Below are 57,671 nucleotides of genomic sequence, written 5' to 3' on the forward strand. Positions count from 1 at the left end.
CGTCGGAAGTGAACATGTGGGTGATGCCGAGCGGTGAGCGATCGGCCGTGGCGCAAAGCGCGCGAAAGGCCTGATGGGCAATGTAGGCGCCGCCCTTCATGTCGTAGATGCCGGGACCGAACGCGCTGTCGCCTTCGACCTTGAACGGCAGGCGCTCGATGAACCCCATGGGGTGAACGGTATCGAGGTGGCTCAGCACCAGGATGCCCGGCCGGTCCTGGCCCCAGGTCGAGCGCGCCACGAGATGATCACCGCAGCCATCGACGCCGGCGACGCGCTCGAGCGTAACAGGGAGATCGCGGTATTGCTCCGCGACCATGGAGATCAGCTTGTTGACCTGTTCAGGCGCTTCCGTTGGCGTCTCGACCTCCACCCAGCGGCGGATGCCATCGAGAATAGTTTGGGAATCGAACCAATTGGAGCTGGTCATGGGCGCATCTGTGCCTTTGAATCTCATCATCGGGAAGGACGCGCATCAAAGCGCGGCCGCAAATGACGACATAGGCCAGATTTGACGCAGTCTCAAATCCGATTGAGACGGCGCGTCAGCGCTTGTCAGGGCCTTCGCGAGCCGCGATCTGCTCGACGAGATCGACGATCGAGCGGCGCATCTTCGAATCGGTGATTCGGGTGAACGCCTTGGTCAAAGCGAGTCCTTCGGAAGTCGCGAGGAAGTCCGAGACGTAAGACGGCGATGCGCCTTCGCTGAAGCCATCCGGACCCGGCACGCCGCTCGGACCGCCCTCGAACAGGAACGACACCGGCACCTGGAGAATCTCGGCAATTTGCTGGATGCGGCTCGCGCCGACCCGGTTGGTGCCCTTCTCGTATTTCTGGACCTGCTGGAAAGTCAGCCCCAAAGCTTCACCGAGCTTTTCCTGGCTCATGCCCAACATGATGCGGCGCATCCGCACGCGACTGCCGACATATTTGTCAACAGGGTTGGGCGCTTTCGACATTTCCTCAGCCCTCCAAACATCACCTTCGGCGCAATCAGGAATGCCTCAGGTGTCAGCAACGTCAAAATCAAACCCTGTTATTGAGAAACATTGCGGAGAAATTTAGCAATGCCCACTGTCTTTTGCAGATGGTGCAGAATGAGGAGGCCGCGTGCAGTCTGTCAACCGTGGGACTACGGTTGTCAAAAGTTTCCGGCCGCATCGGCCGCGACGGCGTGATCAAGGGTGCCGTTTGGCAACACGTCGGCGGACCGCCAGAAATATGGCCAGCGCGACGAGCATGGCCGCGGGCATATCGCCCACCCGCGCATAGACCGTCGGCGGGATCGCGGCGGGCAGGTTTGCGTCCAATATGCCTTCGATTCCGAGACCGAGACTGGCGACGGTGCGTCCCACCGGATCGACGACCGCGGAGACGCCGGTATTCGCGGAGCGGACCAGCGGCAATCCGAGCTCGATCGCGCGCATCCGCGCCTGCTCCAGGTGTTGATAGGGGCCGGTCGAGATACCGAACCAGCCGTCATTGGTGAGATTCACGATCCAGCCCGGACGCTCATTGCGTCCAGCCACCTCGCCGGGAAAGATTGCTTCGTAGCAGATCAGCGGCAGCGCAGGCGGCGCGCCGGGGACCGGCAGGGCATGGCGCACGGTGCCTGGAATGAAGCCGCCGCGCACACGCGTGAGTTGCTCAAAACCGAGCTTCTCCATCAGACCTTGGTACGGAAGAAATTCGCCGAACGGCACCAAATGCAGCTTGTCGTACACCGCGAGCACGCTGGCGTCGTGGTCGATCACGTAGATCGAATTATAGGCGCGGGTGATCGGCGTGCCGCGCGGCAGGTCGGGCGCGCGGACCGAGCCCGTGATCAGTACCGTGCCCCTGGGCAGAAGCTCGGCGATTTGCGCCATCGCATCGGCTTCGCGGGTCAGGAAGAACGGAAACGCGGATTCCGGCCAGATCAGGATGGTGGCATCGCGTACACCGGTCGATTGCGGTCCGGAGGCGCGATCGGACAAGGCCAGATATTTCTTCATCACCTCCGCCTTGGCGGCGTAGTTGAATTTCGCGTCTTGCTGGAGATCCGGCTGCATCAGGCGCAGCTTGATGCCCGCGACCATCGTGGTCGGATACACCGACAGGCGAATCGCGCCGAAGATGCTCATGACAAGCAGGAGCACCACGGCCGCGGCCGGCACGCGCCACGCCAGGCGGCGATCGGGCGTGCGGTCGATCAGCGTTGCAGGGCTCGCGAAGATCGCAACCGCCAGGAACGTCATGCCCCACAGCCCGATCAGCGAGGCCGTTTGTGCCAGCGGCAGCGGCTCGGACAGCGCGTAGCCGAACGCGTTCCAGGGAAAGCCGGTCAGCGCGTGACCGCGTAGCCATTCGGTGATGGTGAGGCTTGCCGCGAGCGCAAGCACGCGCGTGGCGTTCTTGGTCCAGAGCAGGCGGGCGAGCGCAAAGCCCATCGCCGTGAAGATGGAAAGATAGGCCGGCAGGCCCAGCACGGCGAACGGCGTCAGCCAGGCGAACACATCGGCGTCGACGAAGAAGGCGTAGCCGATCCAATAAAGGCCGGGGACGAAATAGCCGAGCCCGAACCAGTAGCCGGTCAGCGCCGCGGCGGGGACGCCGCCATATCGCCCGGCGCCGGCGCCGTCGATCAGCCAGACCAGCACCGGGAACGTGATGAACAGCACCGGGAAGGCGTTGAACGGCGCCAGCGCCAGCACCGAGAGCGCCCCGGCCGCCATGGCGACGAGCGCGCGCTTCCATCCCCAGGTGAGGATAATGGCAAGCGCGATCTGGCGAAGTCGCTGGAACGGGCTCACTGCGGACCGGTCCCGTCGCTTGGCGGCGGGGTGGGGGTGTCGCTGGCCGTCGGCTGGCTGCCATCCGGCGCAGTCTCGCGGCGCCGGCTCTCGCGCTGGGTCCGCGGCGCGGGACGCTCCTTCCGCGTCGAAATCCGCAATCGCTTGACGCGGCGCGGGTCGGCATCGAGCACCTCGATCTCGTAATGGCCGGGGCCCGAGATCACCTCGCCGCGCACCGGCAGGCGCCCGACGAAGCTGACGAGATAGCCGCCCAGCGTCTCCACTTCCTCGCCGGCCTCCCCGGTGACGAAGTCCTGGCCGATCACGGTGCGGACGTCGTCGAGGCTGGCGCGGGCATCGGCGATGAAGGCGTTGTCGGGCAGCCGCACGATCGAGGGCGGCTCGTCGCTGTCATGCTCGTCGTCGATCTCGCCGACGATCTGCTCGACGATGTCCTCGAGCGAGACCAGCCCGTCGCTGCCGCCATATTCGTCGACCACCAGCGCCAGATGGATGCGGGTGGCCTGCATCTGCGCGAGCAGATCGATCGCCCGCATCGACGGCGGGACGTAGAGCAGCTTGCGGATGATGCGCGCTTCTTCGAGCGGCAGCGCGAGATCGACCGTACGCAGATCGAGCCCGGCCGGCAGCGGTTTCTTGCGCTTGGTTTTGGTGACCCCCGACACGCGCGCGCGCGCGGTCATGAAGGCGAGTAAATCGCGGATGTGGACGATGCCGACAGGATCGTCGAGCGTCTCGTTGTAGACCACGAGGCGCGAATGGCCGGCGCTCTCGAAGCGGTCCATCAACTCGCCGAGCGGGATGTCGCGCTTCACCGCGATGATGTCGGCGCGATGCACCATGACGTCGGCGATGCGGCGCTCGTGCAGGCCGAGGATGTTGCGCAGCATGGTGCGCTCGACGGTCGAGAAGCCGGTGTCGTCGGGCGTCGTGGCGTCGAGCACGACCTGAAGGTCGTCGCGCACCGAGCCCGCCTTCCACCCGAACAAGGTCCGGATGGCGCGCAGCAGCCAGCCGTCTGCGCTCGGGCGCATCACCTCGCCTGAGGTCACCACGGCCGGCAAATTGGCCGTGTTGCGCGGATTGTCGTGAATTGGGTCGGAATCCGGCATCTCAATGCGTCCCCGGGCGGTCTGCGTAGGGGTCGGGAATGCCGAGATGAGCCAGGATCTCTCGCTCCAGCGCTTCCATTTCTTCCGCGTCGTCTTCGTTTTCGTGGTCGTAGCCGACCAGGTGCAGGAAACCATGCACGGCGAGATGGCTCAAATGATGATCGAACGGTTTCTGTTCCTCGTCCGCCTCACGCCGCATGGTCTCGTAGGCGATCGCGATGTCGCCGAGCATGCGCGGCGCATCGCCTGGTTTCCATTCGCCTTCCGGCTGGAGCGCGGGAAACGACAGCACGTTGGTCGGCTTGTCGATGCCGCGCCAGTTGCTGTTCAGGGTGCGGATGCCGACATCATCGGTCAGCATCACCGCCACTTCCGCCTCCGCAACGTCTTCGTCGACATTCTCGGCGGCGGCCGCCACGGCGCGCTGGATCACGGCTTCGGAATCGGGCTCGCTCTGCCAGCAATCGGCGACGACGAGGACCTCGGTATTGGGAAGATTGGGGTGTGACATTGTCTTTGTTCGGAACGAAGGGGCGCCGTGTCTGTGCCCGCTATGGTCCGGCTGTTGTCCCGTCAGGATTTGTTGCCGGCGGCCGGCCGCTGCGGCAAGCCTTCGTAGGCAGAAACGATCCGCGCCACGAGTTCGTGGCGAATCACGTCCTCGGCCTTGAAATGAACTTGCGCAATGCCTTCGACGCCGCTCAGCAGGCGCGTCGCCTCGGCGAGACCCGAGGTCTGGCCGTTCGGCAAATCGATCTGCGAGGGATCGCCTGTCACGATCATGCGGCTGTTCTCGCCGAGACGCGTCAAAAACATCTTCATCTGCATCGACGTGGTGTTCTGCGCCTCGTCCAGGATGATGGCCGCGTTGGTCAGCGTGCGGCCGCGCATGAAGGCGAGCGGCGCGATCTCGATCTCGCCGGTCTGCAGCGCGCGCTCGACGATGCGCGCATCCATGAGGTCGTAGAGCGCGTCGTAGATCGGGCGCAGATAAGGATCGACCTTCTCGCGGAGATCGCCGGGCAAGAAGCCGAGCCGCTCGCCGGCTTCCACCGCCGGGCGCGACAGGATGATCTTGTCAACTTCCTTGCGCTCGAACAGTTGCGCGGCATGCGCGACCGCGAGCCAGGTCTTGCCGGTGCCGGCGGGGCCGATGCCGAACACTAGCTCGTGGCGCTTCAGCGCGCGGATGTAGGAATCCTGTGCCGCCGTGCGCGCGCGCACCGGGCGCTTGCGCAAATTGATGCTGTCGAAGGTGGATTTGGCCGACTTGGCATCGAACTCGAACAGCGAACCCTGCGCGATCACGGCGCGGATCGCGCCCTCGACCTCGCCCTGGTCGAGATCCTGTCCCTTCACGGCCTGTGCGTAGAGCGTCTCCAGCACGCGGCGCGCGGCATCGCAGCCGTCGCGTGAGCCGCCGATGGTGATGTGGTTGCCCTTGGAATCGACGACGACGCCGAGCCGCCGCTCGATTTGCGCCAGATGCTGGCCGTAGGGGCCGACCAGCGCGGATGCGGCGCGGTTGTCGTCGAAGTCGATGACGACCTGGGTCTCCGGTGGAACCTGCATGTCGCGGTCAAATTTGCGGCTGGGAGCGATAGAAGAAGACGAATCCGATGCGCTTTTGGGCAAGGGTTCAGGCTCCACTGGCTTGCGATAAAGCGGGCTCGCGCGCGTTGCGCGGCGTCACGAGCTCGCCGAGAAAGCTGTAGCGTTCGAGACTGTCGATCCGGACCGGCAGGATTTGTCCGATGATGTCGGGCGAGGCCATCACGTGCGCGGGCTGGAGGAACGCGGTGCGGCCGACGATCTGGCCGTCCTTGCGGGCCGGGCGTTCGAACAGCACGTCGACCGTTGAGCCAATCGCAGCCTTGTTGAAGGCCGATTGCTGGCTGTCGATCAGTTCCTGGAGCCGCTCCAATCGCTGGTCCATCTCGGCTGGGGACACCGTCTCCTGCATGTCCGCGGCCGGCGTTCCCGGCCGGGCGGAGTATTTGAACGAATACGCCGCAGCGTAGCCGATTTGCGCGACAAGCGCGAGTGTCGCGAGAAAATCTTGCTCGCTCTCGCCGGGGAAGCCGACGATAAAATCCGATGAAAAAGCAATGTCTTGGCGCGCGGACCGGAAACGGTCGACAACACGCCGATAATCATCGGCGGTATGTTTCCGGTTCATGGCCGCCAAAATCCGGTCCGAGCCCGACTGGACCGGCAGGTGCACGAACGGCATCAGCGAATCGAGATCGCGATGGGCTGCAATCAAACTGTCATCGACGTCGCGGGGATGGCTGGTCGAATAGCGCAGCCGCGCGACGCCCGGGAGCGCCGCGAGGTGCTCCAGCAGTCTGCCGAGCGGCCAGCTTTTTCCGTCCGGCCCCTCGCCATGATAGGCGTTGACGTTCTGGCCGATCAGCGTGAGCTCGCGCACGCCGTTGTCGGCGAGCCGCTTCACGTCGTCGACGATCTTTGCCACCGGGCGCGAGACTTCCGAACCTCGCGTGTACGGCACGACGCAGAAGGTGCAGAACTTGTCGCAGCCTTCCTGGACCGTGACGAAGGCGGAAATGCCGCGGGCGCGGATCGCGTCGGGCTTGGGCTGGGCGAGGAAGCCGAACTTGTTCGCGGCCGGAAATTCGGTCTCGATCGCACGGCCTTCATTGCCGGCGCGCTTCAACAGCTGCGGCAAATGATGATAGCTCTGCGGGCCGACCACGACGTCGACCGCGGGTGCACGGCGCACGATCTCCTCGCCCTCGGCCTGCGCCACGCAGCCCGCGACAGCGATCTGCATGGTGCGGCCCGCGCGCGCAGCCTCGTCCTTGGCGATGCGCAGCCGGCCGAGCTCCGAGTAGACCTTCTCCGAGGCCTTCTCGCGGATATGGCAGGTGTTGAGGATGACGAGGTCGGCGTCATCAGCGCTGGCCGTCTCCACGAATCCTTCCGGGGCCAGCGTGTCCACCATGCGCTGGGCATCGTAGACGTTCATCTGGCAGCCATATGATTTGATGTGCAGCTTGCGCGGCGGCGTCATGGAACCCGGAGTTGAGGTGGAGGACAGCCCTCAAATATAGGCTGGAGCGGCGAAAATCCAGCGAATGGGTCCATCAAAGGCATTTCGGGGCGCCGCAAGCCAGGCAAGCCCCGAATCTCCACCTAAAACCTCCGGATTCCCGGTTCACGCGCTGGACGCGTCCCTCGGGACTGACGCCAGATGGCCGAAATCAACCCGTCAAGGCGTCCGCCGCGACCCGCCGGACCAGCTCCGGCAGCTGATGCATGTCGGCAAAGAGCAGGTCGGCGCCGGCCCGATGCAATGTTTCGGCATGGCCCTCGCGGCAATGGCTCCCGCCGTGAAAGCCGAACACCGTCATCCCGGCCGCCCGCGCGCCGGTAATTCCGGCCAGGCTGTCCTCGATCACGACGCAGCGCTCGGGCGGCACGCCCATCTCGTTCGCTGCGAACAGGAACAGGTCCGGTGCCGGCTTGCCGTTCTTCACCTGGGAAGCCGAGAAGATATTTGGCGCGAGGCGCTCGTAGAGGCCCGTGCTTCCCAGGCTCACGCGCATGCGCTGATGCGAGCCGCTCGAGGCGACGCAGACGCGCTGGTTGATGACGTCAAGCACATCGCGAATGCCGCGGATCGCCTCAAGGTCGGCTTCGAACGCGCGGAACAGCTCGTCCTGCAGGTCGCCGTGATAGGCTTCGGGCAGCTTGCGGCCGAGCTCGGTCTCGATCTCGAGATTGGCTTGCCGCGTCGAGCGGCCGAGAAAGCGCTCGAACACCTGATCCGAGGTAATTGAATAGCCGTGTCGCGTCAGCACATCTGCATGCGCGCGGCAGGAGATCACCTCGCTGTCCACGAGCACGCCGTCGCAATCGAAGATGATGAGGTCGATGGGCACTTAACTTGTGGGTTTGTCGTCGTCGAGCGGGACGCAATAGAGTTCGAGCCGGTGGTCGACCAGCTTGTAACCGAGCTTGCGGGCGATCTCCGCCTGGAGCTTCTCGATCTCTTCGGAGGTAAACTCGATCACCTTGCCGTCGCGCAGGTTGATGAGGTGGTCGTGATGGCTGTCGCGCATCTGCTCGTAGCGCGCGCGGCCTTCGCGGAAATCATGGCGCTCGATGATGCCCGCATCCTCGAACAATTTGACGGTGCGATACACGGTCGAGATCGAGATCTTGTCGTCGACCGCGACACAGCGACGGTATAATTCCTCGACGTCGGGATGATCGACCGCCTCCGCGAGCACGCGGGCGATGACACGGCGCTGCTCGGTCATGCGCATGCCCGTTGCGGCACAGCGCGCCTCGATGCCGGACGCCTTTGATTCGGAAGAAGGTTTCAGTACGGTCATAGATTTGTCTGCCTGGCGGGGCGCTTTCTGCCACCAATGTTACGACAAGTCACGTCGCATCAGAAGTGCGTTCAATTGTTCCCCGTTCGGCTGCTTATAGTAGCGTTCGCGGCGTCCGACCACCATGAATCCGGTTCGGTCATAGAGCCGCCGCGCCGGCTGGTTATTTTCCTCGACCTCGAGAAATATCGTGCGCACGCCACGTCCGGCCAGGTGGCCGAGATGGGTCATCAGCAGCGTGCGGGAGAGGCCGCGGCCGCGATGGGCCTGGTCGACCGCGATCGAGAGGATTTCCGCTTCGTCCGCGCCGATCCGCGACACCGCAAAGCCGATCGTGCTGCGGCCGAGGCGCAACCGGTGCACCAGCGTGTTGCGCTCACTGAGCATGCTCTCGAACTCGCCTTCGCCCCAGCCGCGCGCGAAGGAGGCGCCGTGAAGCTGCGCGAGCCGTGCGACGTCGCGCGCGACGGCCGGCTCGACAACGGCCGTGCCGCCGCGCCACCATTCCGACAACCATCTCATCATGAGCTTGTAGCTTGTGCTGCAAGCGGCAGGTGTGCGGCCGGCTTTGCATCGGGCGCGCGCAGATAGAACGGCCGAGCCGGATTTGTCTCGGGATCGGCCGCGGCGCCAAGCCACGCGACCCAGCCGATGTCAGGCGCGGGCTGCGCGTCGACCGCGACCGGCTGCGGGATATCTTTCGGCCAACGCTCGGCGAGGATTCTTGCGGCATTGCCGACCAGATGCGGCGCGCCGAATTGCGAGGCCGCGATCACCTCGTCGACGGACGCGACGCCCGGCCGTACCAGCTGGCTGCCGTCGCCGGCCACGATCTGGAAGTAGATGTGATCGTGCCGGGCATCGATCGCCGAGATCACCGGCGCCGTTCCGCTCTGGCCGACGACGGTGGCGGCATAGGCCGACAAGGTGGTCAGACCGACGGCGGGCCGCTTCGCAGCAAGCGCGAGGCCGCGGGCCGCCGAGATGCCGACGCGCAGGCCGGTGAAACTTCCGGGGCCCATGGTGACCGCGATGCGATCGAGCGAGGTGAAAGCGAGATTGGCTGATAGCATCACGCGCGCGATCATCGGCATCAGCGCTTCGGCGTGGCCGCGCTTCATCAGAAGCTGCTCCTGCGCGAGGAGCTGGCCGGCGTCGGTGTCGAGCACGGCGGCCGCGCACGCTTCCAGCGCGGTATCGATGGCAAGGATCAGCATAAGGCGATCATAGCATTGGCAATCGCATGATGCCCGATGTTCTTGCCGTCAAGGCCGGGCTTGTCCCGGCCATCCACGCCTTTGCGCTCCAAGAACGTGAATGCCGCGTGCCCGGCAGACCTCGTCGGACATGGTGGGCACGCTCGCGTTGGCCGCCCTAAGGCAGCTTGCCTACATCGGCCGGACTTCGACCACGTCGGGCACGAAATGCTTGAGCAGGTTCTGGATGCCGTGCTGGAGCGTCGCGGTCGATGACGGGCAGCCGGCGCAGGAGCCCTTCATGTTGAGATAGACGATACCGTCCTTGAAGCCGCGGAAAGTGATGTCGCCGCCGTCATTGGCGACCGCCGGCCGCACGCGGGTCTCGATCAGATCCTTGATCACGTCGACCGTCTCGGCATCGGCCTCGTCGAAGAATTCGTCCTCGCCATCTATATCGACATTGCTCGCGGTCGCACCGTCGGCGAGCAACGGCGTTCCGGACATATAGTGCTCCATGATGGCGCCGAGGATCGCGGGCTTGAGCTGCTGCCATTCACCGTTCGCCTTGGTCACGGTGATGAAGTCCGATCCATAGAACACACCGGTGACGCCGGGCACGTCGAACAGCTTTTCGGCGAGCGGCGAGCGTGCGGCCGATTCGCGGTTCGCAAATTCCATCGGACCGCCGTCGACCACGACGCGGCCGGGAATGAACTTCAGCGTGGCGGGATTGGGGGTGGCTTCGGTTTGAATGAACATGGTTTTCTCCAGACGTCACCGGTTCAAGGCCGGCGCGTGCTCTATCCACTAGCAGATGGCGATGGCGAACGCACGGTCAAGGGGTGAGTTGGCCGTTTACCTGTTATATCAGCGGGTTAGGGCGCCCGCTTCTCCCTCCCAGGGCAAGCGATGCGAGGTGAAGAGTAGCAGCCTACGACAGCGAATCCACGCTTTGGTCGCTCAGCGCGCCCGAAATGACCGTCACCGGCACCGGGAACGTGCCCAGCGCATGCGCGAGCAGCGCGATCAATGGCCCCGGTCCCTCCGCGCCCGGGTTCGCGGCGAGCACCAGCATGGCGATGTCGGGGTCCTCGTCGATAACCGCCAGCAGCTGTTCCAGCGCGCCGCCTTCGCGGATGACCCGCTCCGGCGTGATCGCGGCGATGCCGTTGGCGCGGCCGGCGGCACGGTCGAGGGCGGCTTCCGCCGCCTCATGCGCTTCGGCGCGCATGATGTCGGCGACCCCCAGCCATTCCTGGCTCTGCTGGTCGGGCTCGATGATGCGGAGCATCACCACGCCGCCGCCGGCGCGGATCGCCCAGCGACTGGCGTAATAAACCGCGCGATCCCACTCGGCGGTGTCGTCGACGATGACGAGGCATTTGGGCTTGTGACCCGGCTCGAAGCAAAGTCGCTTGCTGGTCATGCATGTCCCGGAATGTGCACGGTCGACATGCTGCCACACTCCGTCCCGCTTGGGGAGAGGAGAAGCGGCCGGCGCCGTGGCGTCGGCCGCGTTTCCTGAATGCGGGAATCAACGCCGGCGGATGAAGCCGACAATGTCCTTCGAGAGCTTCATGGTCTCATCGGCAATCGCGCGCGCCCGGTCGGCGCCGTCGTTCAGGATCGCCTCGATATGGCCGGGGTCGGCGACGAGGCGCTTCATCTCGCCGGCGATCGGCGCGAGTTTCGTGACGCACAAATCCACCAGCGCGTTCTTGAAGCTGGAGAATTGGCCGCCGCCGAAATCCCTGAGCACCTCGGCCTTGGAACGGCCGGAGAGGGCGGCGAAGATACCGACGAGATTGTCGGCCTCGGGGCGCGCTTCCAGTCCCTTTTCCTCGGTCGGCAGCGGCTCCGGGTCGGTCTTGGCCTTGCGAACCTTCTGCGCGATGGTATCGGCGTCGTCAGTCAGATTGATGCGCGAGTTATCGGACGCGTCCGACTTCGACATCTTCTTGGTGCCGTCACGCAAGCTCATCACGCGCGTGGCCGGGCCCGTGATCAAGGGCTCCGGCAGCGGGAAGAACAGGCCGTCATTGGCGCCCTGGCTGCGGATCGAGTCGGCGAAGTCGTTGTTGAATTTTTGAGCGATGTCGCGCGACAGTTCGAGATGCTGCTTCTGGTCCTCGCCGACCGGAACATGGGTGGCGCGGTAGAGCAGAATGTCGGCCGCCATCAGCACGGGATAGTCGAACAGCCCGACGGACGCATTCTCGCGATCCTTGCCGGCCTTCTCCTTGAACTGGGTCATGCGGCCCAGCCAGCCCATGCGCGCGACGCAGTTGAAGATCCAGGCGAGCTCGGCATGGCCCGAGACCTGGCTCTGGTTGAACACGATGTGCTTGCTTGGATCGATGCCGCTGGCGATGAACGCCGCGGTCACCTCGCGGGTGTTGCGCGCGAGCTCGACCGGTCCACCCCAGACGTCCACGCCCTGCGTGATCGCGTGCATGTCGACGACGCAATAGATGCAGTTGTGGGTTTCCTGCATCTTCACAAAGTTGACGATCGCGCCGAGATAATTGCCGAGGTGCAGATTGCCCGTCGGCTGGACGCCCGAAAAAACCCGTTCAACGAATGCCATGGCAGCTTTCCTGCAAGATACGGGGCGTCGTTTCCAACAGCGGCGCTGCCCCGTCAAGGGTATTTCGCTAACCTCAGGCGCCGGGACCGGGCCGGGCGGGGCGCTTCAAGGCGCCGGCCGCCTCGCGCCAGGAAGCGACGCCGAGGACTTGCAGGAGCATGCCATAGACGGTGATCCCCGCCGCGATCTGCAGGCCCAGCACAATGAAGCGGATCAGGCCATGGGCCTCGGCAGGCACAAGACCCACAGTCAGCCAGAGCAGGGCGCCCATGGCGGCTGCGGCGAGCACGATCCGGGGCAGCCGCTTGCGAGCGGCGGCGTCGACCGAGAAGCCGAATTCGCCCGTGCCTTTCCGGAGCAGGGAGATCGCGCTGCTCCAGGCGCCGGCCGCAATGCTCGCGGCGATTCCCGTCGCACCGAAGAAGTGCCCGAGCACGACGGCGAGCACGATCGTCACCACAAAGCCTTTGGCGGTTGCAAGCAGCGGCGTCATCGTGTCGCTGCGGGCATAGAACGCCGGCGACAGCGCCTTGATCAGCACATGCGCCGGCAGGCCCAGCGCCAGCCACATCAGTGCGCGCGCCGTGGCCGCGCTGTCCTCCGCACCGAAGGCGCCATGTTCGAACAGCATCCGCACGATCGGATCGGCCAGCACGATCAGGCCCAGCGTGGCCGGCAGCGCCAGCCCGGTCGCGAGTTCGAGCGCGCGCGATTCCGCGTGCGCGACCGCATCACGGTCGCCGCTGCTCACTGCGCGCGTCAGCTCCGGCACCAGCACCGTGCCCATGGCGACGCCGACAATACCGAGCGGCAGCTCGATCAGGCGGTTGGCGAAATAAAGCCAGGAGACCGCGGCCGGCGTGGCCGAGGCGATGACCGCGCCGGCAACCATCAGCCATTGCGGGCCGGAGCTCGCGATCATGCCCGGGATCGCCTTGGCGAAGAAGCCACGCATTTCCTTGCCGAAGCTCGCACGCAGCGGTGTCGCCAGGCGTGCACTTCGCTGCGACAGCAGCATCAGGAGTTGTAGCAGGCCGGCGATGCCGACGATGGCCGCCAGCATCCGCGCGGCGAAGGTTGCATCGGCGTGCCACAGCAGGAGTGCAGCGATCGCGGCGATCAGCGCAATGTTGAACAGCAGCGGTGAGAACGCGGTGAGGGCAAACCGCCCCTGCGCGTTGAGCAGACCCATCAGCACCGTGACGGGTCCCGCGAAGGCGAGATAAGGCAGCATCAGCCGCGCGTTCTGGACGGCGAGGTCGAGCATCGCGCTGCCGACGAAGCCCGGCGCGATGATCATGATGATCAGCGGCATGAGAACCGCGATCGCGATCGATATCGCGATCAGTCCCGCGCTGACCGTTCCGAGTACGCGTCCCGCAAACGCCGCCGCAGCGGCCTCGCCATCGCGGTCACGAACGCGCAGCCATGACGGGATCAGCGCCGCATTCAGGGCCCCCTCGCTGAGCAGGCGCCGCACCACGTTGACGAGTTGGAAAGCCGCCAGAAACGCGTCCGCCACCGCGCCGGTGCCGAGCAGCGCCGCGATCAGGGAATCGCGGGCAAAGCCGAGCAGTCGCGAGGCCAGCGTTCCCGTCGAGACAGTCAGGATGGAGCGGATCATCGGAGTTGTTATAATACCGTTGCTTGCTCGCGCGGGCCCGGTCGTGATAGGCCGCGAGCCAGATTTCAGACCGACAGGAAGCGGATTTCCGCAGGTATCGCAATCCGCCAAACAGGATCAAGGTGAATGGCTGACGTGAAATATGACGTTCTCGGCATCGGCAACGCGCTGTTCGACGTGCTGGTCAAGACCGATGAAGCCTTTTTGGGCAAGCACGGCATGACCAAGGGCAGCATGTCCCTGATCGACGAGGCGCGGGCCGCCGCCATCTACAACGACATGGGACCGGCGACGGAAGTTTCGGGCGGCTCGGCTGCCAACACCATCGTCGGCATCGGCAGCCTGGGGGCGCGCGCCGCCTATGTCGGCAAGGTCAAGGACGACCAGATCGGCAAGCTCTACGTCCACGATATCCGCGCGGCCGGCGTCGCCTTCAACACGCCCGCCGCGAAAGACGGCCCCGCCACCGGCTGCTCCTACATCCTGGTCACGGGCGACGGCGAGCGCACCATGAACACCTATCTCGGCGCGGCGCAGGATTTGTCGCCGGCCGACATCGACCCGGCCGAGATCGCCAGCGCCGGCATCGTTTATCTCGAGGGTTATCTCTGGGATCCGCCGGGGGCCAAGGAGGCCTTCGTCAAGGCGGCCAAGATTGCGCACGAGGCCGGCCGCAAGGTCGCGCTCACGCTGTCGGATTCCTTCTGCGTCAGTCGCTATCGCGACGAGTTCTTGGGCCTGATGCGCAACGGCACCGCCGACATCGTCTTTGCCAACGAGTCTGAGCTGCACTCGCTCTACGAAACGTCCGACTTCGACACCGCGCTCAAGCAATTGCGCAACGACGTCAAGCTTGGCGTGGTCACGCGCAGCGACAAAGGCTGCGTGGTGGTGACGCCAACCGAGGCCGTCGCAGCGCCGGCGTCTCCGATCGCGCAACTCGTGGACACCACCGGCGCCGGCGACCTGTTCGCCGCCGGCTTCCTGTATGGCCTCTCGCGCGATCTCTCGCACAAGCAGTGCGGCGCGCTCGGCGCGCTCGCGGCCGCCGAAGTGATCCAGCACATCGGCGCGCGGCCGCAGGTGTCGCTGAAGGAGCTCGCCGGGCAGCGCGGGCTGACGGCGTAGCGCGGACGCTTTGCCCGTCATTGCGAGTGAAGCAATCCAGATTGTCCCCGAAGAAAGATTCTGGATTGCTTCGCTACGCTTGCAATGACGACAGGGAAATCACGCAGTCCTCGCAGCCTTCAATCCCAGCCGCTTTTCCACGTCGTCGCGCATCAGGAATTTCTGGATCTTTCCGGTCACCGTCATCGGAAACTCGTCGACGAATTCCACGTATCGCGGAATCTTGTTGTGGGCGATCTGCCCGTCGCAGAAAGCGCGCACCTCTTCCATCGTCAAATTCTCGCCGGGCCTGACGCGGATCCAGGCGCAGAGCTCCTCGCCGTAGCGGGCATCCGCAACGCCAAAGATCTGCACGTCCTGAATCTTGGGATGACGATAGAGAAACTCCTCGATCTCGCGTGGATAGAGATTCTCGCCGCCGCGGATCACCAGGTCCTTGATGCGGCCCACGATGTTGCAATAGCCGGCGTCATCGATGACGGCGATGTCGCCGGTGTGCATCCAGCCGTTGGCGTCGAGCACATCCGCGGTCTTCTCCGTCTCCTCCCAGTAGCCCAGCATCACGCTGTAGCCGCGGGTGCAGAGCTCGCCCCGTTCGCCGCGCTTGACGATCTTGCCGTCGAGATCGATGACCTTAACTTCGACATGCGGATGGATTCGTCCGACCGTCGAGACGCGGCGCTCGAGCGGATCGTCGACGGCACTCTGGAAGCTGACCGGGCTTGTCTCGGTCATGCCATAGGCGATTGTGACCTCGCCCATGTTCATCTCGCTATTGACGCGCTTCATCACCTCGATCGGGCAGGGTGCACCGGCCATGATGCCGGTGCGCAGCGATGTCAGATTGAAGTTTGAGAATTCGCCATGGTCGAGTTCGGCGATGAACATCGTCGGCACACCGTATAGCGCGGTACATTTTTCCTGCTCGATCGTGCGCAGCGTCGCGAGCGGATCAAACCCTTCGCCAGGGTAGACCATCGTTGCGCCGAGCGTGACGGAGGCGAGGTTGCCCATCACCATGCCGAAGCAATGATAGAGCGGCACCGGAATGCAGATGCGGTCCGTTTCGGTCAGGCGCATGGCGCGGCCGACGAAATAGCCGTTGTTGAGAATGTTGTGGTGGGTCAGCGTCACCCCCTTGGGCGATCCCGTGGTGCCGCTGGTGAACTGGATGTTGCCGGGATCGTCGAACTGCAGGGAGACACCAAGCGCGGCGAGCTGCTCCCGATGCACGGTCCCGCCCATGCCGGCGACCTCGTCGAACGGGATCGCGCCCGGGCAGGCGGGGCCGCCGATCTGGATCACGATGCGCAGGGCCGGCAGCCGCGCCGCCTGCAACTGCCCGGGCTTGGCGCTCGCAAGCTCTGGCAACAGTGTGTTGAGCAGGTCCATGTAGTTGCTGGTCTTGAACGCCGTCGCGGTGACGATGGCGCTACATCCGACCTTGTGAAGCGCGAATTCCAGCTCGCTCAGCCGGTAGGCCGGATTGATCGTCACCAGGATGAGGCCAGCCTTGGCGGCGGCGAACTGGGTCAGCGTCCATTCCGGCCGGTTCAGCGACCAGATTCCGATCCGTGCGCCGCGCTCGAGGCCAAGCGCGAGAAAACCGGCGGCGAGCGCGTCGACCCGCGCGGCAAACTCCTTCCATGTCCATCGCACGCCGTGACTGGGCGAGACCAGCGCCTCGCGATCGCTCCAGCGCTGCGCGGCCTGATCGAGGCTGCGCCCGATGGTGTCGCCGAGCAGCGGCGTGTCGGAGATGCCGCAAACGTAACTGTCGGCCTTGTCTGCCAAAATCAAAAAATGTCCTCCAGCCAGGTGCGTGGATGGCCGGGACAACAAGCCCGGCCATGACGCGTCGTGAGAGCTAAGGCGGGTCTTACGCCGCCTTCTGCCCACTGCCGGCACCGAGCCCGGCATAGACGCCGCGCTCGAAGCCAGCAAAAGCCTCCAGGCATTTTCCATCGGCAAATGGGAGCAACTGCATCAGGATCACGCCGGTGACGTCGCGCGCCGGGTCGATCCAGTAATAGGTGTTGGCGAGGCCCGCCCAGGCGAGGCTGCCCGCGCTGCGCCCCTCAGCGGTCTTGTCGGTGTTGATCATGAAGCTGAGGCCCCACTTCTTCACCTGCTCCGGATAGAGATCGACGTCGTTGGTGTACATCGGCGCCGCCGTGGTCATCTTGCCCATGGCGAGATCGCCGATGTGGTTCTGCCCCATCGTCGCGATAGTCTCGGCTTTCAGCACCTGATTGCCGTTGCCGCGGCCCTTGTTCAAGATCATCTGGGTGAACTTGATGTAGTCGGCCGCGGTCGAATAGAGGCCGCCGCCACCCATGTGGAATTCCGGCTCCTGCTCGAGCTCGAATGGGATCGCGGCGAGCTGGCCGTCCTCGCCGCGCGCATGCATCCCGACCAGGCGCTTGCGCATGTCGTCGGTGATCTTGAAGGCGGTATCGCTCATGCCGAGCGGTGCGAACAGATTGTCGCGCAGATAAGCATCGAGCCGCTTGCCGCTGACGGCTTCCACCGCCTTGCCGACGAAATCGATGTTGGTGCCGTATTCCCAGCGCGTGCCGGGATCGGTCATGATCGGCGTCTTCAACGCAGCGTTCTGGCAGCTGGTGATGGCTGGGATGCCGGTCTTGTCCAGATAGACCGCGAGATCGCCGTTCCACATGTTGTAGCAGAAGCCGGCGGTGTGGGTCATGAGCTGGCGCAGCGTGATCGGCCCCTTGGCCGGCCGCAGCTTGGCTTCGCCCTTGGCATCGAAACCTTCGAGCACCTGCGGCTTGGCGAGATCGGGCAGCACCTCGCCGATCGGCGCGTCCAGCGACAGCTTGCCTTGCTCGACCAGTTGCATCGCGCCCGCTGATGTCACCGCCTTCGTCATCGATGCGATCCAGAACACGCTGTCGGCGGTCATCGCATCCGGCTTGGAGAGATCGCGTTTGCCGAACGCGCCCTGATAAAGCACGTCGGTACCGCTGGCGGCGATGGCGACGACGCCGGGAATCTCCTTGGCCTCGCTCTTCTGGCGCAGAATCTCGTCGATCTGGGCTTTGCTTTGCATCCGCATTTCCTCCGGTTTGATTATTGTTGGAAGCGATCGATTGTCCTCCCGCGTGCTCCGCGCGGCAAGCACATCCATGGATCTGCGCCGGTCGCGATGTCGTGACTTGACGGTCCACGTTCCGCGCAGGACGACAGGGTGCTCGCAGGACGACAAGGCGGCTGAACTGCAACACTCCGTCACAATCTGCGGTGGATCGCCGCAACCAGCCGTGACCGTGGATGCGCACGGGCAAAATGTTTTGAGCGTTTGAAGCACTTGAACCATTTTGTGCGTTGCGGCGTTCAACTCTCGGCCCGATCTGCGGCCGACGTTAAGATTTGATGCAAATTTGGCGGCCGTCCACCGGCCGCGAGGGGACCTCAGATGATTTCGACCTGGAGCGAATGGAAGCGCTATCCCCGTCCCGGACGGGGCGACAATCTCGAAGCGCCGATCGCACCCGGCATCTACGAAGTCCGCACCGCGGGCACCGGTGCGCTCTATTCGTTCGGTGCGGTCGACAATCTGGCGCAGGCGCTTGCGCTGCTGCCGGTCGGCTCGAAATCCTGGTTCGGCCGCCGCGATACCTCCGACGCCCCCGCTCTCGAATACCGGACGTGCGCGACTTCCTCGAAGGCCGACGCCAGGGCCGCCGCCGAACGCATGATCGGACGGCGCGAGACCTATATGAGCGGCGCGGCGTAAATCCCCGTGCTCCGAGCCTAGCTCCCAGCAGATGTGCGTTGCGGGACGGTGCATTGCGCGCCGCTTGTCCCTATATTGCGGGCGAACCTGAAAAAGCCCCTGGGAGTAACGCCATGACCCCGACCGCCGCCGCACGCGCTCAGCACGCCACGTCCAATCTGCGCGACAGGTTGAAGGACCCGTCGCTGCTGAAGGAGGCCTGCTACATCGACGGCGCCTGGGTCGGCTCGCCGGTCTTCGCCGTCAACAATCCCGCGACCGGCGTCGAGCTCGCAAAGGTTCCGCAGCTTTCGGCGGATGATGCCACCAAGGCGGTAGAAGCCGCGGAGCGCGCGTTTCCGGCCTGGGCCAAGCACACCGCCAAGCAACGCTCCAATATTTTGCGCAAATGGTTCGAGCTGATTATCGCCAATCGCGAGGACCTCGCACTGATCCTCACCTCCGAGCAGGGCAAGCCGCTCAGCGAAGCTCTCGGCGAGGTCGACATCGGCGGCGCTTATGTCGAGTTCTTCGCCGAGGAAGCCCGCCGCGTCTATGGCGAGACCATTCCGACACAGCGGCCGGATGCGCGGTTGCTCGCGATCAAGCAGCCGATCGGCGTCTGCGGAGCGATCACGCCGTGGAATTTCCCGAACTCGATGATCACGCGCAAGGTTTCGCCGGCGCTGGCGGCCGGCTGCACCGTGGTGCTGAAGCCCGCCAATGAAACGCCGCTGTCGGCGTTGGCGCTTGCCGTGCTCGCGGAGAAAGCCGGCGTGCCCAAGGGCGTGTTCAACATCGTCACCGGCGATGCAGCGCCGATCGGCAAGGTGCTGTGCGAGCATCCGGCCGTGCGTTTCGTCGGCTTCACCGGATCGACCGCGGTCGGCAAGATTCTGTACCAGCAGGCCTCCGTCGGCGTGAAGCGGCTCGGCCTCGAGCTCGGCGGCAACGCCCCGTTCGTGGTGTTCGACGACGCCGATATCGATGCGGCTGTCGAAGGCGCGATCGTCTCGAAATACCGCAACATGGGCCAGACCTGCGTCTGCGCCAACCGCCTTTACGCCCAGGACAAGATCTACGACGAGTTCGTGCAGAAGCTGTCGAAGAAGGTCGCGGCGATGAAGATCGGTGATGGTACCGAGAGCGGCGTTACGCAGGGCCCGCTGATCAATTTGAAAGCGGTCGACAAGGTCGAGCGCCACATTGCCGACGCCGTGAAGCGCGGCGCCAGGATCGTCACCGGCGGGAAGCGCAGCGAGCTCGGACGCTCGTTCTTCGAGCCGACGGTGCTCTCCGACGTCAAGCCGGACTCGCTGGTGGCACAGGAGGAAACTTTCGGCCCGCTCGCGCCGGTGATCCGCTTCAAGGAAGAGGCCGATGTGATCGCGATGTGCAACGCCTCGCCGTTTGGCTTGGCTTCGTACTTCTACTCCCGCGATCTCGGCCGCGTCTGGCGCGTCGCCGAAGCGCTGGAGTCGGGCATGGTTGGCGTCAACACCGGTCTGATCACGACCGAAGTCGCACCCTTCGGCGGCGTCAAGGAAAGTGGCTTGGGGCGCGAAGGCTCGCATCACGGCATGGAAGAATATGTCGAGATCAAATACGTGATGATGGCGGGGGTGTAAGGCCGCCGTTATCCCTCCACATCAATGCGAGCGAAGCGAAGCAATCCAGAATCTTTCCACGGAGACAGTCTGGATTGCTTCGTCGCCAGAGCTCCTCGCAATGACGAAGCTGCAAGCCAATCAACGCCTCAGCACCGCGATCGTCCGGTTCGCGAACGTCAGCCGCTCGGCCATGACCGACACGAAATAGGTCAGCAGCTTGTGGCTGAGCGCGGGGTCCTCGTCTTTGATCGCGTCGAACTGGTGCGTATTCAGCACGTAGAGCACGCTGTCGACCTCGGCCTGGATGGTGGCGCTGCGCGGTGTCTGTGACACCAGCCCCATCTCCCCGATCGTCGTGTAGCGGCCGAGGCTGCGCACGCGCGTGGTGCGATCGTCCTCGGCCGGAATCATGATGCCGACGCGGCCGTCGAGGATGAAATGCATGGAATCGGCGGGGGCGCCAGCCTGCACGATGATTTCGCCGGCTTCGACCTCAATGCGCTGGCAACGGCGGATCAGCTCGTCGGCGCCGTCCTCGCTGCCGAGCATTCGCGTGAACCAGTCGCGCAGGCTGGCTTCTTCCTGCGCCAGCTCCTGATGCTGCGAGATGAGCTCGTTCTCGCACCATTCCAGCGCGTGATCGAGCTCGGGGATGATGGTGACGCCCTCGCCGACGAAGTCGCTGGAGCGCAGCACCTTCTCGGCCGCGGCCGACAGATGCACCAGGATCAGCTCGACGCCGAGTTCGCCAGCGCTGCGCTTGATCTGGGCAAAGCTATAGGCGGCCGATGAATCGACGCCGGTGACGAGCTTGAAGTCGAACAGCAGATAGCGGCATTCGGGGCGTTCCTGAAGCAGCTGCTTGACGTGCTGGTAGAGCCGGTTGGCGGAGCCGAAGAACAGATAGCTCTGGAGATTGAGGCCCCGGATCTTGCCGCCATGGGCCAGCAGCACCTCCTGGTCGTCGCGCGAGCGGTCGAGCGAGGAGCGATACTCCGAGCCGTCGAAACTGTATTTGATCGACTCGACCCGCGCGGCGCTGAACGCAAACGTCGCGCAGCCGATGATAACACCGATCAGGATGCCCGGCACGAAACCCCAGGCCACGATGATCGCGATGATGGCGATCAGCGACAGATATTCGAGCTTCGAAAGCCGCTTGCGCGACTCGATGATCCATTTGTGCAGCTGGTCGGCGCCGAGATAGAGCAACAGGCCGCCGAGCACGAATTTGGGGATGAAGCCAAGCAGCTCGGGCGCGACAGCGAGCATCAGCAGCGACAGGGCCGCGACGGTGAGGCCTGACAGGCGCCCGCGGCCGCCGCTGCTGAAGTTAAGCATTGAGCGGCTGGTCGAGCTGCAGCCGGGATAGCCGCCCAGCATGCCGGTCAGGATATTGGCGGCGCCGGTGACGTTCAGCTCACACTCCAGATTGGCTTCGCGATGCGTGGCCACCTCGATGCCGGTGGTGTTGAACAGCGTGCTCGAGGCCGTGACGAAGATGACGGCGGCGACATTGCCAAGCAGGTCCGGTATGGCAAACCAGGGATAGCGGGCGAGATCGTCGATATGCCAGGGCAGCATGAAGACCGCTTGCGGCGGAGGCTGAAAGGTCCAGCCCAACGTGCGGGCGTCATCGACGGAAACGCCGGTGATCCAGAACGCCAGATGCGCGGTGAGCACGCCGCCGACCAGAATGATCGGCAAGCCGAACGGGCTGCGCGAGCGGTGCCAGGTGAGATACAGCACCAGCGCCATCGCGCAGGCGGCACCGAGCTCCAGCAAGATGGTGCGGTCGGCGAAGTGCGACAGTGTCGCGAATTGCAGCGGGTGGTCGGTGATCACCCGGACCGCACCCATGACGATGAGAAGGCCGGTAGCGCCGAGGAAGCCGCCGACCACCGGATAAGGCACGTAGCGGATGGCGCGGCCCAGCCGCGTCAGGCCCAGTCCACACAGCACCAATCCTGTCAGCATCGTCGACAGGCCGAGGGTGATCAGGACCGCCGAGAGCAGCGGCTCCGACAGGTTCGCCGTCTCGATGCGCTCGACCACCGAGGCGGCCAGGATACCCGTCACCGCGGCGGTCGAGCTGTCAGGAGCTGCAATCGCGAAGGGCAGGGAGCTGCCGAGCCCGATGACGGCCGCAAGCACCGCGGAGCTGACGAAAGTCGCCGTGATCCCGTAGGACAGATAGGGCGACAACGGCCCCGCGAAGATCAGCAGCGCGTAGGACAGGCCGAACGTGACGGTCAGGACGCTGGCGGCGCTCCCGCCCAATACATCATTCAGCGCGCGCTTGAGGGCCGGTTCTAATCGCGGAGCCGGACGGAGGATAATTGCTGGATCGGTCACGCCGTGGCGCTCGCCCCTGAAAAAATCTCGTCTGAGACGTAGACGACTACAGGCTTAGCGCAACAGGATTCTTGAAAGTATGAAGTACCAGACAGTTTCGGGTGGTCAGGTGAGAATGCGGTCCGCCGTATGTGAACGGCGGACCATACGCGGCAGACCGACGGCGCAGGGACACGCAGGCCCCTCAATGTCGGTCCCAACTCGCAATGGCGGAGCGAGACGAGGCAGCGGTGGCTAAATCTTCAGCTCCGCCCCCGTCACCCGCCGATACGCTTCCAGATACCGCTTGCTGGTCGCCCCCACCACGCTCGCCGGCAGTGGCGGCGGCGGGGCGTCGCCGTTCCAGCGGCCGGCGCGGCGTTCGATGTCGAGATAGTCGCGCAGCGGCTGCTTGTCGAAGCTCGCCTGCGGCTGGCCGGGCTTGTAGGCGTCGACCGCCCAGAACCGCGAGGAGTCCGGCGTCATGACTTCGTCGATCAGGATGATGCGGCCGTCCTTGTCGCGGCCGAACTCGAACTTGGTGTCGGCGATGATGATGCCCTGCTCGCGGGCGAGCTCCTCGCCGAGCGTGTAGATCGCGCGCGTCATGCTCTCGAGCGTGTAGGCCGTCTCGTCGCCCACGACCTCACGCATCTTCGCGATGGTGATATTCTCGTCGTGGCCGGTCTCGGCCTTGGTCGCGGGGCTGAAGATCGCTGGCTCCAGCTTTTCGCTCTCGACCAGGCCCGCTTTCAGCTTCTCGCCGGCCAGCGTGCCGGAGCCGGCATATTCCTTCCAGGCCGATCCCGAGAGATAGCCGCGGATCACGCATTCGATCGGAAACACGGTGGTGCGGCGGCAGAGCATCGCGCGGCCGAGAATCTCGGCGCGATGCGGCTTCAACGCCGGAATGGCTGCAATGATCTCGTCGGTGTCGGCGCTGATCATGTGATGCGGCACCACGCCGTCGAGCTCGTTGAACCAGAACGCGCTCACTTGCGTCAGCACCGCGCCTTTCATCGGGATGGTCTCACCCATCACGACGTCGAAGGCGCTGATGCGGTCGGTGGTGACGAGCAGCAGGCGATCGTCGTCGATGGCGTAGATATCGCGCACCTTGCCGCGTCCGATCTTGGGGAGGGGCAAGTCGCTGGAGAGCATGAGGGTCATCGGCAGAACTTTCGGAGCAAGGCCTTGCGACAGGAAATCCGGCCGCGCCTGATAGCGCGACCGGAAACCGGATTAGCCTATTCCGGCAGCGGAATGAACTCATGTTCCTGAGGAACCCCCGCGAAGCGACCCGTTTTCCAGTCCTGCTTGGCCTGCTCGATCCGCTCCTTGCTGGAGGAGACGAAATTCCACCAGATGTGGCGCGGCCCCTCCAGCGCATCTCCGCCGAGAAACATCATCCGCGTGGCCTTGAGCGCCTTCACCGTAATGCGGTCGCCGGGCCGGAAGATCAGCAGTCGCGGCCCCTCATAGCGCTCGTTCGCGATCTCGATCTCGCCGTCGACCACGTAGATCGCGCGCTCTTCGTGATCGGGGTCGAGCGGTACGATCGCGCCCGCGACCGCCGTGACCTCGGTGTAGAACCAGGGCGATACCATCGTAACAGGCGAGGTGGTGCCGAAGGCTGAGCCCGCGATCACCTTCGCGGTGAAGTCGCGCTCGGAAATCATCGGCAGATCGCCGGCCCCATAATGCTGGAACGACGGCGCGATCTCTTCGGAGCCCGCCGGCAGCGCGATCCAGCTTTGCAGGCCCAGCATCTTCTGCCCCGACGCGCGCTGCACATCCGGCGTGCGCTCGGAATGCGCAATGCCGCGGCCGGCCGTCATCAAATTCATCGCGCCGGGCTGGATTTCCTGGATGTTGCCCTCACTGTCGCGATGCATGATCGAGCCGTCAAAGAGATAGGTGACGGTGGCGAGCCCGATATGCGGATGTGGCCGCACGTCCATGCCCTTGCCCGAGACAAATTGCACCGGCCCGAAATGATCGAAGAAGATGAAGGGCCCGACCATTTGCCGCTTGCCATGCGGCAACGCGCGCCGCACCGCGAATCCGTCGCCGAGGTCGCGGGTGCGCGGCACGATAACGAGATCGAGCGCGTCGCAGGACATGGGATCTCCAAGCACGGGATCGTTCGAGGGTTGCCAGCTCATGGTGGACTCCTTTTGGCTTTTTCGAGCTAAATCGTAGCAGGATTTCGTGCGGCCGTCGCCCCAAAGCCCGGCCACATACTCCGCCGTCGTCGTCCGCGAAGGCGGACGATCCAGTACGCCGAGGCCTATCGATTCAAAACTGTCTCGGATTACTGGACGCCCGGTCAAGCCAGACGATGACAGCGGTGGGCGCGCTAGCCCTGGCCTGAGGATGGTCCTTGAAAAAAGGAGCCCAACGAACGATGTTCGGCTGATTTCAATCGTGACTGATCGCACCGCCCGATGACACTTGCCGCAACCGAGCTCGCCTTTCGCGCCGCCAGCGTCGCGCTGCTGCTGGTGCTGGCGGCGTCACTGCTGCAGGACTTCCGCAATGTGTTGGCTGCCCGCCTCGGCGCGGCCTTCGCATTCGGCGCGGCCGCGCATGCTGTGAGCTATTCGTTGGATGTCACGTCGCGGATCCAGCTCTGGCACGCACCGCTGATCGCATTGTCGACCGGCACCATGGTGGTGTTCTGGCTGTTCACACGTTCCCTGTTCGACGACGAGTTTCACCTCCGCTGGTGGCACGGATCGGTCTGGGCGCTGGTGGCGGCCTTCAGCTTCGCGGGCTGCGTCTGGATTGCACCCAGCGGCCATGTGCGGTTCTCCGTGACGGTGGTCAATCTGATCGTGCTCGGCTTCATTGCGCTTGCGATCGGGCAGACGATCGCCTCCTGGCCGGCTGACCTGGTCGAGCAACGCCGCAGCGTTCGCGTCTTCATCGTCTGCGCAACCGCGCTCTATGGCGGGTTGAACGCGGTGCTCCAGATCGCCGTCGCCGGGCACCACGTCGGCGATGTCGCCGAAACCATCAATGCCGGCGGGCTCACCTGCACCGTCGCGGCGATCGTCTATGCCATGATGCGCGTTGACGGGGCGGATCTGTTTCCGGCCGTTGCGGAGCCCGCACCGGCAGTCGTTTTCATTCAGCCTGCGGCCGATGACGCCGCCGATCAAAAGCTCATCGACGCCTTGATGCGGCTGATGGCGGACGAGCGAATCTATCGTCAGGAAAACATCACCATCGGCGTGCTGGCGGGCCGGCTGAAAATTCCGGAATACCGGCTGCGCCGGCTGATCAACCAGCGGCTCGGCTATCGCAATTTCAATGTGTTTCTGAACAATCACCGGATCGAGGAGGCCAAGGCCGCGCTCGCCGATCGCACCCAGGCCGAGGTTCCCGTCATCACCATCGCGATGGATGCCGGCTTCCAGTCGCTGGGGCCGTTCAATCGGGCCTTCAAGGCGGTGACCGGTGTGACGCCGACGGAATATCGGCGGCTCAAGGTGAAAGCCGTCTAGACTATTAGCTCACTGAAATCACATCAGAATTTCAAACTCGGCTAGCCCCGGTCAGTTTCGACGAGGCCGTATTTCAAATCCGGCGAGCACCTTCGCCCGCATCCGGCTCCTTCTCCGCCACCCGCCCCGAAGCCGGAGAAAGCCCGTGACCCGCCGCCGCAAGATCATCCTCGCTACCACCGCCATCGCCCTTGCCGGCCTCGCCCTCGGCGCGGCGCGGGCCCGCGACGTGCCGAAGGTTGCCACCGGCTTCATCGCCGACACGCTCTGCTCGGAGACGTTCGTCTCCGGCCTCGATCCCATGCGCGACCTCGCCGAGACCACCGACGCGATACCAGGCGCGGGTCTGTTGACCTGGGCGATGGATGTTCAGGTCGATCGCGCGCGTAGGGATGTCACCGTGAGCCTGTTCGGCATCGGCCGCAGCCATGCCGTCTATCGCGAGGGGCTCGGCTGCACGCTCGAGCACGGCCAGGGGATCGCCGACGTCGCGCTGCCGTCGAATGACAAGCAGCCCGCCTTGCTGCCCGAAATCGCAGGTCCGGGACTCGTGCCGCCGCAAAGCGAGGGGCTGTCAGCCGCGCTCGACCGCGCTTTTGCCGAACCCGCGCAACCGCCTTATCGCCGCACCCGCGCGATCGTCGTCATGAAGGCCGGGCGCATCGTTGCCGAGCGCTATGCTGATGGTGTCGGGCCGGAGACGCAGCTGCTCGGCTTCTCCATGACGAAGTCGGTGATGTCAGCGCTGACGGGCATCCTCGTGCGCGAGGGCAAGTTGAAGCTCGACGGGCCCGCGCCAATCGCCGCCTGGCAAAATCCGGATGATCCGCGCCATGTCATCACCGTCGATCAGTTGCTGCGTCACACCGCCGGCATTGCGCTCGGTAGTTCGTTGCAGACCTCGCTCGGCTCCGCGCTCGAGCCGGTCAAATGCCATGAAATACGCAGAGGACGATATGGCCAGCTTTGCCGAGCACGCGCCGCTTGCGACTGCACCGGGCACGGCGTGGAATTACCATGACGGCAACTTCCTCATTCTCGCGCATCTGATCCGTAACGCCGCCGGCGGCAAGCCCGCGGATGCGCTTGCCTTCGCGCGCCGCGAATTGTTTGCGACGCTCGGCATGAACAACGTCACGCTCCAGCTCGACGGAGCCGGCACGATCGTGGGCTCCGGCGAGATGCTGGCATCCGCGCGCGACTGGGCGCGCTTCGGCCAGCTCTTTCTCAACGACGGCGTCGCCGGCGGCAAGCGCATTCTCCCCGAGGGTTGGGTGAATTATTCCGCGACGGCCACGGCGAATGCCTGGGTCGGCATCGGTGCCGGCTTCTGGACCAACCAGGGCGACAGCTTTGGCGCAAAGTTTCGCGCCATACACGGCTGGCCGCGCGATGCCTTCTTCGCCAAGGGCACGATCGGGCAGTACACGATCATTATTCCCTCGGAACGACTCGTGATCGTCCGGCTCGGCCGCTCGCCGAACGCACCGCCGGAAGCGGACGGTGTGTTCGATCTGGTACGCGACGTAGTGGCAACGATGCGCGAGAAGGGAAAGGCGGCGGGGACGAATTGAGGTGCCCCTCTTCCCTTCTCCCCTTGTGAGGGCTTTGCGCAATTGAGGGAGCGTGATTCTCTGATTCTGGCGAGGAGAGCCATGGTTGAGCGCAATGTAGGTCAGATGAGCTTGGCGGATGGCCTGGTTCAGGCGCCGCGAAGCAGCATCCTGGATGAGGTTGAGGCCGTTGTGGATTGGGCGCCGTTGCGAGCCTTGCTGGGCAAGCGGGGCAGTGACGGTGCCGGCAACAGCAGTTATCCGGCGGAAGTTTTGCTTCGGGGCTTACTGGCCGGGATATGGCACAATCTGTCCGATCCAGCGCTCGAAGCCGCGATCGCGGATCGGTTGTCGTTCCGTCGCTTTGTCGGCCTGAGCCTGCACGATCGGACGCCGGATCACACCACGTTGTGGCGGTTTCGGCAGGAACTCGCCAGTGACGGGCTGATCGAGAAGATCTTCGCGGAGATCAATCGGCAATTGGAGGACAAGAAGCTGATCCTTAAGCAGGGCACCCTGGTCGACGCCTCGTTGATCCCGGCTCGGGCCAAACCGCCCGGCAAGGCTCGCAAGGATGCGCAGGGACAACTGCCCAAACCATCTGCGGATCGTGATGCGCGCTGGGGCCGGAAAGGCAAGAAGAGCGTATTCGGCTATAAGATCCACACGGGAGTGGATGCAGGCCATACGATCATTCGCCGCATCCACATGACGGACGCTTCGGTCACCGACACCGAGCCGGCAGATCGTTTATTCTGCGGCGATGAGAAAGCGGTCTATGGCGATCAGGCCTATTATACGCATGCCCGCCACGCGCGCCTGACCGAAGCCGGCAAAGGACCGCTTGATGCGTCGCCCCAACAAACATCATCCCGAGCTGCCGCCGCGGCAGAAGAAGCGCAACAAGCTGATCGCCAAGGTGCGCTCAGCCGTCGAACGTCCATACGCCGTATTCAAAGAGAACTATGGCCTGCGACGAATGCGGTTCTTCAACTTCGTCCGCAACCAGGTACTCATCGTGCTCGCCTGTTGCGCCTACAATCTGCGTCGCGCGGCCGGCGCCTTGGCCGCACCACGCCAGCAGTCCGCCTGCGCTTGAAAAGCAGGGGATAATGGAGGATGAAATGAGCACAATACGGTTCACCGCAGCAGGCTCACATCAAAAAAAGCCCGCTACAGACCCCAAGCGCTCGCAGTGACCTCTCCGCAAAGCCCTCACAAGGGGAGAAGGAAGAGACGCGAAGCCGGCCTACACCGCCACCTCATCGCCAAGATACGCGACCGCCGCTTCGAGCCCGCCCTTGCCGTGCGGGATCTTCAGCGCGTTGAGGCCGATCTCGATCACCCCCAACGTGCCGAGCAGCATCGGCGCGTTGACATGGCCCATATGGGCGATGCGGAAGGCTTTGCCGGTGAGGTCGCCGATGCCGTTGCCGAGCACGACACCGCATTTTTCCTTGCAATAGCTTTGCAGCACTGCCGGATCATGGCCATTGCTCATGGTCACCGTGGTCACGGTGTTGGAACGCTCGCTGGCATCGGCGATATTGAAGCCGAGCACCTGGCCTTCCGACCATGCGCCGACGGCGCGGCGCGCGGCTTCGCCGAGCAGGCTATGGCGGCGGAAGGCGTTCTCCAGCCCTTCCTCGTGCAGAAGGTCGATCGCCTGGCGCAGCGCGAACAGCAGATGTACCGGCGCGGTGCCGGCGTATTTGCGGTAATGCTCGGTGCCTTCGCGCTCGCTCCAGCTCCAATAGGGCGTCGCCATGTTGGCCTTCTTGTGCACCTCGAGCGCGCGCGCATTGGCGGCGACGAAGCCGAGGCCGGGCGGTGTCATCAAGCCCTTCTGCGAGCCCGACATCGCGACGTCGATGCCCCATTTGTCCATCTCGAACGGCATGCAGCCGAGCGACGCTACGGTGTCGACCATGTACAGCGCCGGATGGCCGCTCGCCTTGATCGCCTTGCCGATCGCCTCGATGTCGTTCTGCACGCCCGAGGCCGTGTCCACCTGGACGACGACGACGGCCTTGATCGCATGCTCCTTGTCGCGGCGCAGGCGCTCCTCGACCTCGTGCGGCCGTACCGCGCGGCGCCAGTCGCCCTTGAGCACCTCGACCTCGGCGCCCATCAGGGAAGCCGCATGGCCCCAGCCGATCGCGAACCGCCCGCTCTCCAGCACCAGCACTTTTTCGCCGCGCGACAGCACGTTGCTCAGCGCCGCTTCCCAGGCGCCGTGACCATTGGCGATGTAGATGTAGGACTTGCCCTTGGTCGCAAACAGTTTTGAGATGTCGCCGAGCAGGCTCTCGGTCAGATCGGTCATCTGTTTGGAGTAGATGTCGATCGCCGGACGATGCATCGCCCGCAGCACCTCGTCGGGCATATTGGTGGGCCCGGGGATGGCCAGAAATTCCCGGCCCGCGCGAACGGTCATTGCTATGCTTCCTTGTGTCGTGAAGACGGTCTGGAGGTTGTTTTCTTCTTTTACGCGCCGCAGAAGCCCAAGAAAAGCACGTAAAACGCAGGTCTGGAGTGGTCTTTTGTTCTGAGCATGGTCTTGTCGGAAAGCCGCTTCACACTTTTCCGGACCATGCTCTATCTCTTGGTCTCGCGGCAGCCGGCGGCTTCCGCCTCTTCCACCGAGCAGAACCAGCGCGTGCCCTTGCTGATCTTCATCTTGATCTGCGCATACCAGCGGCTGGTCGGCTGGTGATAGATGCACTCGCCGCCGGTGTTGACGTTGCCCTTGATGGTGCAGTCCGGCGAGGGCGCGACCGGCCCCGAGGCCGAAGCGAGCAGGATCGCATGCGCGCCCTCGGGCGGCTTGGTGGCGCCCAATATCGTCGTCTTCTTGTTGCGCACGCGCCAGTCCCAGGGCGCGATGAAGGCGCCCTGCCACATCCCGGCCTTTGCCTCCCGCGCGCCAGCCTCATCATGTTCGTAGTCGCGAGAGACGCGGGTATAGGCCAGCGCCCAGCCGGTGCGAACCAGCCATTTCTGGATGTCTTCGCCGCCGACATCGCAGCGCGCCACGGTGCGGCCGCGCCGGTCGATCGACCTCGCATGGCAGACCCAGCTCTTGCCCTCGGTGTATTTGGCGAGCTCGTCGCGGGCCGCGATGCCGCAGGTCCAGCGCTCGCGCTTGGTGTTGAGGCAGAGCTGGTCGACCGCGGGCGCGTCGATGCCGCCGAGCCGGATCCGCGTGTTGCCGATCACGACTGCGTCGCCGGCGCGGACTTTTGCGGTGCCGGTGATGTCGGCGGCCTCAGCCGGCGACGGCAAGCCGGGCAAGGATAAGGCGAGCAGTGACAGCGCAATCAGGAATTTTCGCAACATGCCGGTCCGCGTGTGATGAAAATTGCGATAGACCTCGCGATTGTGGTCGGCTTTTGTCCGCCCGGCCAGCGGTTGCCTGGCAGACGGGCTTTCAACTTCCTGTCATTGCGCCCGGGGCACGAGACCATCTCACCCTCGTCCCGCCATCGCCCGCTTGGCCACCGCCAGCCCCATCAGCACGAACGCCGACGTCACCTCAGGCCCCCCGACCAAAATCCGCGTCGGCGTCTTCATCTTGTTCCACTCATAGGCGCGAAACGGGCCGCGGCGGCCGCCTTCGCCCAAGCTCGCGACGATCACGTTCAGCGCCGGCGCAAAGGCGCGCGGGTCGGCGCCGAGATGGCCGAGCGCGATCAGCGCCAGTGCCGCGTCGAACACGTTCATCTCGGCGGCCATCAGCTCGCCCTGGACGTAGGAGAGCACGCGGTGACGGATGAAATCGAAATCGCCATCGGGATCGACCGCGGCCTGCGCCGCCAGCGGCAGCGCCAGGAAGGCTGCGTAGCAGCGGCCGAAATAGGCACTGTAGAGCTCCGGCAGGTAATAGATGTGTGAGCGCGGATTGGCGAAGGCGCCGCTCGCGGCAAGCCGCTTCTGAAAGCCGATGATGCGATGCACGGTGGCGAGCCGCGCCGGCGTCTCCAATACTTTCCAGCGCGCGAGGTTGCGAAAGCTGACCTCGAGAATGTCGAGATTGAGCGTCGGATCGAGATCGTTGCCGTAGGGCCGCTCGCCCCGGAGATTGTCGATCCAGGTCGCGACCCCGCCCTCATAGTCGATATTGTCGTTGATCGGCACGGTCACGCGTGGCTCGTTGACGCCCGCGCACACCTGATAGCCGGCGTAGAAATCCAGCAGCGGCTGGTCGAGGATCGGATCGGTGCAGCCGGCCTGCGTCGCCGCGGAGATCGAGCAGGCCGTGGTGTCGCAATCCGGCACGTAGACGCCGAAACCGAGATCCTGCTTGATCTGGGCGAAGTAGCGCGAAAAGCGCGGATGCGGCGCGGGCGCCAGCGCGGTGATGACGTTGAACCGTGCGCCATCGAGGCCCTCGACTTCCTCGCGGCTGATGTTGACGCAAAAATCCACCATGTCGGCGATCGCGCGCTCAGCCGCCATCTTGTCGGCGGACGAGGCGAGCCCGGTCTCGACGTAACTCAACAGCGCCTCGATGAAGAACGCGTCGTAATAAGCCGAGCGGTGGCGGATCTGCACCGGCTCCCACATCGGCTCGGCGATGCCGGTCCAGGGCGGATTGACGACCGCGCGCGCCGGCGAGCGCGCAATGAAGACGCGGGCGAGATTGAACAGCAGCGAGGAGTTCTTGTAGCCGCGCGCGTTGAGGCCCGTGAGCGCCATGGTCAGCTCGCGCCCGCGGAAATCAGGATCGCCGATCAGGTTGAACGCGGCGTAGGTCGGCAGAAAGCCATTTTTGCGGTACGAGCCGAGCAGATGCTGCGCGCAGTCGCGGATCACGCCGTCGATCTGCGATTGTTGCGGCATAGCGCCCGTGAACATGGCCGGCGGCGGCTTGGGATGATCCAGCGCGATGCTGTCGACGAGATCGGCGACGGGCTGGCCGACCGCCGCCCAATCGGGCTCGGCCTCGTCGCGGGCGCGAACCAGCGCCTCGCGCAGCCGGGCCAGTTTCGCTTCGTCGCGCAGCTCGGGCACGCCCGCGCGTCGCAGCAGCACCCGCAATGCGGGATTGCCGAGCGCGGTCTTGTAGAACTTGGCCAGATGCGGATCGCCGCTGGCCGCAACAGACAATACGGGATCGCAGACGTCGTAAAGCGAGGGGCCGTCCTTCCGCGCTGTCAGCGCCCGGCAGGCGGCGCCGGCGAAATATTGAAAGCTCATGAAATACCTGGTCGCCGGAATTTGGCCGGGGGCCGGCCGGCACGCTCCCAGCCGCGCACCACCCCCTGCAACTCGTTGAAAAAGCTACCCGGATTCGCAGGAAATACAAATGTGATAGCGGTCACAGAAAGAGCCGGCACGAAGTCTGCATAATCAAGCTCTGGAAGGCTACGGGGACGCAAAAAAATCACACATTGGGCGATAGAAATTAACTAATATCTTCAGCGGTTTAGCTCAAGTTTTGCGCAATCTATTGCCGGGGAGGCAATATCCGGTTAAAGGTCTGTTTGGTGCGGCGCCGCAAATTGCGCGCAATTCGGGGGCACACCCCGGCCAACCCCTCAAACCTAAAGACGCTATCGCGCTACTCAAACAGTGTGCGCGTGCTTGGCTGGTCTTTGGCACAGGAACGAACCGAGATGAATGTAACGCAGCTCGACCTTTCCCGACGCACGATCGCCGTCGCCGCAGCCCTCATCGGCACGGTGTCGCTCGTGATCGGCGCCCATGCTGCCCTCAATATGCGTACGCTCGATGCCGCCAAGGCCATCTCGACCGACCAGGTCGCCGGCTCGATCGGCCAGACCTCGCGTCTCGCGCTTGTCATCGGCAATGGACATTACCCGGACGCCAGCGCGCCGCTGACGCAGTCGATCAACGACGCCCGCGCGCTGTCCTCGTCGCTGCGCAAGAGCGGCTTTGACGTCGACATGGTGGAAGACGCAACCAAGGACGACATGGTCCGCGCCGTCAATCGCCTGAAGTCCCGGATCAAGCGCGACACCGTCGTCATGCTGTTCTTCGGCGGCTACGGCGTAGAGGCCGGCCGCCAAAGCTACATGTTGCCGGTCGATGCCGTGATCTGGAAGGAAAGCGATGTCCGCCGCCAGGGCGTTTCCATCGACGGCGTGCTCGACATGATGAAGGAGCAGGGCGCCAAGGCCAAGCTCGTCGTGGTCGATGCTTCCCGCCGCAATCCCTATGAGCGCCGCTTCCGCTCCTACAGCCACGGCCTCGCGCCGATCACCGCGCCCGACAACGCGCTGATTCTTTCTTCGGCTTCGCCCGGCAAGGTCGTCGACGACCGCAAGGGCGAGCACAGCGTGCTGGTCAGCGAGTTCCTCACCAATCTCAATGCGCAGGGCAGCGCCGAGAGCGTCTTCAACAAGACCCGCGTTGCCATCTCCCGTGCGAGCGAAGGCGACCAGGTCCCGTCGGTCTCTTCCTCGCTGCTCGAAGATATCCATTTCGGCGAAGCCGGCGGCTAGTTTTTCTTAGGTTCTGCCAAGTCTCGTGCCCCGGACGCGGCGCATCATGCAATGATGCGACGCTGAGCCGGGGCTTGGTTTTTTAGGCTATCGCCTGGACGAGAGATGGGTCCCGGCTCTGTGCAGCAGCATTACACGCTGCAGCGCGTCCGGGACTATAGCAACCCTACTTCGCAGCTTCCGCGGCCATCACCGGGCGCACGGCATCGCCTTCGCGCAACAGCGCACCGGCGCGGGCGACGACGACATCGCCTTCGTTGAGGCCGTCGCGGACCTCGATATTGCCGCCCGACATCAGTCCGACCTCGACGCGCTTGGTCTCGACGCGGTTGCGGCGGATCACCTGCACGACGGTGCCGGCGGAGGAATATTGCACCGAGGTCAGCGGCACCGCGACGTTGCAGCTCTGTCCGGACTTGATCAGCGCGCGCCCGCTCGCATTCAGCAACAGCCGCTTCTGCGAGGAGATGCCGATATAGACGATGCCCTGCTGGATGTTCGGCTCGACGGTCGGGCCGATGCGGCGCACCTTGCCGTCGATATCTCCGGCGCCGGCGATGCGCACGGTCGCCTGCTGGTTGACTGCGAGTTTGCGCATATCGGTGGTCGCGACGAGGCCGACAAGATCGTATTCGCTGCGCGCCACGATGGTGAACAGCGCCTCGCCCTTGGCTGAGGCGAGGTTGCCAATCTGCGCGGTCGATGTCGCAATCACGCCCGCCACAGGGGCGGTGACCTGAAGCGTGCCACCCTCGGGCAGCGCCAGCCGCGCCAGCACTTGGCCTGCGGTAGTGGTCTCGCCGGCTTCCGCCAGCACTTCCGTCACCTTCAGGCCGGGCCGCTCGGGCCGCACGGAGCTTTCCTCGCGCGCGACGATCGTGCCGGTGGCCTCGACGATGTCGGAGAAACAGGATTTTGCGACCTTCAGCACCGTGACTGCCGGTCCCTTGGGCGCGTCGTCATCGGCGGCGGGCGCGGGCTGGGCGGACAGCAACAGCAGTCCGGTGAGCGCAACGAAATGCTGGGAAAAAGAACGCGCAGGCAATGAACGCATCGGTCATTCCGGTTGGGGCCTTGATGGCCTCATCGATAACAGAAGCAACCGCGGCAGACTATGGGCCGGCCGGATGAGAATGCCGCAGCAGCACGGGCGGCGCGTTGCCGCCCGTTGAATTAGTCTTCGGGACCGACGCCAAGGTTCGCTGTCTTCCCCCCATCCCTGCGGCCATCCTTCGAGACGCCCGCCTGGCCCTCAGGATGAGGTCGTGCTTCGCGGCGAGATATCAGACCCTCATGGTGAGGAGCCCGCCAAAGCGGACGTCTCGAACCATGCAGGCCGAACTCATCCCGCAGCCTCCAAAGGTGAGCAATCTCACGGCAGGCTCAAGAACTCCACCCAGTTCGGCTTCTTGCCGGTGGCGTAGGATTTCAGCTTGGTCAGCGCGCCGCCGCTCTGGTCGATGGCATAGACCGTCATGCTGTCGGAGAGTTCGCCGACGGCGGCGAGGTAGCGCCCCGAGGGATCGATGTGGAAGCCGCGCGGCTGCTTCTCGGTCGGCACGCTGCCGATCGTGGACAGCTTGCCGCTTGTTGCATCGACCTTGTAGGCGGTGAGCGTGTTGGTGGTGCGATCGGAAGCGTAGAGGAAACGGCCGTCGGGGGTGATGTGAATGTCTGCCGCCCACGGCTTTCCCGAAAACCCCTCCGGCAGCGCGGTGGTGCGCTGGATCTCCTCCCATGCGCCGCTCTTGGCTTCGTACGCGAACGCCGCGACGTCGCCGTTCAGCTCGTGGATGAGATAGACGAACTTGCCGTTGGGGTGGAATACGAAATGTCGCGGCCCCGATTTCTCCGGCACCTTGTGGGCCGGCGGATCGCTCGGCGTGAGCGTACCGGTCGTGGCATCGAACGCGAAGGCCAGCACCTGGTCGGAGCCGAGATTGGTCGCGAACACGAAGCGGTTGTCGGGCGAGGGCAGGAAGGCGTGCGCATTCAGCCCGGTCGGGATCACCTGCTTCGGCTCGCCCGCGACGCCATTGGCGTTGAGCGGATTCAGCGCGACCTTGTTGCCGCCATAGGAGGCGCTGAACAGGAACTTGCCGCTGCGGTCGAGGGCGATATTGGCCATGCTGTCGGCGAGCGGCCCGTTGCCGATATGGCTGAGCTGACCCGTCTTGGGATCGATTGCAAAGCTCACCGCAACGAACGGCTGCGAGCGGACGCCCGCAATCAGCACGCGGTGGTCGGGCGTGATCGCGAGCGGCGTCGAGGAGCCGGGCTTTTCGACGCCGGCGAAGGCGGCCGTCTGCACGGGAATCATCTCGCCGCTCTCAGCCATCTTGAACACGCTGATGTCGTTGCTGTCGGCATTGCCGACATAGGCGAAGGTCTCGGCCATGCCGGCGCGGACTCCAGAAATGAGGGTGAGGAAAGCGAGGGTGGTGGCGATCGCAGTGCGGGGCGCGCGGGATGCGACGCGTCGGGTCGGTCTCAACATGGGGTCCTCCTGAAAGCCGGTGCGGCAGTGTCGTTTTGTCGCGAGGATAGCGGCAGCCGCCCCGCCGCACCAAATTCCAATTGGGATTGATCGATGCCGAAATGGTATCGGTGGGGAGGTCTACCGCACCGCCGCCGTGCGGGAGGGCAGATGCCGGCCGGGCGGAGGTTTGGGCGACCCGAGCACGGTCCACACGGTGACCGCGAGCAGCGCGCAGGTCAGGATCGTCCGGACGATGAGTGGTTTCCGCATCAGGCCGAATCCGTCCCTCAATGAATGCCCCTGGGGCGCGCCTTGCGATCGTGCACTGCAAACCGCGGCAATCCTATGAACTCGTTCACAGGCGGAAACGAACCAATGCCGCGCCAGCGCATTGAACCGGCATGCCCCGCGAAAACGATCTCGAAGGTAAGCCCGACATGGGCGGCAAGCATGGCGGCCAAGCCGGCCAGCCCGAGCCGCCGCCGCGCCCGCATCAAGGCGAGCGCGATGAGGACGTCGTGGCAAAGCGCCACACCGGTCAAACCAATCGCAACTCGGTGCCGACGAAACCAGAAGCGCCCCGCCCGCACCGCACTTGCATTTGGAACAGCAGCCTCGCCTTTCCGTTGTCCTGATCCCGCGGGCTGAGGAGATCGAAACGGAGGCTGGCACGTGTTTTGGATTTATTGGGACACCGCCTGGTCGCTCATCATCAGCGGCATCATGTTCGCCACCATCGTCACCCATCCCGACGCGGAGTTCGCCGAGATCCGGGCGGCCAAGCAGGCGAAGTAAGCCCGCATCCTGCGAAATTTCCTGAACCCTCAAATCATGCTGCCGGGCATGAAGCAGCGGATCTTGGCGCGTCCGTTGATATAATACGGCCAGACCATGGTGCGGCCGGCACGGTTCGGCTCGGTGATCACGGCGTCGTCGGGCACCTCGATCCAATCGCCCATTAGCCTGACGCGATAATGTCCGTTTTGCGTGTCCCAATCGACGTCGTCGAGGGCGGTGCCGTCGGCGTCGGCACAGCAGGCGCCGCCGCCCTTGCTGTGCAGGCCCTCGAACCAGCCCTTGAGGGGAGAGTTTGCGTAGCGACCGTCGTCGCGGGCTTCCACGTAAGGCCCAATCAAGGCGGCAACCGCTACGAGCGTGATGATCCTGAAAGTCGCGATTGCCATATCGCCTCGCTCGATCTCGCGCGCAGGAGCGCAGACGGGGAGCCGCCTGCGCTGCGCGTGACGCAATGCCGACTGACGCCCGCCGATCGGGTTCCAGCCATCTCAGCGGAGCGATAACCGCGAGGTCCGACGTTTGATCCTATTTTCAAGGGCGCGAACTCATCGATGATATGAGTCCGCGCCCTGCGTTGATGCTAATCCGGCAAGCGTTCAGTAGTCCCAGAACACCGGAACCCAACGAAAGGCGTCGCCGTCCACCGCGACCCGGCCCACGGACGGGAACGGCAGGTGCGTGGCCACCAGCATCTCGCCGGTCTTGGCGAGCTCTCGCAAGAGATTGATGCGTACGCGCGCGGCCTCCTGGGGGTCGTGCTCGAAACCGTTGTGCCAGTCGGGTTGCTCGAACCCGACGGCAAACACGGCGTCGCCGGCGAATGTCAGCGCATCATCGCCGGACGCCATGCGAACCACGCTGTGTCCGGGGGTGTGACCGCCGGTGCGACGGGCGATGACGCCGGGCGCAACCTCGTGCTCGTCATCGAACAGCCGCAGCCGAGCGCCGAACTCCTTCACGAACCGCTTGGCGGTCGCTCGAAGCGCGTCCGGGAATCCTTCCGGCATGGCAGTGCGGGAAAAATCTGGCGCTTCCCAGAATTTGACCTCGGCAGCCGCGACGTGGATCCGCAGGTCTTTACGCAGTTGCTCCTTCACCCCGTTGACCAGCAGCCCGCCGATGTGGTCCATGTGCAAATGGGTCAACACCAGATCGGTCACCGACGAAAGATCGATGCCGGCGGCCGCCAGTCGCTTGATCAACTGCCCGGCGCGCGGCAAGTTCAAGTTCGGGTCCGACCCCAGTCCGGCGTCGATGAGGATGGTCTTGCCGCCGCTGCGGACCATCACCGCGTTCAGGGCCCAGTCGAAAGCGTCCTGCGGCAGGAACATGTCGTGTAGCCAGGTCGCCCGGACGGCCGGGTCGGCGTTGTGGGCCAACATCGTGGTTGGCAGCGGCAGCACGCCATCGCTGACCACCAGCACGTCGATCTCGCCGATCTTCAGCGCGTAGCGCGAGGGAACGAGCTCTTCGGGCCCCGACGACACGGGATATGAGGTGTTGTGCAGGTTCATGTGGGTCTCCTGTTTCAAAGGTAGAGTTTCCGGCTGGTCTTGGTTGAGCAGGCCGCACGGCCAGGAACGTGCAGTCGTCATCGCTTGGTGCGTCTAGAGCTCAGTCACGCGCTCCGGATCGGCCGACGCGAGCGCGGCGGCGCGCTCGGCCTTCGGCGGGTAGATCCAGACAGTGTTGATCTCCTGCTTGGTCTTCTTGGCGGTCTCGCCGACCATCTCGACCTCGCGCTCCCATCCACGCGTGAACAGCGCGCCGGCTTCGCCGAGGTCGAGGCAGGTCACATAGGCCTTCTGGTGATAGGGTCTGGTCGGCACGCCCAGCAGCTCTGCCGCGGCGTTGTTGCCGGCAAAGGCGCCCATCCGCGTGGCGTGCTGACACGACATCAGCGCGTGATTGCCCTCGTCGTCGCAGGCGGCGCGCGCAGCATCGCCGGTGGCGAAGACGCCCGCGACACCGGGCACGCGCAGATCGCGGTCCACCAGCAGCCGGCCGAAATTGTCGCGCCCGGCAGGTATCTGCGCGGTCAGCGGCGCGGCGCGAATGCCCGCCGCCCAGATCACGGTCTCGGTTTCGATGTGCTCGCCATTCGACAGCGTCACGCCGGATCGATCGAGCGAGGCCACACCGGCGCCGAGCCGTGTCTCCACGCCGACCTTGCGCAGGGCTTCCTCGATGATGGGGCGAGCGCCTTCGCCCATGTCAGGCGCGATCGCAATATTGCGCTCGACGATGATGATGCGGGGCTTGGCATCCTTGCCGAAGATATCGCGCAACCGCGCCGGCATCTCCGTGGCCGCTTCAATGCCGGTGAAGCCGCCGCCGGCGACCACCACCGTCTCGCGTCCGTTCACGGCGGGCCGCTTCGCAAGACCGTGCAGATGCTTGTCGAGCGCGACCGCGTCGTCGAGCGTATCGACGCTGAAGCCGTGCTGGGCGAGGCCCGGAATGTTCGGACGGAACAGCCGGCTGCCGGTGGCCACGACAAGGCGATCGTAGGAGAGCGTCTTGGTGGCGCCCTTGGCGGTGGCGATCTCCACCGTTCGGGCTTCGGTGTTGATGGTCTCGGCGCTGCCTTGCACATAGGCGACGTCGATCGACTCGAGCACATCGAGCAGGGGCGCCGTCAGGGTCTCGGGCTTCGCTTCATAGAGCCGCGGGCGAACCACGAGCGTGGGCGCGGGGGCAACCAGTGCGATCTCGAGCTGCTCTGGCGAGACGCCCTGGATCTCGCGCTGACGCGCTGCGGAAAGGGCGGCGTACATGCCGGCGAAGCCGGCACCGATGATAATGATTCGCATGGATTTGCTCCTTGTTGTCCCGCTTTTCGAAAGTCCGCGCGCGACCGCGTTGCTGCTTTAAGGGCAGCGTCCGGCAGCGGCACGAAGAGGTGAAGTCGTTGACTGGTCTTAAGGCGCCATGCAGCGTTGCAGCGGCGAGCTGTAGCGAAGGACGAGCGGCTGGGGCTCCATTGCACCCCAGTCCTGATAGGGCAGGCCGGGGCCATTGCGGGTCATGATGGAAACCAGCGGATGCGTCGGATGCATCGAGTACGCCGGAATTTCCACCTCCTCGCCCGTCGCCGACGTGAAGCGAACGGCCAGCGAGAGTCCGTACAAGGTTGCGGTCGCGAGGCTTCGGCGGCGTGATGCGATCAGCTGGCGGGTGACGAAGTTTTTCCAGGTCATCTTTGGTCTCCCTCGATTGGTCTGGACATGGTGATGATGTACCCCACCCGACTTGCCGCTGCCCCAGCGCGATTGCCGTCCCTGTCGAGGGATTGCTGCTAACGCACGCGCCTGCGCCAATCGCTCGGCGTTTCGCCCGTCAGCTTCTTGAATGCCGCGGCGAAGGCGGTCTGCGAGGAATAACCAAGCGCCGCGGCGACCGAGACGACCGATTCGTCGCTCTCCCGCAGCATGTTCATGGCCTGCTCGAGCCGGTGCTGGCGCAGCCAGGCATGCGGCGAGAGCCCGGTGCTCTCCTTGAAGGATCGGCAGAAATGGAAACGCGACAGGCCTGCGTCGTATGCAAGCGCCGAGAGCGAAACATCCGCATCGCTGTCAGAACGCAGGCGTTCGATCGCCCGGCGCAGGACCGCCGGCGAAAGGCCGCCGATAATCGGCTGCAGCGTGGCCGGCACGCCGGCATGGGCGGCCAACAGGCGCGTCGCGAGAAGATCCGTCAATTGCTGCCTGAACAGCGTGTCCAGCGTGGCGCTGCCTTCGAGCGAGTCGGCCGCGCTCAGGAGCAATCGGGACGTGATGGCGTCGGGATGCCCGGTTCTTTCCAGCAGATCGTCAGGGCTTGCCGTGTTGGCCTCGTCGGCGATGCGCAGAAGCGTCCGTTGCGGAAGATAGAGCTGAACGACATGCAAGGGCCGGTGGATGTCCCAACGTGACGTCGAGCCGGCCGGAATGATCGTCACGACACCGGCACGCGCCGTCGCAATTGCAGCCGTTTTTCCCGTGCGCCGTTCCAGCGCCTGCGAGCCGGCGGGATAAGCCATGATGACGTGATCGGCCATCGGCTCGACAATGTCGTGCAGCGCCTCGTGTTTCCAATAGGCGATGGCGCCGCTTTGAGAATCGGAGGCCATGCGAAGCGGCTGCGTCTTGAGGACGCGCGCCATCTCCAGATTGGCAGCGCGCCGCTCGCATGTCGAACTGTCGTCTGGTCGCACGTCCGGCGCGGGTGGCAAACTTTTGTGCGGGGGATTGCGCATGAGTGCGCTGCTTCCGATCATGGCTTGGCTCCTCCTGATCGCCTCAGGATTCCGACCAATCGTCCGTATTCGTACGGGTCGGCGCGTGTTCTATGCGCCGCGAAGGCCCGGCGTATTTCCTGAAGTCGCGATTCTTTGTCTGATCCTGCTCCAAGCCGGCGCGCACTTGCGCGAACGCACGGCGGGCGGGCGGGGGGTATGGCAACAGGTGCGGCAGGCCGTCACGCGGCTGTGACGATTGGACCCGTTTGTGGCGCAGGAACACCGCATTTCGAAGCGAACAAGCGTTGTCCGATTTTGCGACAAATCCCCCTGATGGGGGTACGGTTGCCGGTGCGCAGCTAGGCCGCCACCGCCTGCGCCGACAACAGCTGCCTCAACTTCGCCGCCGGCACGGCCGGGCTGAACAGCCAGCCCTGCATCTGGCTGCATCCGAGCTTTCGCAGCACCTCGCGCTGGGCCTCGGTCTCGACGCCTTCCGCGGTCGTCGCCATGTGACGGGCGGCGGCCATGTGCACCACGGCCTGCACGATCGGCGACGAGTCTTCGGACTGGCCGATGTCGCTGATGAAACTGCGGTCGATCTTGACCTTGTCGAACGGGAAACGATGCAGATAGCTCAGCGAGGAATAGCCGGTGCCGAAATCGTCGAGCGCGATGCGCACGCCGAGCTCGCGCAGCTGCTGCAGGATCGTCAGCGCCTCCGCATCGTCGCGGATCAGCACGGTCTCGGTGATCTCGAGCTCGAGCCGTCCGGGCGCCAGCCCTGACTCCGCCAGCGCAGCTGCGACCTTGAGCGCCAGCGTCCTGGAGCGGAACTGTACCGGTGAAACGTTCACCGCGATATGGATGTCGCCGGGCCAGGACGCCGCCTCGGTGCAGGCCTGCCTCAGCACCCATTCGCCGATCTCGCCGATCAGTCCGGTCTCTTCGGCGACCGGAATGAAGTCCGCAGGCGAAATCATGCCGCGCTCGGGATGGCACCAGCGCAGCAGCGCCTCGCAGCCGTTGACGACGTTGGCCGCAAGGTCGACCAGCGGCTGGTAATGCACCTCGAACTCGCCGCGGGCGAGCGCCTGGCGCAAATCGAGCTCGAGCTGGCGGCGCTGCCCTGCCTTGGCGTCGTATTCGGGCGCGAAGACACGGAAGGTTCGACGGCCCTCGGATTTCGCCGCATACATCGCGAGATCGGCGCGCTTGAGCAGATCCTCGAGAGTGTCGCCATGGTCGGGGGCGATCGCGATGCCAATGCTGGCATCGGTCGGGATTTCCTGGCCGTTGCAGTTCACGGGCGCGCGCAGCGCCTTCAGGATCTGTTCGGCGAGTGCCGTCAGTTCGGCCTGATCGTTGGTGCCGGCCTTGACGATGGCGAATTCGTCGCCGCCCAACCGTGCGACCATGTCGTTGCCGCTGACGCAGGCGCGCAGCCGGTTCGCGACCTGGCGCAGCAGCTCGTCGCCGACCTCGTGTCCGAGCGAATCGTTGACGCCCTTGAACTCGTCGACGTCGATATAGAGGATCGCGAACGGCTTGCCCTGGCTGAGTTCCGCGACGCGGCGCTCCAGATGGCCGCGCATCAGCACGCGGTTAGGCAGGTCGGTCAGCGCGTCGTAATGCGCCATGTGCGCGATGCGCTCGTCGGCGCGGATGCGATCGGTGACGTCGTCATGGGTCGCGAGCCAGCCGCCGGCGGCGCCGGGCTGGTTCTTGATCTCGATCAGGCGGCCCTCCGCGGTCTCGACGATCGCGCTCTGCGTCTGCCCGGCATTGCTCAAGATGCCGTCGCAATAGGAATCGACGTCGCCGTGGAACGAGCCGGTGTCGTGGCGATGCTGGATCACTTCGCGGAAATGAGCGCCGGGCTTCACGATTTCGGCCGACAGGCCGTACATCTCGATGTAGCGCCGATTGCAGACGATCAGCCGTTCGTCCTGATCGAACATCAGGAGGCCCTGCGTCATGGTGTTCATCGCGGTGTCGAGCCGCTGCTTCTCCACCGAGAGCCGGCGCGTCACCTGGCGGAAGATCAGATAAAGCGTGAGCACGAGCAGGCCGATCGACAGCACGGCGACGGTGACGAAGAATTTGGTTTGCGTGCGCCAGGTCGCCAGCGTCGCGTCGAGCGACTTGGTCGCGACCACGACCAGCGGCTCGCCGGTCAGCATGCGCGAGGCGACGATGCGGTCCTTGCCGTCCATCGGGCTTGCGAGCTGCGTGGTGACGAACGTGCGCTCGAACACCGCCATCTGCTCGGGCGTTCCGTTGCGGAAATTCTGGCCGATCATCGCGTCGGCATGCGGAACGCGCGCGAGCAGCTGGCCGTTCTGATGATGCATCGCGATCGAGGATTCCTCGCCGAGCCCGCTCGAGGCGAAGAAAGATTCGAGCTGGTCGGGCGTGATCGCACGCGAGACTATGCCGTAGAACTCGCCGTGCGGACCGGAGACGCGGCGCGCGAACACGATCGCGGCGCCACCGCCGAACCGTCCGGGCACGACTTCGATCTCTTCCTGCGCGGACGCGTCGTTCTTGAGCCGGTTGAAATAGCCGCGGTCACCGACCGAGATGTTGGCGACCGGCCAGCGCCGCGACGAGTTGATCAGAACGCCGTTGGAATCGAACACATTGGCGCCGGCGACATCGGACCAACCACTTGTCTTTGCGCGCAGCACCTCGTGCATGGCGAGTGTTGCCATCTGACTGCGGAAGACATCAGCGGATTCGATGCTACGGCTTTCGAGTTCCGCGATGACGCTCTTCTGGAGCACCGCGAAGTCCTCGAACTCGCGGTCGAAATGACGGGCGAGCAGCCGGACTGAGTTTTCCAGGCTGTCGCGGCCGCTCTCGATCGCATTCTGCCGGAAGCGGTCGACCGTTAGCGCGGTGCCGATGGCCATTGCAGCCATCAGCACGAAACCGCCGACGATTAGCCAAGTCAGTGGCGCGCCGCGCCAACGGCGCAGCAACCCGCGCATGCGCGCGGTCCACCTGATCGATGTGCCCATGTAGCCCTCCCGTGGGATGCAAGATGCAGCAAAACCGACAAGAGCCGGTTACCAGCGAGGGTTAGGAAAATATGAATCGGAATGGATTCAGCGGGTGCCGCGATGCGGTCGATCATTTGACGCCGGCGGGGTGGCGCCGGTTCATCCCTGGCGCGTTGGCTCATCATCCTATCGACCGCCTTGCTGCCGCGGCCAAAACGGCGCAATTTGCTGTCCCGGCTGATTTGCAAGCTTCGTTTCTGATCAAGGTTCGTTTCTGATGACGATCGCATCCAAGGCCTTCATTGCATTCTGTCTGCTCGCTGTGGGCGGCACCGTGCTGGTGATCGGCCCCACCGAGCTGCGCCGCCTGCTGCCGAACGGGGCGAAGACCGACACCGTGGTCGCCGCCAGGCCGGAGGCCAAGGTCGAACAGAAGGTCGAACCCAAGCCGGAACTCAAGCCGGAAGAGCCAAAGCTCGCCGCCGTCGCGCCGCCGTCGCCAGCTGCGTCTCCGGCGCCGGCCCCCGAGCCGAAGGCGGGTGCGCTGGCCGAAACCCAGAAGCAGGTCACCGCCGCGCTTGCCGATCTTGCGCCGGTCAAGCCGCCGCCGGCGGTTGCGGATACCGGCCCCCGTTTCGACGTCGCGCGCGTCGACGATCACGGCGAGGCGGCAGTGATCGCGGGCCAGGCGACGCCGGGCGCCAAGGTCGAGCTGCTGCGCGACGGCAAGCCGCTCGACACGGTGGTGGCGGATGCATCGGGCCAATTCGTGATGACGCCGCCGCAGCTTCCTGCCGGTTCCTATGAGCTGACCCTGCGGGCGAAATCGCCTGACGGCACCGTCACGCAATCCGGCCGCAGCATGCCGGTGACGATCGCCGAAGCCGCGCCGCCGCCCGCGCGTCCTGTGCCGGTCGCGAGGCAAGAGGCGAAGCAAGAGGCGAAGGCCGAGAAGCCTGACGACAAGTCGGATGTCGTGGCATCGGTATCGGACAGGCCCGCGGCCCGGCCGAGATTGATGGGCGCATCGAAATCCAGGGGCATGTCAGGGGTCATGGCGCGGGCTCCCGCGGCCACGACCGTTGCATCGGCCTCGCCGGCGGACGTCGTCGGTGGTGCACCGGCGGAAGCAGGCGGCAACCGGGTGATCTCCCGCGGCGACAGCCTTTGGGCGCTCAGCCGGCTCGCCTACGGCGACGGCGCCCGCTTTGCCGTGATCTACAACGCCAACCGCGCCAAGATTCACAACCCCAATTTGATCTATCCCGGCCAGACCTTCGTGGTGCCGCAGAAGACGGAGTGACACCGCATCGGCACTGTCCGGTGCGCGTTGCGACGCTTTGCCCTGTGTGCTTCCGGAACATTTGGTTCCCCCGCGCGTCAACGTGATGCGACGCGATGCGCGCTTGGCGCCGGAGGAGGGCCAGGGTGGACAGGTCAGTGGTCATGTCGAGATCCCGCATGGGTCTCAGGCTGGGGCTGGCGCTAACGGGCGCAACCCTTGTGATGCTGGCGGTGCTGTGGCCAAATCGCGCCGAGGCGCAGTTCGGATTGCGCGGCGGCCCGCTCGGTGTCGCGCGCCTCGCCATTGGCCACGTGATCGGCATGTCGCGCCTGCGCCACGCGCGCATGGCGGTGCGAGGCGGCCGATATCGCTCCGCAGCACTGCGGTCACAAGATCCTCGCGGTGTTGAGCGAGGGCAGCCTGCCAATCCCTACGTCCTCCGTGCGGCGCTCACGGCGCAAGCTGCCCTGTCGGGCTGGCACGGCGGCAAGCGCCCGCAAGGCTGGTGGCGTCATCCCGATGGCAGCTACGGCTGGGCTGGCCCGGTGTTCTGGCCGTTCGCGCATGACGACCTCACCACCGCAATCATCCTCGGCGATGCGACCAGCCTCTCGCTCTACGGCTATGGCGACATCTATGCCGCGATCTTTTCGCCCTATGCGGTAACCGAGCTTGCCGCCTACACCGCGCCGCAAGGCAGGCGCGGACGGAGAGTGCCGACCGCGGAGGCTGTCTGCGATGCCAGCGACACCGGCGGCCTGCCGGTCGACCGCATCGCCGCTTCCGTGCAGCCGAACGAATTGCAGCGCACAGCGCTCGACGAGCTCGCCACCGCCTGGCAGGCGGCGCGCGACACGATCCGTGCAGCCTGCCCAACGCAGGTCCCTGCGACGGCCATGGAGCGGCTTGGTCTGATGCGCGAGCGCCTCGCGGCCATGATCAAGGCAACGGACGCGGTTGCACCGCCGCTCGCAAAATTCGTCGATCTCCTCAACGACGACCAGAAGACAAAGCTCGATGCGCTGGCCAAGGACCGCAGCGCCGCGCTCGCGTCGATCCAGCAAAAGAACTCCCAGGCGGCATCGGCCTGCCAGGCGGACAGCGATCCCCGCTACGATGAGAAAGTGCAGCGCCAATACGAGCAGCTCGTGCAGCAGCAATGGCCCGCGGCCGACATCGCGTCCACGCTCAAACTCGACGACACCGCCCGCGCCCGTCTCGACGTACTTCAGGACACCACGCTGCGCACCATGGAGACGTTGAGCGCCTGTCCGTCAAAAGCAGCACCGACCCCGCAGGCCCGCCTTGCCACTGTGAAGGCGCGGCTGGAGACGATGCTGCAGGCGGTGAACGGCGTCAGCGATGCGCTCGACGATTTCGAGGCTGGCTTAAGCGACGAGCAGAAGGCGGGGTTCGAGGCGATCGGGCCGAAGCGTGGGGCGTGAGAGGAGGCCAAGGAGCTTTCAAGCGGTCGCCCAGCCCTCCGAAAGCACCTCGGCTTGTTCGAGTACCGTTTGGGTTGCTTTCTCCTGGAGGTCCGGCGGATAGCCGTACTTGCGAAGAATCCGTTTCACCAGCACGCGCAACTGCGCGCGGACGTTGTCACGGACGGCCCAGTCGATCGTGACGTTGGCGCGAACGGTCGCCACCAACTCGCGCGCAATGATACGGAGCGCCTCGTCCCCCAAGACCTTCACCGCGCTGTCATTGGTTTCGAGGGCATCATAGAAAGCGACTTCGTCGTCGCTCAAGCCCAGGTTTTCACCTCGCTGCGCGGCCAGGCGCATGTCCTTGGCGAGCTGAATCAACTCCTCGATGACTTTCGCCGTTTCGATCGCACGGTTTTGGTAACGACGGAGTGCCTGTTCCAGCATTTCGGAGAAGGCCCGCGCCTGCACGACATTGCGGCGCGCGCGCACCTTGAGCTCGCCCTTCAACAGCTTCTGCAACAGTTCGACGGCAAGATTTCGCTGCGGCATGCCCCGGACCTCGGCGAGAAATTCGTCCGACAGGATTGAGATGTCCGGCTTCTTGATCCCTGCCGCAGCGAAGATATCGACAACCTCATCCGAGACCATGGCCTTGGAGATGATCTGCCGGATGGCGTGGTCCAGGTCTTCGTTACTCTTGCGCTCGCCCGGTTCGCTCTTGGCAAGCACGGCCCTCACCGCCTGGAAGAACCCGACGTCATCGCGGATGCGCAACGCCTCGGCGTGCGGCACCGCCAAGGCAAATCCTTTCGACAATTCATTGACCGCCTGCATCAGCCGGCCTTTCCCGTCCTCCTGCGCCAGGATGTGCTCCTGCGCGGCAGGTAGCAGCGTTACCCGTTGCGCCGCGCTCCCGGTGAGCCAATGCGACCAGTCGAAGCCATGGAACAGGTCGCGGCAGACCTCGTATTTCTCCAGCATCACCGAGACCGCTTCGGCCTGATCCAGCGCGGTCCGTCCGGTGCCGCCGGCTTCTGTGTAAGTGACCAGCGCTTGCCGCAGCTCATCTGCCAGGCCGAGATAGTCGACCACCAGTCCGCCGGGCTTATCCCTAAACACACGATTGACCCGTGCGATGGCCTGCATGAGACCGTGGCCGCGCATCGGCTTGTCGACATACATGGTCGACAGGCTCGGCGCGTCAAAGCCGGTCAGCCACATGTCGCGGACGATCACGATCTTGAACGGGTCCTTGGAATCGCGGAAGCGCTCGGCCATGTCTTCGCGCCGCGTTTTGCTGCGAATGTGGGACTGCCATTCCAGCGGGTCGGACGCCGAGCCCGTCATGATGATCTTGAGCGTGCCCTTGTCGTCATCCTCTCCGTGCCATTCCGGCCGCAGCTTGACGATCTCCTCATAGAGCGCGACGGCAATGCGCCGGCTCATCACCACCACCATCGCCTTGCCGTCCATTGCAGTCAGTCGGCTCTCGAAATGCTCGACCAGATCGCCCGCAACGAGCGCGATCCGGTTCTCGGACCCGACCACCGCTTCGAGCTGCGCCCATCGGCTCTTGAGTTTTTCCTTGCGATCGATCTCCTCGCCCTCGGTCGCTTCCTCGAACTCGACGTCGATGTTGGGCCGCTCGGACGGCTTCAGCTCCAGTTTGGCCAACCGGCTCTCGTAGTAGATCGGTACTGTGGCGCCGTCGATCACCGCCCGCTGGATGTCGTAGACGCTGATATAGTCGCCGAACACGGCGCGCGTATTGGCGTCGGTCTGCTCGATCGGCGTTCCCGTGAAGCCGATGAAGGACGCGCGCGGCAGTGCGTCGCGCATATGGCGCGCAAAACCGTCGATGAAATCGTACTGGCTGCGATGGGCCTCGTCCGCGATCACGACGATGTTGCGTCGATCCGACAGCACAGGATGCCGATCGCCACGTTCCTCCGGAAAGAACTTCTGGATGGTGGTGAACACCACGCCGCCGCCTCCAACCGAGAGCTTGGCCCGAAGATCGGCGCGATCAGCCGCCTGCGCCGGCGGCTGCCGCAGCAGGTCGCGGCAGCGGGCGAAGGTGCCGAACAACTGGTCGTCGAGGTCGTTGCGATCGGTCAGCACCACGATGGTGGGATTCTCCATCTCGGGCGCCAGGATCACCCGGCCGGCATAGAACGCCATGGTCAGGCTCTTGCCGGAGCCCTGCGTGTGCCAGACAACGCCGACGCGGTGATCGCCGTCCTCGCCGCCGGCCATCGGCCCGGCATCGTAGCGGCCGGCCTCGTCGGAAAAGCCCTGTGTCTTGCGCCAGCTCTCCGACGGGATCGCGGCGCGGAGCGTCTCCTCCAACGCCACGTTGACGGCGTGGAACTGGTGGTAGCCGGCCATCTTCTTGACGAGCTTGCCGCCGTCCAGCGCCTCGAACACGATGAAATACTTGATGAGATCGAGGAAGCGCTGGTGCTCGAACACGCCCTCCAGCACGATCTGCAACTCGGCGAGCTTCACCGCTTCGTCGCGTCCGGTGATGGTGCGCCACGGCTTGAACCATTCGCGCCCAGCGCCGAGCGAGCCGATCCGCGCCTGCGCGCCGTCCGACGCGACCAGCGCAATGTTGGTCGAGAACAGGGCTGGAATCTGCGCCTGATAGGTTTGGAGTTGTCGGAACGCCGCCCAGATGTCGGCGCCCTCGTCCGCGGTGTTCTTCAGTTCGATCACAGCGAGCGGCAGGCCATTGACGAACAGGACTACGTCGGGCCGCCGAAGATGCTGTCCGTCCACCACCGTGAATTGGTTGACCGCAAGCCAATCGTTCTGCGCGGGCTCCTCGAAATCGATCAGGCGGGCCTGCGCGCCGCCGATCGAGCCGTCCTTGCGACGAAACTCGACGGTGATGCCGTCCACCAGCATGCGATGGACTGCGCGGTTGCGGTCGATCAGCGATGGAGCATCCAGCCGCATCAGCTTGCGGTGAGCGTCCTCCAGGGCATCGGGCGGCAGGTCGGGATTGAGCCGGGCCAGCGCCGCCCGCAATCGCCGCTCGAGAACCACATCTCGATAGCCGGAATCGCTGCGCTCCGCGGCAGGTTCGCCGGCGGCGATGTCCGGGCCGTGCAGCACCGCATATCCGAGCCGTGCCAGCCAATCGAGCGCGGCCTCCTCGACGACGGACTCGGTGAAGGCGCTCATGTGCCTGGCTCGCGTTTCGTCAGCCGGCGGGCCTCGGCTTCGAGCTTGGCCAGATCTGCTTCGGCCTCCTGCTCGGCCTCATCAGCCTCGGCGGCGCGGCGGCCGGCATCGAAGGTCTCGAACAGCGAATGAGCGATTTCCTCCATCCGCTCGTGCGACATCCGCCCCTTGCCTTTCAGGACATCGCGCTCGTTGAAGGCGAGGAATCGATCGGTCTGCGCGATCCAGTCGACCATTTTGGTTTCCTGCCGGCGTGAGGCGCGTTCCTCGGCGAAATCGAGGAACATGGTGGTCAGACGGTTGAGCTGTTCGATCTCGCCGGCGTCGAGATAGTTTTTTGACACCGTGACGTCGGCCTTGCGGATACGATCGCCGGTCCAGGTCGTCAGCGCCATGTTGGCCTTCTTGGGATCGGCGCGGGCGACGATCAGCTCGGCCGCGGTTTGTCCGGTGACGGCGAACACCAGCTTGTTCTGGATGGTGGCGAAGAACGCCTTGGCGGTCTCGGCGGTGCCGTCGTAATCGACGCTGCTGGTTTTGAAGAGATCGCGGACCTTCTGGTAGAACCGCTTCTCAGAGGCGCGGATATCGCGGATGCGCCGCAGCAGCTCGTCGAAATAATCCAGCCCGCCCGGCTCCTTCAGGCGGAGGTCGTCGAGCACGAACCCCTTGGTCAGGAACTCCCGCAGCACCGTGGTCGCCCAGCGGCGGAACTGACTGCCGCGCGGGCTGCGAACGCGGTAGCCGACGGCCAGGATGGCGTCGAGATGGTAGTGCGCAGTCGGATAGGCTTTGCCGTCCGCGGCAGTTGTCAAGGATTCCTTGACAACTGAATCCCGCGGCAACTCGCCGTCGTCGAAGATATTCTTCAGATGCAGGCTGACGTTCTGCTTGGTGGTGTCGAACAGCCCGGCGATTTCGGCCTGGGTCAGCCAGACCGTCCCATCGACCACCCGTAGCCGGATCGTGTCCCGCCCGTCCTCGGTGCGGTAGAGGATCAACTCGCCGCGGGACGGGGCATCGCTCATGCAACGGCCTCGACGATTTTCTCGGCGGCGTTGACCCGCAGTTCGCCGGAGATGAGTTTCGGGAGGAGGGTGTCGCGGAGACTGGTCAATATTTGCGAGGCTCGAACATTTGTCGCGATTCTTGCGTTCAGCTTCGCAAGTGGCCGACCGAGCTCATCACGCACGGCGGCCGGTGGAACGGCAAATGAAAGTCCGTCTAGGATATCCGTTGGTAGGACGCCGGTGCCGTGCCCGGACGCTTGGACTTTTGAGAACAGATACCCAGATGCATCGAGAAGAGCGAATAGCAGGAATGTGCCATCACCCCACTTGGGCACGCACGCTTTAACATCTTGGTTGAAAGTGACGTCTCGTTGGGCCTGCGAAATGCGAACGCCCTGATGCAAGCCCATGCCGCGGACCATGATCAGGACCGAGCCCTGAGGAACGAGCCGCGTTCCATTTCCTATAGCGGCAGCTGTCACCAGTTCATCCGACCGATCCACATGAATCGATGTCATCACTTTCGGGCTGATCCACGGCAAATCACCGTTCCAGTAATTATCGATACTCTTGCTTGGTGTCCCTCCAGAATAGATGTTGGAAATGCCAGACAGCGACTGTGCTGACCATCCTTTTGGAATCGGTCCTAATTCCGAGTCCTCAAAGGAGCAGGGAAAAAGAGCTGCAAGCGGCTGCGATACGCGAGAATCGTGCCCATCGACCTTCGCCCGGACAGGATCGAAATCCACAAACCACGACTTGAACAACGCCCGCGCCATCGCCTCGAGCGTATCGTTTATCCGCCGATTGACTTCGATTTTGTCGTCGAGCGCGCCTAGAATGCGAGCGATGGTGCATTGCTCGTGTAGGGGGGGGGACATCCAATTCGCGGACGTAGACGGCCGCGCGGGTTGTCGAGGGAATCGGAGAGCCATCGTCGATCTCGCCAAGCTTGTGATAGCGGATGGCATAGTAGAGCCAGCGCAAATCGATCTCACGCTTTGGGACGACATAATAGGCGGTGTCGATAACGTAAAATGGGTCCGCCGAGTAATTGACGCCGCGATAGGCTCCCTTTCGGCCGAGAATGACGCCGGGTCCTGGGGCGAGAGACTCCGATGTCCATCCGATGGGACCGTTTGATCCGTAAACGCGATACTTGCCCCCGGCAACATCATGAGCACGTAGAGCCTTGCCGTACTCGAGGGAAATCTCCTCGCCCCATGTAGATGAACGCCACTTACCCGCCATACCCCAACTCCTTCAGGTTGGTGGCAATCGCGGCATCCAGCTTCGCGGCCTCCTTCTGCTGCTTCCGTAGAATCGCGGCGAGCCGCGCCATCTTCTCCTCGAACGGCTCGTCATCCTCTTCGGCCGCCGCCGCGCCGACATAGCGTCCCGGCGTGAGCACGTGCCCGTGCTTGCGGATGTCGTCAAGCGTCGCCGTCTCGCAGAAGCCCGGCACGTCGGCGTACTCGCCGGCGTCCTTATCGCCGCGCCACGCATGATAGGTGCCGGCGATTTTCGCAATGTCATCCTCGGTCAGTTCGCGATGCACGCGATCGATCAACGTTCCCATTTTCCGTGCGTCGATGAACAGCGTCTCGCCGCGGCGGTCGCGGAAGCGGCCGTTGTTCTTGTTACGCGCGAGGAACCAGAGACAAACCGGAATCTGCGTCGAATAGAACAATTGGCCAGGCAGCGCCACCATGCAGTCGACCAGATCGGCCTCGACGATCGCCTTGCGGATATCACCTTCGCCTGACGTGTTCGACGACATCGAGCCGTTGGCGAGCACGAAACCGGCCAGCCCGGTGGGGCTGAGATGGTGGATGAAATGCTGCACCCAGGCGTAGTTGGCGTTGCCTGCGGGCGGCGTGCCGTAGGCCCAGCGCTTGTCGTCCTTCAACAGGTCGCCGCGCCAGTCGGAATCATTGAACGGCGGATTGGCCAAGACGTAGTCGGCCTTGAGGTCGGGATGGCGTTCGTTGTGAAAGGTGTCGCCATGGCCGATCTGGGCATCGATGCCGCGGATCGCGAGGTTCATCTTGGCGAGCCGCCACGTCGTGTAGTTCGACTCCTGTCCATAGATCGAGATGTCGCCGAGCTTGCCGGCATGGGCCTCGATGAATTTCTCGCTCTGCACGAACATGCCGCCGGAGCCGCAGCAGGGATCGTAGACCCGGCCCTTGTACGGCGCCAGCATCTCGACCAGCACGCGGACGACGTGGGACGGCGTATAAAACTGACCACCGCTCTTGCCCTCCGCGCTGGCGAAGCGGGACAGGAAATATTCGTAGACGCGGCCGAGCGTGTCCTTTGAACGGTCGGCGGGCGCGCCGAGCGCGATGTCGCTGACCAGATTGATGATCTGGCCGAGCCGCTGTTTGTCGAGGCCAGGCCGGGCAAAATCCTTCGGCAGCACGCCCTTCAGCGAAGTATTGTCCCGCTCGATCGCGGCCATGGCGTCGTCGACGAGCTGGCCGACGGTCGGCTGTGGCGCCATCGATTTGAGATAGCTCCAGCGCGCCTCCGGCGGCACCCAGAAGATATTTTCCGCGCGATACTCATCCGGGTCCTCGGGATCGGCGCCCTTCGCGCGCTGCGCGTCGAGTTCCCCGTGCTTGGCCTCGAAGGCGTCGGAGATGTATTTGAGGAAGATCAGCCCGAGCACGACGTGCTTGTACTCAGCCGCGTCCATGTTGTTGCGCAAGGCGTCCGCCGCCGCCCACAGCTTGGCTTCGAACGCGCCATTCCCATTGCTATCAACGCTGCGATCGACTTTCGCCGCTCGGTTTTTCCCCGGACCTCTTGCCATGTCTTCCAGTCTTTTCCCGTCAAACGTGCGCTCAGTACTACGACATGGAGCAACGCTTGCGCATTAGCTTTTTTGCTTAGATCGCAACAGCATAGCCGTCGTCGGATCGACTGATCCGAAGGGCAAAACACATCAGGAATGTGGGAGGTACGGCGCAGTCGCCCGATGATGCCATCTTGCCGGTGTTTTGCCCGACGAGTCAAACTGCTTCCAGCCAATTCCGTACTCGCGTAAGTCATTGATCTTGCAGCCCCCGGCTACTGTGCATGGGGTTGTTTTCGACATTTGTGTTTTGAGGGCTACCCACGCCGCCTTGCGGCCGCCGCATCCACCACGTTCTCCACCTCCTCGCGCCACGACAGGATCTCCATCGCGAGCACGGGGTGATTGAAGCCTTTGAGCACGAGATCGTCGAGCGCGCGGGCTTCGACCCAGGGCTCGACCATGCCGTAGACGCGGCGGCTGACCACGACCTGCCCGGCCTTGGCCTCGTCGCAGAGGCGGGAGGAGAGATTGGTGACGCTGCCGATCGCGGCATATTCCAGCCGCTGCTCGAAGCCGATCTGGCCGAGCGTGGCGTAGCCCATGGCGACGCCGACGCCGAAGCCGAGCGAGTGGCCGCGGTTCTTCCATTTCTCGGTCAATTGGCCAATCACGTCGCGCATCTCGACCGCCATCTTGACCGCGCGCTTGGTGTGGTCGGCGAATTGAATCGGCGCGTTGAACAGGATCATCACGCCGTCGCCGGCAAAGCGGTCGAGCGTTCCTTCGTAGCGGTGGATCAGCTCGCCGAGTGCCGCGTGATATTCGCGCAGCACGTTCATCGCCTCTTCCGGCTCGGTCGCCTCCGTGAATGATGTGAAGCCGCGCAAATCGCAGAACACGACGGTGACTTCGCGGCGGTGGCTGTCGAGCAGCGCGTCGTGGCCATCGGACGAGGCGATCAGCTGCGCCACTTGCGGGGCGAGGAAACGTTCGAGCCGCTTGATGCGGCCGATCTCGCCGAGTTGTTTCTCGACGCGCTCCTCCAGCGAGCGGTTCCAGTTGCGCAGCTGCTCGGTCTGCTCCTGGAGCTTTGCCGCTTGCTGTTGCACGGTTTCGTGCGCAGCGGCGAGCTCGCGGCCCTTGTGGTCGACCTCGGTGAACAGCCGCGCGTTACGCATCGCGAGCACCGCCTGGTTGGCAAAGGTGCGCATCAGGCCGATGATGCTGGCGGCGAACTCGCCGCTGGCGCGGCGCAGCACCACCAGCGAGCCGAGCGTGCCCTGCTGGTCCACCAGCGGCACCACCAGCACTGAATGGAAGCCGGCATCGATCGCGACGTCGCGCAGCGGTTGCCCGGCGGCCTGGTCGAGATCGGCGATCGCGATCGGTTCGCCGCTCCCGGCCGCATCGCTCAGGATGTTCTGGCCTTCGTCGATCGTGACATGGGCGCCGTCGGCGGATTTGTCGATGCCGTTGGCCTCGACCAGATTGAAGCGGCGCGCCTGCGCGTCATAGCCGTAGATCAGCACGGCATCGGCGTGGGTGATCTCGATCGCGCGCGCGGCGATCGTCGGCAGCACGGCGTTAAGATCGAGCGAGGCCGCGACCGCGCGGCCGACCTCTTCCAGCACCTTGAGCTCGTTGATCGACTGCGCGAGATCGCGGGTGCGCTCCTCGACCTTGGTCTCCAGGTCCGAATAGGTCTCCTGGATCTGGCCGGCCATGCGGTTGAACTGGCCGGCGAGGTCTTCCAGCTCGTCGGAGGTGTGCACGTCGATGCGATGGCTGAAATCGCCCTCGCCGAGCTTGTGCGCGCCGTCGCGCAGCGCCGTGATCGGAATGATCATGCGGCGGGCGAGCAGCGTGCCGGCGAGGATCGCGACCAGCAGGCCCATGCCGATCAGCAGCGCGATGCGCACCAGCTGGTCGCGGATCGGCATCAGGGCCTGCGTGGTCGGCTGCTCGAACATCACGCTCCAGCCGAGCTTCGGCACGGTGCTCGCGGCGCTCATCACCGCATGGCCGTTGAAGTCGGTGCCCGAATTGTCGGGCTCGTGGCCCGGCGCGACCGCGGCCGCCACCTGCGGCAGCTTCGACAAATCCTTGCCGACATCAAGTCCCTTCGACGACGTCGCCAGAACGCGGCCGCGCGGATCGACCACATAGGCGAAGGCCGCCTTGCCGACCTGGGCGTCGGTGAGGTACTCGGAAAGAAAGCTGAGGTCGAGCTCGGCCACGGTCACGCCGGCGTTGAAACCGGAATGCGCCACCGAGATCGACATGAACGGCGTCCGGTCGGAGAACCACGCCGGCGCGTAGCTGACGCCGCGGGCGACGGCGTCGGTGAAGCGCATGTCGCGGGAGAGGTCGGCATTGCTGCCGGTCGTGGTCGACTGGCGCGAGACGCGCAGCACCTCGCGGCCCTCGCCGTTGAGTTGGAACAGCTGGTTGACGACCGAGACCTGGTGCAGCAGCTGGGCGTAGTCGGCGCGGCGCTTCTCGAGCGTGTCCTGGCTCGCCCGCGTCACCCAGCTGATCTGGCGCTCGAGCTCGGAGATCGACTGCTCGATCCGCCGCGCGGCAGCCTGCGCCTTATCCTCGAGACCGTCGGTCAGCTGTGTCTTGGTGGCGCGGTAGGAGATCCAGCTCTCCATCGCCCCGTTGACGGCGAGCACGAACACGACGAGGCCGACGAGAGAGACGACGTATTTGGCGAACAGGCCCTCGCGCAGAAACCGTGTCTTCTCGTTCGCTCCCGCCATCCCGATCCTCTCGCGCCGCCATCGACGCCGGCGCTACGGCCTGTACGGGCCCAGCGGTCCTTCTAGCATAATTTGCTAGCATAATTTGGACCGGACGACCGGTGGACCGGCAGGCTTGGTTACCCGCTGGGGACGCCGGTTTGGGCCGGACGGGTGGTGAATTGTCGCAGTCTCATCCGTTCGGATGAAGCAGGGTGAGACAAAGCCGAGGTAAGGGATTGGCGTGGAGTCCAGAGCGTTGGTCCGCCCATCATCGATTGAAGAGCTGCCGCAGCACGTCGTTCATCGGCTGGCTGTCCTGCTGTGCCGTCGGCGGGTCCTCCTGGGCGGGGGGCGCGGGGGATGCCTGCGGCGCCGGTGTCGATGGCGTTGCCGGCAGGCTGCGGCTGCGGCCGGTGGCCGTTCCGTTGCCCGTGCCGGTTGCCGCACCGCTGGAAAGTCCCTGCTGGATCAGATTGCCGATCGCCTCGCCCAAGGGGCCGCCGAGCGGATTGTTCTGTCCCGGCTGCTGGGTTTGCGGATTGGCATTGCCGGCTGCATTGCCGCCACCCGGCGCAGTCGTGCCGCCGAGACCAAGGCTGCCCAAAATATTGTCGAGCCCGGCGCCGTCGGGGCCGAACAGGCCCTTGCCCATCTCGCGCAGCTTGGCATAGGCAGTGTCGGGGTTGTCGAG

Annotated in this window: 49 protein-coding genes and 1 pseudogene (2 of these 50 only partly in view); 11 read left to right on the forward strand and 39 right to left on the reverse strand. The window is 64.6% G+C overall.

Features of this window, described 5'->3' with window-relative positions:
- From ABIB00_RS23120 to murJ, 15 genes are all read right to left on the reverse strand, one after another.
- Positions 1–460, reverse strand: partial view of a M20 family metallopeptidase gene (locus ABIB00_RS23120; protein ID WP_354105966.1) — the 5' end (the start) only. It extends 698 nt beyond the left edge of the window; only the first 460 of its 1,158 coding nucleotides appear in the window; its start codon is at positions 458–460; the stop codon falls past the left edge of the window.
- A gap of 85 nt (positions 461–545) precedes the next feature.
- Positions 546–959, reverse strand: coding sequence for a helix-turn-helix domain-containing protein (locus tag ABIB00_RS23125; protein WP_007603895.1), 414 nt, complete (start codon positions 957–959; stop codon positions 546–548).
- A 219-nt stretch (positions 960–1,178) separates the two neighbouring features.
- Complete coding sequence (gene lnt / locus ABIB00_RS23130) at positions 1,179–2,792, reverse strand: apolipoprotein N-acyltransferase (protein WP_354105967.1); 1,614 nt, start codon at positions 2,790–2,792, stop codon at positions 1,179–1,181.
- Positions 2,789–3,907 (reverse strand): hemolysin family protein, encoded by a 1,119-nt coding sequence (locus ABIB00_RS23135; RefSeq protein WP_247352860.1) that lies wholly within the window; start codon positions 3,905–3,907, stop codon positions 2,789–2,791. Before ABIB00_RS23135 ends, lnt begins: the two co-directional genes overlap by 4 nt.
- A gap of 1 nt (position 3,908) precedes the next feature.
- Positions 3,909–4,418, reverse strand: coding sequence for an rRNA maturation RNase YbeY (gene ybeY / locus ABIB00_RS23140; RefSeq protein ID WP_354048956.1), 510 nt, complete (start codon positions 4,416–4,418; stop codon positions 3,909–3,911).
- Between the two features lie 62 nt (positions 4,419–4,480).
- Entirely contained in the window at positions 4,481–5,542 is a 1,062-nt protein-coding gene (locus tag ABIB00_RS23145; RefSeq protein WP_247352864.1) for a PhoH family protein, read from the reverse strand.
- A 4-nt stretch (positions 5,543–5,546) separates the two neighbouring features.
- Positions 5,547–6,941: a tRNA (N6-isopentenyl adenosine(37)-C2)-methylthiotransferase MiaB gene (gene miaB / locus ABIB00_RS23150; RefSeq protein ID WP_354105968.1), complete on the reverse strand. Its 1,395-nt coding sequence runs from the start codon at positions 6,939–6,941 to the stop codon at positions 5,547–5,549.
- A 190-nt stretch (positions 6,942–7,131) separates the two neighbouring features.
- On the reverse strand, positions 7,132–7,812 hold the full coding sequence (locus tag ABIB00_RS23155; RefSeq protein ID WP_354105969.1) for an HAD family hydrolase: 681 nt from the start codon (positions 7,810–7,812) through the stop codon (positions 7,132–7,134).
- Positions 7,813–8,268, reverse strand: coding sequence for a Fur family transcriptional regulator (locus tag ABIB00_RS23160; RefSeq protein ID WP_354105970.1), 456 nt, complete (start codon positions 8,266–8,268; stop codon positions 7,813–7,815).
- Positions 8,269–8,307: 39 nt separating this feature from the next.
- The gene (gene rimI, locus ABIB00_RS23165) at positions 8,308–8,793 is read right to left on the reverse strand and encodes a ribosomal protein S18-alanine N-acetyltransferase (protein ID WP_247352871.1); all 486 of its coding nucleotides are present in this window, start codon (positions 8,791–8,793) and stop codon (positions 8,308–8,310) included.
- Positions 8,790–9,485 (reverse strand): tRNA (adenosine(37)-N6)-threonylcarbamoyltransferase complex dimerization subunit type 1 TsaB, encoded by a 696-nt coding sequence (tsaB, locus tag ABIB00_RS23170; protein WP_354105971.1) that lies wholly within the window; start codon positions 9,483–9,485, stop codon positions 8,790–8,792. Before tsaB ends, rimI begins: the two co-directional genes overlap by 4 nt.
- Positions 9,486–9,656: 171 nt before the next feature.
- Complete coding sequence (locus tag ABIB00_RS23175; protein WP_354105972.1) at positions 9,657–10,226, reverse strand: NifU family protein; 570 nt, start codon at positions 10,224–10,226, stop codon at positions 9,657–9,659.
- Between the two features lie 172 nt (positions 10,227–10,398).
- Positions 10,399–10,893, reverse strand: a complete 495-nt coding sequence (locus ABIB00_RS23180) for a universal stress protein (protein ID WP_354105973.1) — start codon at positions 10,891–10,893, stop codon at positions 10,399–10,401.
- Positions 10,894–11,001: 108 nt separating this feature from the next.
- Positions 11,002–12,054 carry a tryptophan--tRNA ligase gene (trpS, locus tag ABIB00_RS23185; protein ID WP_354105974.1) on the reverse strand — a complete coding sequence of 351 codons (1,053 nt, stop codon included), beginning with the start codon at positions 12,052–12,054 and terminating at the stop codon, positions 11,002–11,004.
- Positions 12,055–12,127: 73 nt separating this feature from the next.
- Complete coding sequence (gene murJ / locus ABIB00_RS23190; protein ID WP_354105975.1) at positions 12,128–13,678, reverse strand: murein biosynthesis integral membrane protein MurJ; 1,551 nt, start codon at positions 13,676–13,678, stop codon at positions 12,128–12,130.
- A gap of 126 nt (positions 13,679–13,804) precedes the next feature.
- Here murJ and ABIB00_RS23195 point away from each other — a divergent pair, with 126 nt between their 5' ends.
- The gene (locus ABIB00_RS23195) at positions 13,805–14,806 is read left to right on the forward strand and encodes an adenosine kinase (RefSeq protein WP_247352882.1); all 1,002 of its coding nucleotides are present in this window, start codon (positions 13,805–13,807) and stop codon (positions 14,804–14,806) included.
- Between the two features lie 99 nt (positions 14,807–14,905).
- Here the strand turns inward: ABIB00_RS23195 and ABIB00_RS23200 are convergent, their stop codons facing one another.
- Both ABIB00_RS23200 and ABIB00_RS23205 read right to left on the reverse strand, forming a co-directional pair.
- On the reverse strand, positions 14,906–16,600 hold the full coding sequence (locus ABIB00_RS23200; protein WP_354106017.1) for an AMP-binding protein: 1,695 nt from the start codon (positions 16,598–16,600) through the stop codon (positions 14,906–14,908).
- 85 nt (positions 16,601–16,685) lie between these two features.
- Positions 16,686–17,879 carry a serine hydrolase domain-containing protein gene (locus ABIB00_RS23205; RefSeq protein ID WP_354105976.1) on the reverse strand — a complete coding sequence of 398 codons (1,194 nt, stop codon included), beginning with the start codon at positions 17,877–17,879 and terminating at the stop codon, positions 16,686–16,688.
- A gap of 366 nt (positions 17,880–18,245) precedes the next feature.
- On the opposite strand from ABIB00_RS23205, the gene ABIB00_RS23210 reads away from it, so the two are divergent.
- Together ABIB00_RS23210 and ABIB00_RS23215 are read left to right on the forward strand one after the other, a co-directional pair.
- On the forward strand, positions 18,246–18,566 hold the full coding sequence (locus ABIB00_RS23210) for a hypothetical protein (RefSeq protein WP_247351513.1): 321 nt from the start codon (positions 18,246–18,248) through the stop codon (positions 18,564–18,566).
- A 113-nt stretch (positions 18,567–18,679) separates the two neighbouring features.
- On the forward strand, positions 18,680–20,173 hold the full coding sequence (locus ABIB00_RS23215) for an NAD-dependent succinate-semialdehyde dehydrogenase (RefSeq protein ID WP_354105977.1): 1,494 nt from the start codon (positions 18,680–18,682) through the stop codon (positions 20,171–20,173).
- A gap of 120 nt (positions 20,174–20,293) precedes the next feature.
- Here the strand turns inward: ABIB00_RS23215 and ABIB00_RS23220 are convergent, their stop codons facing one another.
- The 3 genes from ABIB00_RS23220 to ABIB00_RS23230 all read right to left on the reverse strand — a co-directional run bounded on the left by ABIB00_RS23220 (position 20,294) and on the right by ABIB00_RS23230 (position 24,654).
- Complete coding sequence (locus ABIB00_RS23220) at positions 20,294–22,510, reverse strand: SLC26A/SulP transporter family protein (protein WP_354105978.1); 2,217 nt, start codon at positions 22,508–22,510, stop codon at positions 20,294–20,296.
- 234 nt (positions 22,511–22,744) lie between these two features.
- Positions 22,745–23,659 (reverse strand): phosphoribosylaminoimidazolesuccinocarboxamide synthase, encoded by a 915-nt coding sequence (locus tag ABIB00_RS23225; protein WP_354105979.1) that lies wholly within the window; start codon positions 23,657–23,659, stop codon positions 22,745–22,747.
- Between the two features lie 77 nt (positions 23,660–23,736).
- Entirely contained in the window at positions 23,737–24,654 is a 918-nt protein-coding gene (locus ABIB00_RS23230) for a pirin family protein (protein ID WP_354105980.1), read from the reverse strand.
- A 282-nt stretch (positions 24,655–24,936) separates the two neighbouring features.
- On the opposite strand from ABIB00_RS23230, the gene ABIB00_RS23235 reads away from it, so the two are divergent.
- The 3 genes and pseudogenes from ABIB00_RS23235 (at position 24,937) to ABIB00_RS23245 (ending at position 28,664) form a co-directional block, all read left to right on the forward strand.
- Complete coding sequence (locus ABIB00_RS23235; protein ID WP_354105981.1) at positions 24,937–25,998, forward strand: AraC family transcriptional regulator; 1,062 nt, start codon at positions 24,937–24,939, stop codon at positions 25,996–25,998.
- Between the two features lie 145 nt (positions 25,999–26,143).
- A pseudogene (locus ABIB00_RS23240) lies at positions 26,144–27,572 on the forward strand (serine hydrolase domain-containing protein).
- An 81-nt stretch (positions 27,573–27,653) separates the two neighbouring features.
- Positions 27,654–28,664 carry an IS5 family transposase gene (locus tag ABIB00_RS23245; RefSeq protein ID WP_502917869.1) on the forward strand — a complete coding sequence of 337 codons (1,011 nt, stop codon included), beginning with the start codon at positions 27,654–27,656 and terminating at the stop codon, positions 28,662–28,664.
- 136 nt (positions 28,665–28,800) lie between these two features.
- Here ABIB00_RS23245 and ABIB00_RS23250 read toward each other — a convergent pair whose 3' ends face one another.
- The 3 genes from ABIB00_RS23250 to ABIB00_RS23260 form a co-directional block, all read right to left on the reverse strand.
- On the reverse strand, positions 28,801–29,988 hold the full coding sequence (locus tag ABIB00_RS23250) for a pyridoxal-phosphate-dependent aminotransferase family protein (protein ID WP_354105982.1): 1,188 nt from the start codon (positions 29,986–29,988) through the stop codon (positions 28,801–28,803).
- A gap of 161 nt (positions 29,989–30,149) precedes the next feature.
- Positions 30,150–30,890 (reverse strand): thermonuclease family protein, encoded by a 741-nt coding sequence (locus ABIB00_RS23255; RefSeq protein ID WP_354105983.1) that lies wholly within the window; start codon positions 30,888–30,890, stop codon positions 30,150–30,152.
- A gap of 129 nt (positions 30,891–31,019) precedes the next feature.
- Entirely contained in the window at positions 31,020–32,750 is a 1,731-nt protein-coding gene (locus tag ABIB00_RS23260; protein ID WP_247345155.1) for a hypothetical protein, read from the reverse strand.
- 419 nt (positions 32,751–33,169) lie between these two features.
- Between ABIB00_RS23260 and ABIB00_RS23265 the strand changes: the two genes are divergently transcribed.
- The gene (locus tag ABIB00_RS23265; protein WP_354105984.1) at positions 33,170–34,018 is read left to right on the forward strand and encodes a caspase family protein; all 849 of its coding nucleotides are present in this window, start codon (positions 33,170–33,172) and stop codon (positions 34,016–34,018) included.
- 166 nt (positions 34,019–34,184) lie between these two features.
- Here ABIB00_RS23265 and ABIB00_RS23270 read toward each other — a convergent pair whose 3' ends face one another.
- The 4 genes from ABIB00_RS23270 to ABIB00_RS23285 all read right to left on the reverse strand — a co-directional run bounded on the left by ABIB00_RS23270 (position 34,185) and on the right by ABIB00_RS23285 (position 37,087).
- On the reverse strand, positions 34,185–35,072 hold the full coding sequence (locus ABIB00_RS23270) for an efflux RND transporter periplasmic adaptor subunit (RefSeq protein ID WP_247345150.1): 888 nt from the start codon (positions 35,070–35,072) through the stop codon (positions 34,185–34,187).
- Between the two features lie 318 nt (positions 35,073–35,390).
- On the reverse strand, positions 35,391–36,515 hold the full coding sequence (locus ABIB00_RS23275) for a lactonase family protein (RefSeq protein WP_354105985.1): 1,125 nt from the start codon (positions 36,513–36,515) through the stop codon (positions 35,391–35,393).
- A gap of 120 nt (positions 36,516–36,635) precedes the next feature.
- A complete protein-coding gene (locus ABIB00_RS23280) occupies positions 36,636–36,767 on the reverse strand; it encodes a hypothetical protein (protein ID WP_256467631.1) in 132 nt (43 codons plus the stop codon).
- A 17-nt stretch (positions 36,768–36,784) separates the two neighbouring features.
- On the reverse strand, positions 36,785–37,087 hold the full coding sequence (locus tag ABIB00_RS23285; RefSeq protein WP_354105986.1) for a hypothetical protein: 303 nt from the start codon (positions 37,085–37,087) through the stop codon (positions 36,785–36,787).
- An 82-nt stretch (positions 37,088–37,169) separates the two neighbouring features.
- Here ABIB00_RS23285 and ABIB00_RS23290 point away from each other — a divergent pair, with 82 nt between their 5' ends.
- A complete protein-coding gene (locus tag ABIB00_RS23290; protein WP_279666951.1) occupies positions 37,170–37,292 on the forward strand; it encodes a hypothetical protein in 123 nt (40 codons plus the stop codon).
- Between the two features lie 29 nt (positions 37,293–37,321).
- On the opposite strand, the gene ABIB00_RS23295 is transcribed toward ABIB00_RS23290, so the two are convergent.
- The 5 genes from ABIB00_RS23295 to ABIB00_RS23315 form a co-directional block, all read right to left on the reverse strand.
- Entirely contained in the window at positions 37,322–37,681 is a 360-nt protein-coding gene (locus ABIB00_RS23295; RefSeq protein ID WP_247345139.1) for a hypothetical protein, read from the reverse strand.
- 210 nt (positions 37,682–37,891) lie between these two features.
- Positions 37,892–38,809, reverse strand: coding sequence for an MBL fold metallo-hydrolase (locus ABIB00_RS23300; RefSeq protein ID WP_354105987.1), 918 nt, complete (start codon positions 38,807–38,809; stop codon positions 37,892–37,894).
- A 93-nt stretch (positions 38,810–38,902) separates the two neighbouring features.
- Entirely contained in the window at positions 38,903–40,108 is a 1,206-nt protein-coding gene (locus ABIB00_RS23305; protein WP_354105988.1) for an NAD(P)/FAD-dependent oxidoreductase, read from the reverse strand.
- 108 nt (positions 40,109–40,216) lie between these two features.
- Positions 40,217–40,495, reverse strand: a complete 279-nt coding sequence (locus tag ABIB00_RS23310; protein WP_354105989.1) for a hypothetical protein — start codon at positions 40,493–40,495, stop codon at positions 40,217–40,219.
- 98 nt (positions 40,496–40,593) lie between these two features.
- A complete protein-coding gene (locus ABIB00_RS23315; protein WP_502917874.1) occupies positions 40,594–41,532 on the reverse strand; it encodes a helix-turn-helix domain-containing protein in 939 nt (312 codons plus the stop codon).
- On the opposite strand from ABIB00_RS23315, the gene ABIB00_RS23320 reads away from it, so the two are divergent.
- A complete protein-coding gene (locus tag ABIB00_RS23320) occupies positions 41,531–41,767 on the forward strand; it encodes a hypothetical protein (RefSeq protein WP_354106018.1) in 237 nt (78 codons plus the stop codon). The two genes, ABIB00_RS23315 and ABIB00_RS23320, sit on opposite strands and share 2 nt — an antisense overlap.
- A gap of 106 nt (positions 41,768–41,873) precedes the next feature.
- Here ABIB00_RS23320 and ABIB00_RS23325 read toward each other — a convergent pair whose 3' ends face one another.
- Positions 41,874–44,537 (reverse strand): bifunctional diguanylate cyclase/phosphodiesterase, encoded by a 2,664-nt coding sequence (locus ABIB00_RS23325; protein ID WP_354105991.1) that lies wholly within the window; start codon positions 44,535–44,537, stop codon positions 41,874–41,876.
- Between the two features lie 259 nt (positions 44,538–44,796).
- On the opposite strand from ABIB00_RS23325, the gene ABIB00_RS23330 reads away from it, so the two are divergent.
- Together ABIB00_RS23330 and ABIB00_RS23335 are read left to right on the forward strand one after the other, a co-directional pair.
- Entirely contained in the window at positions 44,797–45,822 is a 1,026-nt protein-coding gene (locus ABIB00_RS23330) for a LysM peptidoglycan-binding domain-containing protein (RefSeq protein ID WP_354105992.1), read from the forward strand.
- A 158-nt stretch (positions 45,823–45,980) separates the two neighbouring features.
- Entirely contained in the window at positions 45,981–47,249 is a 1,269-nt protein-coding gene (locus ABIB00_RS23335) for a Spy/CpxP family protein refolding chaperone (protein WP_502917871.1), read from the forward strand.
- 18 nt (positions 47,250–47,267) lie between these two features.
- On the opposite strand, the gene ABIB00_RS23340 is transcribed toward ABIB00_RS23335, so the two are convergent.
- From ABIB00_RS23340 to ABIB00_RS23365, 6 genes are all read right to left on the reverse strand, one after another.
- Entirely contained in the window at positions 47,268–50,423 is a 3,156-nt protein-coding gene (locus ABIB00_RS23340; protein ID WP_354105994.1) for a type I restriction endonuclease subunit R, read from the reverse strand.
- A complete protein-coding gene (locus ABIB00_RS23345) occupies positions 50,420–51,451 on the reverse strand; it encodes a virulence RhuM family protein (protein WP_354105995.1) in 1,032 nt (343 codons plus the stop codon). Before ABIB00_RS23345 ends, ABIB00_RS23340 begins: the two co-directional genes overlap by 4 nt.
- Positions 51,448–52,314, reverse strand: a complete 867-nt coding sequence (locus tag ABIB00_RS23350) for a restriction endonuclease subunit S (RefSeq protein WP_354105996.1) — start codon at positions 52,312–52,314, stop codon at positions 51,448–51,450. The genes ABIB00_RS23345 and ABIB00_RS23350 overlap by 4 nt, the downstream gene beginning before the upstream one ends.
- A 359-nt stretch (positions 52,315–52,673) precedes the next feature.
- Positions 52,674–54,251 carry a class I SAM-dependent DNA methyltransferase gene (locus tag ABIB00_RS23355; protein WP_354105997.1) on the reverse strand — a complete coding sequence of 526 codons (1,578 nt, stop codon included), beginning with the start codon at positions 54,249–54,251 and terminating at the stop codon, positions 52,674–52,676.
- Positions 54,252–54,550: 299 nt separating this feature from the next.
- Entirely contained in the window at positions 54,551–56,998 is a 2,448-nt protein-coding gene (locus ABIB00_RS23360; RefSeq protein ID WP_354105998.1) for an adenylate/guanylate cyclase domain-containing protein, read from the reverse strand.
- 250 nt (positions 56,999–57,248) lie between these two features.
- Positions 57,249–57,671: the 3' end of an AsmA family protein gene (locus tag ABIB00_RS23365; protein ID WP_354105999.1), read on the reverse strand. The gene runs 1,644 nt beyond the window's last position; the window shows 423 of its 2,067 coding nt (coding positions 1,645–2,067); its start codon lies beyond the right edge, outside the window; the stop codon is at positions 57,249–57,251.

The sequence above is a fragment of the Bradyrhizobium sp. LB14.3 genome, assembly GCF_040547985.1.
Lineage (GTDB): Bacteria > Pseudomonadota > Alphaproteobacteria > Rhizobiales > Xanthobacteraceae > Bradyrhizobium.

Excerpts from the sequence above, each read along its gene's own strand:
- ABIB00_RS23210 (WP_247351513.1), top strand. The coding sequence starts at position 18,246 with ATGATTTCGACCTGGAGCGAATGGAAGCGCTATCCCCGTCCCGGACGG.
- ABIB00_RS23355 (WP_354105997.1), bottom strand. The coding sequence starts at position 54,251 with ATGGCAAGAGGTCCGGGGAAAAACCGAGCGGCGAAAGTCGATCGCAGC.
- ABIB00_RS23230 (WP_354105980.1), bottom strand. The coding sequence starts at position 24,654 with ATGAGCTGGCAACCCTCGAACGATCCCGTGCTTGGAGATCCCATGTCC.
- ABIB00_RS23315 (WP_502917874.1), bottom strand. The coding sequence starts at position 41,532 with ATGCGCAATCCCCCGCACAAAAGTTTGCCACCCGCGCCGGACGTGCGA.
- ABIB00_RS23360 (WP_354105998.1), bottom strand. The coding sequence starts at position 56,998 with ATGGCGGGAGCGAACGAGAAGACACGGTTTCTGCGCGAGGGCCTGTTC.
- ABIB00_RS23295 (WP_247345139.1), bottom strand. The coding sequence starts at position 37,681 with ATGGCAATCGCGACTTTCAGGATCATCACGCTCGTAGCGGTTGCCGCC.
- trpS (WP_354105974.1), bottom strand. The coding sequence starts at position 12,054 with ATGGCATTCGTTGAACGGGTTTTTTCGGGCGTCCAGCCGACGGGCAAT.
- murJ (WP_354105975.1), bottom strand. The coding sequence starts at position 13,678 with ATGATCCGCTCCATCCTGACTGTCTCGACGGGAACGCTGGCCTCGCGA.
- ABIB00_RS23270 (WP_247345150.1), bottom strand. The coding sequence starts at position 35,072 with ATGCGTTCATTGCCTGCGCGTTCTTTTTCCCAGCATTTCGTTGCGCTC.
- ABIB00_RS23180 (WP_354105973.1), bottom strand. The coding sequence starts at position 10,893 with ATGACCAGCAAGCGACTTTGCTTCGAGCCGGGTCACAAGCCCAAATGC.
- ABIB00_RS23235 (WP_354105981.1), top strand. The coding sequence starts at position 24,937 with ATGACACTTGCCGCAACCGAGCTCGCCTTTCGCGCCGCCAGCGTCGCG.
- ABIB00_RS23350 (WP_354105996.1), bottom strand. The coding sequence starts at position 52,314 with ATGTCCCCCCCCCTACACGAGCAATGCACCATCGCTCGCATTCTAGGC.
- ABIB00_RS23325 (WP_354105991.1), bottom strand. The coding sequence starts at position 44,537 with ATGGGCACATCGATCAGGTGGACCGCGCGCATGCGCGGGTTGCTGCGC.
- miaB (WP_354105968.1), bottom strand. The coding sequence starts at position 6,941 with ATGACGCCGCCGCGCAAGCTGCACATCAAATCATATGGCTGCCAGATG.
- ABIB00_RS23255 (WP_354105983.1), bottom strand. The coding sequence starts at position 30,890 with ATGTTGCGAAAATTCCTGATTGCGCTGTCACTGCTCGCCTTATCCTTG.
- ABIB00_RS23205 (WP_354105976.1), bottom strand. The coding sequence starts at position 17,879 with ATGCAAAGCAAAGCCCAGATCGACGAGATTCTGCGCCAGAAGAGCGAG.
- ABIB00_RS23260 (WP_247345155.1), bottom strand. The coding sequence starts at position 32,750 with ATGAGCTTTCAATATTTCGCCGGCGCCGCCTGCCGGGCGCTGACAGCG.
- ABIB00_RS23135 (WP_247352860.1), bottom strand. The coding sequence starts at position 3,907 with ATGCCGGATTCCGACCCAATTCACGACAATCCGCGCAACACGGCCAAT.
- ybeY (WP_354048956.1), bottom strand. The coding sequence starts at position 4,418 with ATGTCACACCCCAATCTTCCCAATACCGAGGTCCTCGTCGTCGCCGAT.
- ABIB00_RS23160 (WP_354105970.1), bottom strand. The coding sequence starts at position 8,268 with ATGACCGTACTGAAACCTTCTTCCGAATCAAAGGCGTCCGGCATCGAG.
- ABIB00_RS23280 (WP_256467631.1), bottom strand. The coding sequence starts at position 36,767 with ATGCGGAAACCACTCATCGTCCGGACGATCCTGACCTGCGCGCTGCTC.
- ABIB00_RS23305 (WP_354105988.1), bottom strand. The coding sequence starts at position 40,108 with ATGCGAATCATTATCATCGGTGCCGGCTTCGCCGGCATGTACGCCGCC.
- ABIB00_RS23125 (WP_007603895.1), bottom strand. The coding sequence starts at position 959 with ATGTCGAAAGCGCCCAACCCTGTTGACAAATATGTCGGCAGTCGCGTG.
- tsaB (WP_354105971.1), bottom strand. The coding sequence starts at position 9,485 with ATGCTGATCCTTGCCATCGATACCGCGCTGGAAGCGTGCGCGGCCGCC.
- ABIB00_RS23250 (WP_354105982.1), bottom strand. The coding sequence starts at position 29,988 with ATGACCGTTCGCGCGGGCCGGGAATTTCTGGCCATCCCCGGGCCCACC.
- ABIB00_RS23310 (WP_354105989.1), bottom strand. The coding sequence starts at position 40,495 with ATGACCTGGAAAAACTTCGTCACCCGCCAGCTGATCGCATCACGCCGC.
- ABIB00_RS23175 (WP_354105972.1), bottom strand. The coding sequence starts at position 10,226 with ATGTTCATTCAAACCGAAGCCACCCCCAATCCCGCCACGCTGAAGTTC.
- ABIB00_RS23300 (WP_354105987.1), bottom strand. The coding sequence starts at position 38,809 with ATGAACCTGCACAACACCTCATATCCCGTGTCGTCGGGGCCCGAAGAG.
- ABIB00_RS23345 (WP_354105995.1), bottom strand. The coding sequence starts at position 51,451 with ATGAGCGATGCCCCGTCCCGCGGCGAGTTGATCCTCTACCGCACCGAG.
- ABIB00_RS23330 (WP_354105992.1), top strand. The coding sequence starts at position 44,797 with ATGACGATCGCATCCAAGGCCTTCATTGCATTCTGTCTGCTCGCTGTG.
- ABIB00_RS23320 (WP_354106018.1), top strand. The coding sequence starts at position 41,531 with ATGAGTGCGCTGCTTCCGATCATGGCTTGGCTCCTCCTGATCGCCTCA.
- ABIB00_RS23245 (WP_502917869.1), top strand. The coding sequence starts at position 27,654 with ATGGTTGAGCGCAATGTAGGTCAGATGAGCTTGGCGGATGGCCTGGTT.
- ABIB00_RS23195 (WP_247352882.1), top strand. The coding sequence starts at position 13,805 with ATGGCTGACGTGAAATATGACGTTCTCGGCATCGGCAACGCGCTGTTC.
- ABIB00_RS23340 (WP_354105994.1), bottom strand. The coding sequence starts at position 50,423 with ATGAGCGCCTTCACCGAGTCCGTCGTCGAGGAGGCCGCGCTCGATTGG.
- rimI (WP_247352871.1), bottom strand. The coding sequence starts at position 8,793 with ATGATGAGATGGTTGTCGGAATGGTGGCGCGGCGGCACGGCCGTTGTC.
- ABIB00_RS23335 (WP_502917871.1), top strand. The coding sequence starts at position 45,981 with ATGGGTCTCAGGCTGGGGCTGGCGCTAACGGGCGCAACCCTTGTGATG.
- ABIB00_RS23265 (WP_354105984.1), top strand. The coding sequence starts at position 33,170 with ATGAATGTAACGCAGCTCGACCTTTCCCGACGCACGATCGCCGTCGCC.
- ABIB00_RS23225 (WP_354105979.1), bottom strand. The coding sequence starts at position 23,659 with ATGACCCTCATGCTCTCCAGCGACTTGCCCCTCCCCAAGATCGGACGC.
- ABIB00_RS23215 (WP_354105977.1), top strand. The coding sequence starts at position 18,680 with ATGACCCCGACCGCCGCCGCACGCGCTCAGCACGCCACGTCCAATCTG.
- ABIB00_RS23275 (WP_354105985.1), bottom strand. The coding sequence starts at position 36,515 with ATGTTGAGACCGACCCGACGCGTCGCATCCCGCGCGCCCCGCACTGCG.